We start from the raw sequence: 56497 nt of genomic DNA, 5'->3' as shown, positions 1-56497 counted from the left end.
AACACCAGAACTGCTGCCGGAAATCGCCGGTTGCATCTGGCCGCAAGAAAATATTAACCATACTTCTTGAGCCTGTCTTAACCTCAATATGATTATTGGATGGTTACGCAGGAACATCAAATCTTAAGGAGCTCCGGCCCATGCGCCGTATCCAGTCGATTGCACGTAGCCCGATCGCTATTGCCCTTTTCATGTCGCTCGCCGTTGCCGGTTGTGCGTCCAAGAAGAACCTTCCGAACAATGCCGGTGATCTGGGTCTCGGTGCAGGCGCTGCAACGCCGGGTTCCTCGCAGGACTTCACGGTCAATGTTGGCGACCGCATCTTCTTCGATCTCGATTCTTCGCTGATCCGCGCCGATGCACAGCAGACGCTTTCCAAGCAGGCCCAGTGGCTGCAGCGTTATCCGCAGTACTCGATCACGGTCGAAGGCCATGCCGACGAGCGCGGTACGCGTGAATATAACCTTGCTCTCGGCCAGCGCCGTGCAGCTGCCACCCGCGATTTCCTCGCTTCGCGTGGCGTCCCGACCAACCGTATGCGCACCATCTCCTACGGTAACGAACGTCCGGTCGCAGTTTGCGATGCCGACTCGTGCTGGTCGCAGAACCGTCGTGCCGTCACCGTTCTCAACGGTGCAGGCAGCTAATCTGCGGGCACCTGACAGTGTTACGGAAAAGCGGCTTTCGAGCCGCTTTTTTCGTTTTTGACCGCCTGTTTGGTCGTTTCGACAAACTTTGGCCGAAGTCGCACTTGTCATAGTGAGCGTCAAAAGGCCTTCGCTTTTCGCATTATCCGACGCAAAACCGCTTCGCACTTTTGCGGGAAATGCTCTAAAAGCGGAGCTGATCGTGCGGCAATCATGTTCAGCGTCTGTTCAGGCGCGGCACTCGATCATCGTGTTCGCCCCGAATTGGATGGGTGAATCGGATGGATGAATTAGCAGGGGCAAAAGGGAATGAGGAAACCAATGAGGAAAGTGACGCTGGCAATTGCCATGCTGCCGCTTTTGGTGAGTGCTCCGGTTCTGGCGGCATCTGTTTCTTCGCAAGGGGGGATTCAGCTCGCGCAGGCAGGTGCTCCCGGCGGCGATCAGTTTTCGCAGCAGGTCTGCAATCTGGCACATCAAAACGCCCAGTCCTATGCGCGCATCTTGCAGCTTCGCGACAAGATGCTGAAAATCCAGCGCGACAACGAAGCGCGTTTTCAGGCCTTGGAGAAGGGGCGTGGCGGCGCCCAGAATCCTGTCAGCATCGGTTCGACGGCAATTCTCGATGATGCCATGCGTGATAATGGCAGCGGCGGCGGTCAGGGCGGCGGCTATCAAAGCCCCGGCCTGCAGCAGGAACTGGTGCGCAACCTGACCGGAAAGGTCGAGGACGTGGACGCCCAGATTTCGTTCACCGATAATCAGTTGCAAAAGACGCAGGAAGACAATGAATTCCGGTTTGAAGAACTGGAAAAGAAGAACGGCGTAACCTCGCCTGCTTCCAGTGGTGCAGCTCAAGCGGCTCCCGCGGCAGCATCGCCGGGCGCCGATCTCTGCGCGCAGGGCATGGGCAACCCCGCTGCGATAGCAGATGCGCTGGGTGCGCGTGCGGAAGCCATGAACTTCCAGATCCTCGAAATGCAGGATCAGATGCAGAAGATGCAGGAAGCAAACGAAGGCCGCTTCCAGTTTCTGGAAACCGGCAAACGCGCCGATGCGGAAGTGCAGCAGGCTGGCGGCGACACGTCGCTCGCCGATGCCGGTTCCAGCCAAGGGACTAGTCAGGGCAATAACGGAAACCTCGATGGCGGGGTTTCCGGAAGCGCCCCCAAGAACGGTGGATACAACGCTTCTTCGCAGACTGCGGCCAACCAGTCTTCTGGCGCCGATTCCATGGCTATTGGTTCGAACGCACCCGCACAGGGTGGACCGGAACGTGGAGAGCCGCCGCAGTCGCTGGGTTCCATCCGGTTCGACGCCAATGGCAATGTAATCGGCGAAACGCTTGATGTCACACCGCGCACGGCACAGTCGGGTACGGCACCCGGCGCCACCTCGGGAGGAAATGCTGCAGGCGATACGGTCGCATCCCTTCCGACGGACGATAATCCCAGTTCGCTCTATCAGGCTTCCTATCAGTATCTGATGTCGGGCGATTACAAGGCAGCCGAAACCGGCTTCCGCGAGCATGTGAAGCGTTATCCGGCTGACCCCAATACGGCGGAAGCACGCTTCTGGCTCGGAGAATCGCTTTACGGTCAGGGCCGTTATCCGGAAGCGGCGACGGTATTCATTGATACGCAGCGCGATTATCCCGATTCGAAACGCGCGCCGGAAAACATGTTCAAGCTCGGCATGACGCTTGAAAAGATGGACAATCGCGATGTCGCCTGCGCCACCTTCGCGCAGATTCCAGAACGTTACCCCAAGGCAGCGCCCGCGATATTGAAGCGCGTTGCCGATGAGCGCAGCCGCGCAAAGTGCTGATTGCGGAGTTATTTCGTGGGGCTTAGCCCAAGCAATATTTCCAAATTATTCGAGCCATTCGGATTTGAGCAGGCCAAGGCCGTCATAGCCGCCGTTTCGGGCGGCAGCGATTCTCTCGGCCTGCTTTTCCTCCTCCGGGATTATATGGCCATGCTCCAGAACCCACCCCGGCTGATTGCTGTGACGGTGGATCATCAACTGCGCGCCGAATCGAAGGCCGAAGCCGAAAATGTCGGGCTGCTTTGCCGGCAATACGGGATTGAACACCGCATTCTCGTCTGGGACGAGGCCAAGCCTACAAGCGGGCTTGCCGCTGCTGCGCGGACGGCGCGCTATCGGCTGCTGGTGCAGGCCGCGCGGGATGTTGGCGGAGCCTTCATTGTCACCGGCCATACGCAGGACGACCAGATCGAGACCTTTCTGATGCGCAAGGAGCGTAGCGCCCATGCTGAGGCTCGCGGGCTTGCGGCCATGTCGTCGCGCTCGTTGCTGGACGGTCTTGGGCTCGAAGGCTCGGTTGAACTTGATCGTCCTCTGCTTTCTGTTTCCCGGCAGACACTGCGCGATGAATTGCGGGGCAGGGGTATCAATTGGGTGGATGATCCCAGCAATGCGAACACTGAATATGAACGACCGAGAATTCGTCTGGGCATTGCCGCCGAGGCTGACAGACAGGTGGTTCTCGATCAGATTGCCGAGGCTGGAGCGGCGCGTGAGCGGGACAATGCTGCCTTGATTGCTGCGCTGGGCGACCCGGCGAGCTTGCGTGTAGATGCTACCGGGGCCTTGCTTATCGATCCGCAGCTCTACGCCGTGCTTCCTGACAATGTGAGACGTCTCTTCGCAGGATTGCTTGCGGCCATCGCTGGCGGACGCCGTTTCCTGCCGGGTGATAGCGAGCGGTCGCGCATTGAACGGGTTCTGTCCGGAGATGATGACACGCATCGCTTGACTGTATTTGGCGCCCTCATCGAGCGGGGCGACAGCGGCTCACCGCATCGGTTTCTTCGTGAAAAACGCAATCTGCCAAAGCTCCATCTGGAGCCGGACAAGCCAATTGTCTGGGACGGTCGATTCCGTTTCTTGAACGAAGGCATGATGGATTTTGAGCTCGCTGCACCGGGACGGCAGGAACTTGCCGACTTCCTGAAGTCGCAGAATATCGAAATCGAATCTCGAAAACGTGAGGCCTTGCTGGTTTCGCCGGCTCTTTACAGAGATGGCAGGCTTTTCGCTCTACCTTTCCTATCCGACGGAAACTTTCTGCAAGACATTCATATCGAACGGCATTTTGCGATCTTCGATCACGTGTTGCCGGGGCATGATTTCGACCTTGCAAGGGCCATGGAAGCCCGCATCGGACGTATCTGCGCGGAAATGTCCTAATTTTTGTAAACCAGAGTGAGAAGAATCGAGGATGTGGGGTCGAACGCGCCTTGGCAAGGCCATCCTTCGATCCTATGTTAGACCGAAACATCGTTCCGTGCCCGCGGAATGGCCGTGGTATCGATTGGACCCGATATGAATCCGAACTATCGCAACTTCGCCCTTTGGGCGATCATTGCTCTTCTTTTGATCGCGCTGTTCAACCTGTTCCAAAGCCCAGGTCAGCGCTCCAATTCCCGTGAAGTTTCCTATTCGCAGTTTATTGACGACGTTTCCAACGGTCGCGTGAAATCGGTCACGATTACCGGCCAGCGGATCAGCGGTACGTTTGCTGATAATGGCTCGACCTTCCAGACCTATTCGCCGGGCGATACGGGTCTTGTTTCGCGCCTTGAAAGCAAGGATGTCGCGATTACTGCGCGCCCTGAAACCGACGGTTCCAGCTCGCTGATCGGCATTCTCCTGTCGTGGCTTCCGATGATCCTGATCCTCGGCGTATGGATTTTCTTCATGCGCCAGATGCAGGGTGGCTCGCGCGGTGCGATGGGCTTCGGCAAGTCCAAGGCCAAGCTTCTGACGGAAGCACATGGCCGCGTGACTTTCCAGGACGTCGCCGGTGTTGACGAAGCCAAGCAGGATCTTGAGGAAATCGTCGAATTCCTGCGCGATCCGCAGAAGTTCCAGCGCCTGGGCGGCAAGATTCCGCGTGGCGTGCTGCTCGTGGGCCCTCCCGGCACCGGTAAGACGCTTCTGGCGCGCTCCGTAGCAGGCGAAGCCAATGTGCCATTCTTCACCATTTCCGGTTCGGACTTCGTTGAAATGTTCGTCGGTGTTGGTGCAAGCCGTGTCCGCGACATGTTCGAACAGGCCAAGAAGAATGCGCCTTGCATCATCTTCATCGACGAAATCGATGCCGTCGGTCGTCATCGCGGCGCTGGTCTCGGCGGCGGTAATGATGAACGCGAACAGACGCTCAATCAGCTTCTGGTCGAGATGGACGGCTTTGAAGCCAACGAATCGATCATCCTGATCGCGGCGACCAACCGCCCCGACGTTCTCGATCCCGCGCTCTTGCGTCCGGGCCGTTTCGACCGTCAGGTTGTGGTTCCGAATCCGGATATTGTCGGTCGCGAACAGATTCTCAAAGTGCATGTGCGCAATGTGCCGCTTGCACCCAATGTCGATCTCAGGGTTGTCGCACGTGGCACGCCGGGCTTCTCCGGTGCCGATCTCGCCAACCTCGTCAACGAAGCTGCCCTCATGGCCGCGCGCCGCAACAAGCGCCTTGTGACCATGCAGGAATTCGAAGACGCCAAGGACAAGATCATGATGGGTGCGGAACGCCGCTCCGCCATGACGCCGGAAGAAAAGGCCAATACGGCCTATCATGAAGCCGGTCATGCCATCGTTGCGATCAACGTGCCGAAGGCTGATCCGGTCCACAAGGCAACGATCATTCCGCGCGGTCGTGCGCTCGGCATGGTGATGCAGCTTCCGGAAGGCGACCGTTATTCGGCGACCTATACCTGGATGGTATCGCGTCTTGCCATCATGATGGGCGGTCGTGTGGCCGAAGAGCTGAAGTTCGGCAAGGAAAACATCACTTCCGGTGCTTCCTCCGATATTCAGCAGGCCACCAAGCTTGCCCGCTCGATGGTGACCCAGTGGGGCTATTCCGACAAGCTTGGCCGTGTGGCCTATGGCGACAATCAGGAAGAAGTCTTCCTTGGCCATTCGGTGTCCCGCACGCAGAATATTTCGGAAGAAACCGCGCAGATCATCGACGCCGAAGTGCGTCGCCTGATCGACGAGGCCTATGCCGAGGCGACCCGCATCCTGACCAAGAAGAAGAAGGACTGGATCGCGCTTGCCGAGGGTCTGCTCGAATATGAAACGCTCTCCGGCGACGAGATCAAGGAACTGATTGCGGGCAACAAGCCGTCGCGCGATCAGGGCAACGATACGCCGTCGCGTGGTTCGGGTGTGCCGAAGGCTGGAAGCCCGCGCAAGCGCAAGGGCAGCGAGCCTGGCAACGAACCGGGTATGGAGCCGCAGCCGCAATAAGCTGCCTGAAAGCGAAACCAAGAAAGCCGGGCTTGTCCCGGCTTTCTTGTTATCTGGCTTTGTTTGGGCTTACCGCAAAGGCTCATTAAGGATTTCGGCGCATCATATTGCGTCAGATTACGACTTAGGACGTGGGAACGTTAAACCTGCCGCAAAAGGCGAAATTGCATTTGTGGGTGTTTTCGCGTTAAGAACAGCGAAAATCTGCTGTCCGGCAACCGGCAGCCATTGCTCGCCGATCAATTCAGGCGGCATATATTTGAAGACATAGAGAGCGGTTCATGGCTCAGCGCAAGGCGAAACAGATGACACGGAAATATTTTGGAACCGATGGCATTCGCGGACAGGCAAACAGCTTCCCGATGACACCGGAAGTTGCCATGAAAGTCGGTATGGCTGTCGGTCACATCTTCCGCCGCAAGGGCCAGACTTCGCGCGTTGTGATCGGCAAGGATACGCGCCGTTCGGGCTATATGCTTGAAAACGCGCTGGTGGCCGGTTTTACCGCTGCCGGTATGGATGTTTTCCTGCTTGGCCCGATCCCGACGCCTGCCGTTGCAATGCTCTGCCGCTCGCTGCGTGCCGATATCGGCGTCATGATTTCCGCATCGCACAATCCATTCTATGACAATGGCATCAAGCTTTTTGGTCCGGATGGTTTCAAGCTTTCTGACGAGATCGAGCTGAAGATCGAGGCGATGATCGATGGTGATCTGACCCCTTATCTGGCCAGCCACGGTGATGTCGGCCGCGCCAAGCGCGTCGACGGCGATATCTATCGCTATATCGAATTCGCGAAGCGTACACTGCCGCGCAATATCGACCTGAACGGCCTGCGCATTGTTGTCGATTGTGCCAATGGTGCGGGTTACAAGGTTGCCCCTGCCGCCCTGTGGGAGCTGGGTGCGGAAGTCATCACCATCAACAACGAGCCAAACGGCATCAACATCAACGAGGATTGCGGTTCGACGCATCCGATCGGCCTGATGAAGAAGGTTCACGAAGTGCGCGCCGATGTCGGCATCGCGCTGGATGGCGATGCGGACCGTGTGCTGTTGGTCGATGAAAACGGTACCGTCATCGATGGCGACCAGCTGATGGCCGTGATCGCTGAAAGCTGGGCTGCAAGTGATCGTCTCGAAGGCGGCGGCATCGTGGCAACCGTCATGTCCAACCTTGGACTGGAGCGCTTCCTTGCCGACCGTCATCTGACGCTGGCCCGCACCAAGGTGGGCGACCGCTATGTGGTCGAACATATGCGCGAACATGGCTTCAATGTCGGTGGCGAGCAGTCCGGCCATATCGTTCTGTCCGATTATGCGACGACTGGCGATGGTCTCATTTCGGCATTGCAGATCCTTGCTGTCGCGCAGGAGCAGGGCAAGCCAATCAGCGAAATCTGCCGCAAGTTTGATCCGGTGCCGCAGCTTTTGAAGAACGTTCGTACCTCGGGCGGCAAGCCGCTGGAGAACAAGCGCGTGAAGAGCGCAATTGACGAAGCTACCGAGCGTCTTGGCGTTCAGGGCCGTCTGGTTATCCGCCCATCCGGCACGGAGCCACTTATCCGCGTCATGGCAGAAGGTGATGATCGTGGTCTGGTGGAAAAGGTCGTCAACGATATCATCGACGTGATCTCGTCCGAGGGCAGCGCTGCGGCCTGATGCCTTTAAAGATAATGCGAGCAAAGGCGCGGGTTTTGTCCCGCGCCTTTTGCGTTTGGAATGCATTTTGTACATTAGCGAGTGTTAATGAACTTGGTAAAAAAACAAGGTTAAGTTGTATTTAACTTTTGCCGAATAGTCTCCCCTCAAACATCCGTACCCGTCGCTTTCAGCGGCGCGATTCTCCGATGGGGCAGACATATGAAAAGTTTTACGAAAGCTCTTTTTGCCGGTGTGGCGGCATCGGTTGCCCTGATGGCTGCAGCGCCCGTCGCTTCTGCGGCCGACATACTGGAGCCAGTTCCAGAAGTTCCGGAAGTCGTTGTCGCTCCGCCCGCCGTTGGTGGCTGGTATTTGCGCGGCGATATCGGTTACTCCAAGGCCAAGTTCAAGGACGCTGATTACGCGACCATCGATAATTGCGCGACCTGCGGCGGCGGCTCGCCGACCTTCGGCAGCAACACGCTTTATGGCGATCTCAAGGGGTCGTTCCTCGTGGGCGGCGGTGTCGGTTATCAGGTGACGGATTATTTCCGTACCGATCTGACGGTAGACTACATGACCCGCGCCAAGTTTGATGGCCACACTTATGGTTCGGCCTGTAACGGTGACATCAACTGCGCTTCCGACGAGCGCGGTCGCTTCTCGGCTCTCTCCATTCTGGCCAATGCCTATGTTGATCTCGGCAATTTTGCCGGCTTCACGCCTTATGTCGGCGCTGGCATTGGTGGAACGCGGGTGAAGTGGGGCGATCTGGACGATGTTCGCTATGGTGGTACGCAGGAAGGCGCTGCCAACTGGCGCTTTACCTACGCGCTCATGGCCGGTGCGTCGGTCGATCTCACACAGAACCTCAAGCTCGATGCGGGCTATCGCTATCGCCATATCAATGGCGGCAAGATGTTTGAAGGCAATCAGTGGATCGGTGACGGATACGACAACGGCATGAACGTGCATGATGTGCGCGTCGGCCTGCGCTATATGTTCGGCGGTGCAGGCCCGGCCTATGCTCCGCAGCAGGTTTCGACCATCGTAGACGGTCCCGTTTACAAGTAATTGCAAATCGCGCGATGAAAATAAGGCCCGGTCATCCGGGCCTTATTTGTTTAGAATTACAGTAAACATATCCCTATATTTATGCGATCTTAACCATGTTCATTCATACATGATGATACATTCATAAGCGGGGATATCATCATGTCTATGCAATGGCGTGCTTTCTGTTCGTCGGCTGCTTTGCTGGCCGGATTATGCGTCGCATCGCAGTCTTTTGCCGCCGATCTCGATATGATCAGCTACGAACCGGGCGCTCCGGTGCAGCAGCCGGTCGAGGTCGGGTCCGGTTGGTATCTGCGCGGCGATATCGGCTACAATCTCTCCTCCAAGGTCAAGGTTCAGACAGAGACATCTTTCTGGAGCGCATCGCAAAGCTATGATCTGGACAAGAATGTCGTGCCGTCCGTCGGTGTCGGTTATCAGTTCACGGATAATCTGCGCGGCGACGTGACGCTCGGCTATTCCAAGCAGAGCTTCGACGACTTGGACGTCGATGTTCGTAGCTGGGACATGATGGCCAACGCCTATGTCGATCTCGGCAATTATTACGGCTTCACACCTTATCTCGGTGCAGGCCTTGGCTTCGCCAATGTGCGCTATTCCATTGATACGGCCTATGGTAACTACAAGACCGACGATGAATATCGTCTCGCCTGGGCGCTGATGGCGGGTGTGGGCATCGACGTGGCATCCAACATCAAGCTTGATATCGGCTATCGTTATGGGGTCATCGAGGGTGCTGATATTGCAAGTGCTGCAGGCCTCACGCTCAGCGACAAGGATATTCAGTCCCATCAGCTGCGCGCCGGTGTGCGCTTCACGACATGGTAATACCAAGTCTCATTGAGTTTGACTCATCGAGACCTGGTTAAGCCCGTGCGGTAATTGAGCATTTTCAGGGTGTGATGCGTTAGCATCTTAGCGCCCTGCTATAATTGCAGCGGGTCTTTCGGCCCGCTTTGCAGTTTATTGTTTTAGTTGTGTCGAATTTTTCGTTTTCATATGCGACCCGAATCCTTACAGGTGAAAGAACGCGTCGAGCGCGTTTCCTGAAAAGGGGAGGGTTATGAAAGCAATTGCAGCATTTTCAGATTTCGTAGGCCGGACTTTTGCCATCTGGGTCATTGTCTTTGCCATTCTCGGCTTTGTTCTGCCGTCTACGTTCAGCGTATTTGCGCCATGGATCGTGGTTCTGCTCGGCATCATCATGTTCGGGATGGGCCTGACCATTTCCGGCAAGGATTTTGCGGAAGTCGCCAAACGACCTTTCGAGGTCGCCATCGGTGTGCTGGCCCAGTTCATCATCATGCCGCTTCTCGCCGTGTTGCTGACGCGTATCATCCCGATGTCACCGGAAGTGGCTGCGGGCGTTATTCTGGTCGGTTGCTGCCCCGGTGGAACGGCCAGCAACGTCATGACCTATCTGTCGAAGGGCGACGTGGCACTAAGCGTGGCCTGCACGAGCGTCACGACCTTGCTGGCGCCTCTCGTGACGCCTTTCCTGGTCTGGTTCTTCGCCAGCCAATATCTGCCGGTCGATGCGATGAGCATGTTCATCAGCATCGTGAAGGTGATTCTCCTGCCTCTGGCGCTGGGTTTCATCCTGCAAAAGCTGGTGCCGGGTTTGGTCAAGGCGGCTGTGCCCATGTTGCCGCTCGTGTCAGTCATCGGCATTGTGCTCATCGTTTCCGCCGTCGTGGCTGTCAACAAGGCCGCTATCGCCCAGTCTGGCCTGCTGATCTTCGCGGTTGTCGTTCTGCATAACAGCTTCGGTCTGGTTCTAGGCTACTTCGCAGCGCGCTTCGCGGGTCTGTCGCTTGCCAAGCGCAAGGCGATCAGCATCGAGGTCGGGATGCAGAACAGCGGCCTTGGCGCGGCGCTCGCCAATGCGCATTTCTCGCCGCTGGCGGCTGTGCCGAGCGCCGTTTTCAGTGTCTGGCACAATATCTCCGGTGCGCTGATTGCGAGCTATTATGCGCGCATGGAAGAAGAGCTGTCTGAAACGAAGACAGCGACCCGATAACGAAATTCTACCCGCCCGAAGCAATTCGGGCGGGTTGGGTAAAAATATTCCCAGAAAGGCGTATTGATGAAAAATGCGCTTTCAGCTATCCCAGTAAGTGGGCCACGTCTCCCCAACGAGACGCGTGCTATCTGAGAGGATAGAAACAACATGACGACGATTGCGAAGCCGGCAGTTCGCCCGGCTAATCCTAATTTTTCATCCGGTCCCTGTGCAAAACGTCCCGGCTGGTCGCTGAATGCGCTGGTCGATGCGGCGCTTGGCCGTTCGCACCGTGCGAAAATCGGCAAGACAAAGCTCAAAGAGGCCATTGATCTTACCCGCGAAGTGCTGCAGGTGCCTGCCGATTACCGTATCGGTATCGTGCCTGCTTCCGACACCGGCGCTGTCGAGATGGCGCTGTGGTCCATGCTCGGCGCACGCGGCGTCGATATGGTCGCGTGGGAAAGCTTCGGTTCGGGCTGGGTCACGGATGTGACCAAACAGCTCAAGCTCGAAGATGTTCGCACCTTCGACGCGCCTTATGGTGAGATTGTCGATTTTTCGCAGGTCGATTTCGACCGCGATGTGGTCTTCACCTGGAACGGCACCACGTCCGGTGCGCGCGTCCCGAATGGCGATTTCATTCCGGCAGACCGCAAGGGCCTGACCTTCTGCGATGCAACATCTGCCGCTTTCGCGCAACGCCTCGATTTTCCGAAACTCGACGTCGTAACCTTCTCCTGGCAGAAGGTTCTGGGCGGTGAGGGTGCACACGGCATCCTGATCCTCAGCCCGCGTGCTGTCGAACGTCTGGAAAGCTACAAGCCTGCTTGGCCGTTGCCGAAGATTTTCCGCATGACCAAGGGCGGCAAGCTGATCGAAGGCATCTTCGTCGGCGAAACCATCAACACGCCGTCCATGCTCTGTGTGGAAGACTATCTCGATGCGCTGAAATGGGCGAAATCGCTCGGCGGTCTCGATGCGCTGGTTGCGCGTGCCGATGCGAATTTTGCAGTTCTCGACGGCTTTGTCGCAAAGACGCCGTGGATTGCCAATCTGGCGGTGAAGCCGGAAACGCGCTCGAACACCTCCGTCTGCCTTACGATTGTCGATCCGGAAGTGACGGCCTTGTCTGCCGACGAGCAGGCCGCTTTCGCCAAGGGCATTGTCACTGCGCTCGACAAGGAGGGCGTTGCCTATGACATCGGCGCTTATCGCGATGCACCTTCGGGTCTGCGCATCTGGGCCGGTGCCACGGTGGAAACTTCCGATCTGGAAGCGCTGACGCATTGGCTGGATTGGGCTTTTGCAACGCAAAAGGCTGCGCTGAAAGCTGCTGCCTGAGCATTTCGTGCATGACGCCGTGGTCCGCGTTGGGGCGGCCACGGTCCGCATCCCCCATTATTCATAGCATTTCCTGAAGCAGATCGGTCTGTGTTTACGGGAAATGTTTGGTCTGAAAATGTTTGAAGGAGGCCTCCATGGCACCTCGCGTTCTCGTATCCGATAAGCTTTCGCCCACTGCCGTCCAGATTTTCAAGGATCGCGGCGTGGAAGTCGATTACCTGCCTGATCTCGGCAAGGACAAGGAAAAGCTTCTCGAAGTCATCGGCGATTATGATGGTCTGGCGATCCGTTCGGCCACCAAGGTCACGGAAAAGCTGATTGCAGCTGCCAAGAAGCTCAAGGTCGTTGGTCGCGCCGGTATCGGCGTGGACAATGTCGATATTCCGGCGGCTTCGCGCCGCGGTATCATTGTCATGAATACGCCGTTCGGCAACTCGATCACCACTGCCGAACATGCCATTGCGCTGATGTTCGCCGTGGCGCGGCAATTGCCGGAGGCAGACACCTCCACCCGCGCAGGCAAGTGGGAAAAGAACCGCTTCATGGGCGTGGAAATCACCGGCAAGACGCTGGGTGTCGTCGGTTGCGGCAATATCGGTTCGATTGTCGCGACCCGGGCCATCGGCCTGAAGATGCATGTGGTGGCTTTCGATCCGTTCCTGTCCGAATCTCGTGCGCAGGAACTGGGCGTTGAAAAGGTTGAGCTTGACGAACTGCTTGCCCGCGCCGATTTCATCACGCTGCACACGCCATTGACCGACAAGACCCGCAATATCATCAATGCGGAAAACCTTGCCAAGACAAAGCCGGGTGTGCGTATCGTCAATTGCGCCCGCGGTGGCCTGATCGTGGAAAAGGATCTGGTGGCAGCGCTGAAATCCGGCCATGTGGCCGGTGCCGGTATAGACGTTTACGAAACGGAACCGGCGACGGAAAACGAACTTTTTTCGCTGCCCAATGTCGTCTGCACGCCGCATCTCGGTGCATCGACCTCGGAAGCGCAGGAAAATGTTGCGCTTCAGGTGGCCGAACAGATGTCGGACTATCTCGTGAAGGGCGCCGTTTCCAACGCGATCAACATGCCGTCGATCACGGCGGAAGAAGCGCCGCGCCTCAAGCCGTTCGTAAAACTTGCCGATGTGCTTGGCGCTTTCGTCGGTCAGGTCACGGATGAGCCGATCCAGGAAGTGGAAGTGCTGTTCGACGGTTCCACCGCCACGATGAACACGCGCGCATTGTTGAGTGCGGCTCTGGCCGGTCTCATCCGTCCGCAGGTCGCCGACGTCAACATGGTTTCCGCACCGATCATGGTGAAGGAACGCGGCATCATCGTTTCGGAAGTCAAGCGCGACAAGTCCGGTATCTTCGACGGTTATATCAAGCTGACGGTGAAGACCACCTTGCGTGAACGCTCCATCGCCGGAACCTGCTTCTCGGACGGCAAGGCGCGTTTCATCCAGATCAAGGGAATCAATCTCGATGCCGAGGTCGGCCCGCACATGCTTTACGTCACCAACAAGGACGTTCCGGGCATGATCGGCCTGCTTGGCACGATCTGCGGCAAGCACAATATCAACATCGCAAACTTCTCGCTCGGACGTGACCATCCGGGTGGCGATGCGATCGCCATGCTCTATGTGGATGAACAGATTCCACAGGCAGCACTTGACGAACTGACGGCTCAAGAGGCAATCAAGGCGGCAACACCGCTTGAGTTCAACGTCGGAGAAGTTTGAGAAAATGGTTGAAGAGATGGTACAGCCGGAATGGCGGCGCATGCACGAGCAGGATATTGCGGGCGTGCCTGCGGTTGCTAATGTTGTCCATCTCGACTTCTTTGAAGATGAGGCGGTCTTCCGGGACCGCTTCAAACTCTATCCGGCGGGCTGCTTCGTGCTCGCCCGTGATACTGAAATCCTTGGTTATGGCATCAGCCATCCGTGGAAGCTCGATACGGTTCCGGCTCTCAACGCCGTTCTGGGCGAACTGCCGGATGATACCAACACCTACTATATCCACGATATCGCGCTTCTGCCTGATGCCCGTTCCAGCGGTGCTGCCACACGTGTCGTGGAACTGATGGCCACGCAAGCCGAACGCGACGGCTTCGTTACCATGTCTCTCGTTGCAGTCAACGGCTCGCAAGGCTTCTGGGAAAAGAAGGGCTTTGTCGTCCGCGATCTTCCGGCGCTTGAGGAAAAGCTCAAGAGCTATTCGGATGATGCACTCTATATGGTCCGCGCCGGCTAGGTCGCGGATATTCCGTTTCTGACGGTCTGCAAATGGCGTGATTTTTCGTTTCCGGTGCTCATGTACATCTCCTGGACGCATAGTCTTGTCCGAAAAATCTGCAACTTTTCGGGACTATGCTTGAATGTACATTCCGCTCCGGGTCTCAAATCCCACCATTTTCGCCACGCAATAAACGGAATCTCAAGCGACCTAAGCGCCCTCCGTTTCCGACGGCTGTTCAAAAATAGCAAATTCTTGCACGAAAGAGTCGCGCAATCCCGTTTCAATCTGTATAGAGACGAGGGATCAGCACCCTGTAGCCTCAACTGGCGATGACCGGGCCGCTTCGATCCTTGGATTTTCAAATAGAAGCCAAGGAGTTTCTTCAATGGCAAATGTGGTTGTCGTCGGATCGCAATGGGGCGATGAGGGCAAGGGTAAGATCGTTGACTGGCTGTCCGAACGCGCCGATGTCATCGTGCGCTACCAGGGTGGTCATAACGCAGGTCATACGCTTGTTATCGACGGCGTCAGCTACAAGCTTTCGCTGCTGCCATCCGGCCTCGTGCGCGGCAAGCTGAGCGTCATTGGCAACGGTGTCGTTGTCGATCCGCATCATTTCGTTGCTGAAACCGAGAAGCTGCGCGCACAAGGTATCGACATCAACCCGGATGTGCTGCGTATTGCTGAAAACGCTCCGCTCATCCTTTCCATCCATCGCGATCTCGACGCCATGCGCGAAGGCTCCAATTCGGGTCTCAAGATCGGCACGACCAAGCGCGGCATTGGCCCAGCCTACGAAGACAAGGTCGGCCGTCGCGCCATCCGCGTGATCGATCTGGCCGAGCCGGAAACGCTGCAGCCAAAGGTCGAACGTCTGCTGGCGCACCACAATCTGCTGCGTCGCGGCATGGGGCTTGAGGAAATTGCGGTCGAAACCATTTTGACCGAACTGACCTCGGTTGCCGATCAGATTCTGCCCTATATCGATCAGGTCTGGCGCGTTCTCGACGAACGTCGCAAGGCGGGCGACCGTATCCTGTTCGAAGGCGCGCAGGGCGCACTGCTCGACAACGACCACGGCACGTATCCGTTCGTGACGTCCTCCAACACGGTTGCCGGTCAGGCTGCCGCCGGTTCGGGCCTCGGCCCGACGGCCATCGGTTATGTGCTTGGCATCACCAAGGCCTATACGACCCGCGTTGGCGAAGGTCCGTTCCCGACCGAGCTGAACGACGAGATCGGCGAATTCCTCGGCACCAAGGGCCATGAATTCGGCGTGGTAACGGGTCGCAAGCGCCGCTGCGGCTGGTTCGATGCCGTCATTGTGCGCCAGACGGTTCGTACTTCCGGTATCACCGGCATTGCGCTCACCAAGCTCGATGTTCTCGATGGTCTGGACGAAATCAAGATCTGCGTCGCCTATGAACTCGACGGCAAGCGCATCGACTATCTGCCGTCCTCCATGGGCGCGCAGGCACGCGTCAAGCCGATCTATGAAACGCTGCCGGGCTGGTCCGAAACGACCGCCGGTGCGCGTTCGTGGAATGATCTTCCGGCGCAGGCTGTCAAATACGTCCGTCACATCGAAGAACTGATCGGTGCGCCGGTGGCGATGCTCTCCACCAGCCCGGAACGCGAGGACACGATCCTCGTCACTGATCCGTTCCACGACTGATTGTTTGCAGTCAATGAGCGATATGTTCGGAGCAGCTTTTCCGGAAGCTGCTCCGATTTTGTTTCGACCGTTGTACAAAGAACGCAATGGGCCGTACAAAGCTTCGCATCAGGTGAATTTTGCCACTATTTCACCGCATCATTTTGAAAGTCTTCGCTAAATCGTAGCCAGAGACTTTGCTTTCCCTTGATTATTGTGATTATTGGGACATTTATTGCATCCTGTGCTTATTGTTCATCTGGACGGGCGGAAACCGGGTAAGACGGAATGGCGGATTTTGTAGCGGTACTGAAAAAGACGATCGATGCGCAGGCGGACAAATCGCCCGAATTGCGCCAGCGCGTTTACGCGAAAGCGCGCGCAACGATCGAGCAAAAGCTTGTTACGGCAAATGCCTCGCAGGCTGTAGCTGTCCGCCAGCGCAATATTCTCGAAGATGCCATTGCCGAGGTTGAAGCCTTTTATGCGCCGCCAGCCGCCGTACCGGAAGAGCCGGTTGAGGATGCGCTGGAAGATTTCCTGCAGGAGGCGAATCAGGACGCAGCAGAGCGCGCGCAGGCGCATGAAGATGATGACGAACCCGCATTCTCCAGTGCACCGCGCGACGAGCGTCGCGACAATTTCTCCAGTGAAGATGATGACGCACCGGCCTTTGCAGCCGAGCGCAGCGACGACTGGAAACTGGACCGCGCCAAGGAAAAGGCGCAGGCCCGCCGCAGCGAATATATCGAACGCACCTCCAAGAAGGAGCAGCGTTCCTATAAGGGGCTGATTGCAGCTCTGGTCGCCGTTCTGGTTCTCGGCGGTGCTGGCTATGCGGTCTGGGCCAACAAGGACAAGATTCAGGAACTGGCGTCGAGCCTTGGACGCAGCGATGCGCCTGTGACCGGTTCCGATACCGGGACGCATCCCGAAGATTCGACGACTCCGCCAGCCGACACCAACACGGCGACAACGGGTGGCGAGCAGACACCGGAACAGCCGCAGCAGCTTGCAGGCGAACCGAAAATGACGCAGCGGCTGATGCCGGATGGCAGCGAAACCGATAGTGGATCTGCCGGTGCTGCAAACGGAATCGGCGAGGGTACGTCGACCGCTGCTTCCACGCCTGCGCCCGCTGAAACGAATACGCAGAACGGAGCGCAGCCCGGACAGAACCAGACCGTTGCCGTCGGCCAGCAGGCGCTTCTTTATGAAGAACGCGGTGGCGCCGGTTCGGATTCGGTCGAGCGTGGCAATGTGGTCTGGTCGACGATCGAGGAAAGCCCGGAAGACGGCAAGCCTGCTGAACCGGCAGTCCGCGCGACCGTTACAATGCCGACCAGCAAGGTCGAGCTGAAGATGACCATCCGCAAGAATACGGATCAGTCCATCCCGGCGAGCCATCTGATCGAGCTGGTCTTCACCGTGCCAGAAGGGTTTACCGGTGGCGTCGTGGACAATGTACAGCGCATTACCTTCAAGGACACGGAACAGGCGGCAGGCAATCCGCTGATCGCCGTGCCGTCGAAGATCGGCGACAACTTCTTTATCGTGTGGCTGAACGACGCCCGCACGGCGCAGGACACCAATCTTTCACTGATGCGCCGCCTGCAGTGGATCGATATTCCGATCTCCTACCGCAACGGTCGCCGCGCCCTTATCAGCCTTGAAAAGGGCGTGCCGGGCGAGAAGGCGTTCAACGACGTGCTCGGCACGAACTAGTCTTACATATCGAAACAGAAAAAGGCCGCTTTGAGCGGCCTTTTTTATTTTGACGCGAGCCGAGATAGTGCCGGTTACTTCTTTTCAGCGAAAGCCTTGATGGCCTTGGCGATTTCGTTTCGGGCTGCTTCGGCGCTGTCGAAACCGCCCAGTTCAACGACCTTACGGCCTTCCGGCAACTGCTTGTAGACGCGGAAGAAAGCTTCGAGACGCTGCTGTTCGATCTTCGGCAGATCGGTGATTTCCTTGATGTTGTCATAGGTCGGATCGATGTCCGTGGTCGGGACGGCGACGATCTTGTCGTCCTGGTCGCCACCATCGATCATCTTCAGGACGCCGATGGGACGAACCTTGATAATCGCACCCGGAACAATCGGCTCACGCGTATAGATGAGCGCGTCGAGCGGATCGCCGTCGCCAGCAAGCGTGCTGGTGATCGAGCCGTAATTGGCCGGATAGATCACAGGCATGGACTGGTAGCGATCGACGACGATGTGACCGGTCTTGTCATCGATTTCGTATTTGGTGAAGCTGCCTTGCGGGATTTCGATGGCTGTGAAGAACTCCGTCCCGTCCTGTTCCTTCTGCGGATAATCGAGGAAGGAGACATATTCGGAAGCAGATGCGGCGGTGGCAGCGGTAAGCGCAAGAGCTGCGGCGAGCAGGAGCTTTTTCATGGGATGACCTTCGGGCTGGAGCATGTCTCCCGAAAGTGGGAACCGGTTTCGGGACAAGACATGCGTAAAAACAAAAGGCTGGAGCGGTTCCGACGAATCCGTTTCAACTGGCCCGCTCCAGGGTGAAACACACCCTCGTCCCTAAAGCCAATCCATTACAGTTGTTTGACGGTTTTATATTGCTTGGATGACAGTTTCCGTGAGGAACCGCCTGCGATATTCCGCCGGACTGATCCCGATCTTCTGACGGAAATGATGGCGAAGCGTGTGCGCGCTTCCAAAGCCGACTGAAGCAGCAACATCGTCAATACTTGCCTGTCCCTGAGAGAGCAATTCCCTGGCAGCCGCGATACGCTCCATGGTGAGCCAGTCGCCGGGCGTGGCGCCGGTTGCCTCAGTAAAGCGCCGCAGGAATGTGCGTGGGCTCATCCGGCACGCAGCCGCCATGCGCTCGATTGTCCATTCCGCGGCAAGATCGGCACGCATCCTGTCCAGAACCGGGCTGATTGTGGTGCCTTCGCGCCTTGTGACCGGACGTTCGAGAAACTGTGCCTGTCCACCCGTGCGGTGAGCGGGCATGACCAGCCGCCGGGCAACGGAATTTGCGGCGGCGGCTCCGAAATCCTGTCGAACGATTTCGATGAGGAGGTCTATTCCGGCTGCGCTGCCGGCCGAAGTGAAGATGCGATCATGTTCGCGATAGAGCGACGCATCATCGACATCTATTGCGGGATGTTTGTTACGCAGCGCGTCGGCATAGCGCCAGTGCGTGGTGGCGGTGCCACCGTCGAGCAGTCCCGTCGCAGCCAGGACGAAAGCCCCTGAACAGATGGAGGCGAGGCGCGCTCCGCGCTGGTGCGCGTGTCGCAGCCTTTCGCTGATGGCTTCCGGCACCGGAACGTCTGCACCTTTCCAGCCCGGAATAATGATGATGTCGGCCTCGTCAATGAGATCGGGACCGCCATCGGGCGTGATGACGAACCCGCCATGTGCACGCAACGGGCCGTCTTCAATCGGGCAACTGGCGAAGCGATACCATCCCGGTCCCATTTCCGGGCGGGGCAGGCCAAAGATTTCGGCGACTATGCCGAATTCAAAGGTGCAAAGCCGGTCATAGAGAAGCGCTACGACGAGTGGGCCTTTAAGGTCTGGTATCTGGTTTGTCATTATCTTTACGTATATTGTCAATCACGCCAATTGCAAGTGAATTGGAAAATGGGCGACAATCTTTCCGAAGACAAAGGAGATCGCCCATGGATAGTGTGACAAAGACCGACAGGAAATCAGCCGTAACTGCCATCCCGCCAGCGCCTAGCGCATTGGCGTGGGATCATTTCGCAGCCGAATTCACATTCGAGACGGATTGCTGGGACGTGCACGATGCCTTGTCCAAAGGAGCCGATTTCGTGCTTCTCGACGTGCGTAGCCCTGTGCATTTTGCAGAGGCGCATATTCCGGGCGCAATCAATCTGCCGCACGGCAAGATTATCGCGTCCAAGATGGCGGAATGGTCGCAGGAAACGATTTTCGTCACTTATTGTGCAGGACCGCATTGCAATGGCGCGGCGCGTGGCGCCTTGCGGCTCGCCAATCTCGACCGGCCGGTCAAGATCATGGCGGGCGGGCTGACAGGCTGGATAGATGAAGGATTTGAACTCGCCAAAGGCGAGGGGGCTCAGTAACGCCCAAATAATTCTGCCGCAGAACGGTTGTCCGTCTGCGGCAGAAAGAACTTGTCAGCGTCGGTTTGGTGCCTTGTGACTTTAGGCGTGCGCTTCCTCGACATGGTTCAGCGCCTTCTGCTGCTTGTAGGCAGCGGCCTTCACCGCAGCCTGCACCTTTTCAAACGCACGCACTTCGATCTGGCGCACGCGTTCGCGGCTGATACCGAACTCGCTGGAAAGGTCTTCCAGCGTCATCGGGTCGTCCGAGAGGCGGCGCGCCTCGAAAATGCGGCGTTCACGGTCATTCAGCGTATCCATCGCCTGTTCGAGCATGGAGCGGCGGTTTTCCAGCTCGTCCTGCTCGATCAGAACCTGCTCCTGGCTGCTGCTGTCATCGACCAGCCAGTCCTGCCATTCGCCGGATTCGCCTTCCGAAGCGCGTAGGGGCGCATTCAGCGACGCGTCACCGGACAGACGGCGGTTCATGGAAACCACTTCGTCTTCGCTGACCTTGAGCTTGGTCGCGATCTGCTTGACCTGATCCGGGTTAAGATCGCCATCATCGAGCGCCTGAATCTTGCTCTTCATCTTGCGCAGATTGAAGAACAGGCGCTTCTGATTGGCGGTCGTGCCCATCTTCACAAGGCTCCACGAGCGCAGGATATATTCCTGGATCGAGGCCTTGATCCACCACATGGCATAGGTGGCAAGACGGAAACCGCGTTCAGGTTCGAAACGCTTCACGGCCTGCATGAGGCCGACATTGCCTTCGGAAATTACTTCACCAATCGGCAGGCCGTAGCCGCGATAGCCCATGGCGATCTTGGCCACGAGACGCAGGTGGCTTGTCACCAGCCTGTGGGCGGCCTTGGGATCGGTATGTTCGTGGTAGCGCTTGGCCAGCATGTATTCTTCCTGCGGCTCAAGCATGGGAAAGCGACGAATTTCTTCCAGATAACGGGTAAGGCCACCGTCACCGGACGTGATGCTTGGGAGATTCATCTGGGCCATAGAGCACCCTCCTTTATAATTTCAGGTTCCCGTTTGGCGAACCTGTCGCGGGGGCTGCCTCCTGCACTTCCCTCTCGCGAGCCCTCATATATAGGCATGATTTTGGCGAAAACACGATCCTTTAACTCATGAAACAATCTGTCACTACAATGTGAACGCTGCTCGGGGCCAAAGGTTGCGTGGCTGGAGTATCTTCTGCATTTCCCGAAACACAGAAAATACCCTGTCTTTTTATTTTGCGCGCATCTTGTCCCGAAAACCGGTTCCCACTTTTCGGGATGCGCTTTGGTCTGAAATGAATTGTTTTTTGCGGCAAGAGAGCGGCTATCACTGCAGCCGCGCCCCCGATCTTGATGATGGAAACAGCCTGTTGTTTATCAGCTATCCATCCTTTCGGCCAACCACGATAGTTGCCAGTATTATATAGAATGCTTCCGGAAATTTTCCAGAAGGTGCTCCATATCTTCCGGTACCGGCGCTTCGAAACGCATCAGTTCCTCCGTGGCCGGATGGGTGAAGGCGAGCAGCCAGGCATGCAGTGCCTGCCGGTGGAAACCGCGCACGGCCTCTTTCAACGGTTCCGGCAGCTTGTTGGCCTTGGTCTTGTAGGCGCTGCCATAGTCCATGTCGCCGACAAGCGGATGGCCGATATGCGCCATGTGCACGCGGATCTGGTGGGTGCGACCGGTCTCAAGGCGGCATTCGACGAGCGAGGCCAGTGCGGTTGCATCTTCAAGGGGGGCGAATTTTTCGACCGTCACATAATGGGTGATGGCGTGTCGGGCATCCTCGCGCTCTTCATTGACCACGGCCTGCTTGGTGCGGTCGCGATGCGAGCGTCCAAGATGTGCATCGATGAAGCCCTGCGGGCGCTCTGTCATGCCCCAGACGAGTGCGAGATAGGCGCGTTCCAGATCGCCGGTGCGGCCATGGTCGGCAAATTGTTCGCTCAAATGCCGATGCGAACGGTCATTCTTGGCCACGACCATGACGCCGCTCGTATCCTTGTCGAGACGATGAACGATGCCGGGGCGGCGAATTCCACCGATGCCCGACAAGCTATCGCCACAATGATATATAAGGGCATTGACGAGTGTTCCCGTCCAGTTGCCGTTGCCTGGGTGAACGACAAGCCCGGCGGGTTTGTTGATCACGATGAGATCATCATCCTCGTAAAGAATATCGAGCGGTATGTTCTCGGCGATCGGTTCGGCTGGTTCCGGCTCAGGCAGTACGATGGCGATTGTCATGCCTTCGCGCAGCTTCTGCTTGGTTTCACGGGCGGGCGCGCCGTCGATGGTCACATGGCCATCGGCAATAAGGGATTGAACGCGGCTGCGCGAGAGTTCCGGCCCCAATGCTGCGGCCAGCCACTGGTCGAGACGCTTGCCTGTGGCGTCGGAGTCGGTCGTAAGCTCTTTCAATCGTGTCTTTCCTTTAAGAGAATGGGCCTCTATGAGAGCGAGCCTGTTTTAACGAAATCGTCAGAACTGCTCTATCTCTTGGTTTTACCGCATTATGCGACGTCAAATGTTTCCATTTGGCTGCAAAATGCTCTATCACGCGCCACACGCCATAACATGGCGAAGTTCGAACCGGAGTCGTTGAATGCAGGATCCACACTATCCGAGATACCAGAATCATCAGGATTCAGGCTATCAGGACTATCAGCAGGGCTATTACCCGGATGAACAGGCTGAGCCCGCGCTTGATCCAGCCATGGAACGTGTGCGCCGCAAAATGATCCGGCTTCTGGCCGTCTCCATCGGTGTCATGCTGATCGGTCTTATGGCCGTGCTTGTGGCCGTTGTCTACAAGATCAATCGCGCGCCGGAAACCCCGCCAGCGGAAGAAGCCCGTTCCGATATTCCCGGACAGGCCGCTTCCGCTCCGGTAAAGCCGGAACCGCCGAAGCTGATCGAATCGCAGATCAACCTGACGCCGGGCACCCGTCTTCTCTCGCAAAGCCTTTCCGGCAATGAACTTTCGCTGGAAACCCTGCTGCCGGATGGCGGTACGGAACTCATCATCTATGACTATCGCGAGTCGCGCATCATCGGGCGCATCAAGCTCGGCAATGTCGAATAATACCAAGTCGCGTTGAGTTTGACTCACCGAGACTTGGTTAAGCCCGTGCGGCGATTGAGCATTTTCAGGGCGTGGATAGCGTTAGCATCTTAGCGCCCTGCTATGAAGCGGATAGAGGCTGATCAGGGCGGCATGATTGCCGCCTTGTTTGTTTCTCCCTTCGAGGATTGCACTTTTTCTCTTTGGCGATTATATCAGCGACATGGCTTAAGCGCCCATCGTCTAGCGGTCAGGACGGCGCCCTCTCACGGCGCAAACAGGGGTTCGATTCCCCTTGGGCGTACCATCACTTCTTCCGGAGACAGTATTTTACACTTTCGCGGATGCGCGTTAGGGTCGATCCCGACAAGAGATCAATCAGGCGCGGAGGAACGATGAGCGTTTCAATCAAGACCGGATCGGCGAACCTCATCTGTGATGGTATCGATAAAGGTGCGGTGGAATATAGCGTCGCTATTCCCGATGACGGCGTGGACCTCACAAAGCGCGGCAAGTTCTGGGGCAGCAAGGATGCAATATCCGATGCGATGGGGGCATCGACGGTCGGCCTCCAATCACATGAAGGCGACATCTATCCGGTAGCAGTCGAAGAGCTGGATCGCGACGGAGCAGCGCTCTTTACCGTGCTTGCTCCAGCCGACTGACAATCACTGGCAATGGCTCTGAATAAAGCGGGTACGCACCGATTAGTGCGCAAGCGGGACTGGTGTTTTTCTGCTGTGGTGTCGCTGGCTTTTGGTGCTGCGACGGCACTCATATTCTTCTATATCGTGCTTTTCGGCGTCGGCGATGATGGATATCTTGTCATATTCAGCATCTATACTGCGCCTGTGGCGATAGTCTTCGGCCTTTGGGGTCTGTTTTATCGGCGCAGTTTTGTTGCGTTCATCGCCCTCTTCCTCTGTCTGTCCCCGCTCATCTATCTGAGCATTTTCTGATTTTTCCATGCCCTTCATTCGTGGATTTGGGAGAAGAGTTCCGCAATGGCGGAACTCTAAACAGGGGATCACTTCTTGCGGGGAGGCGGATCAAATTTAGTACATGCGTAATAGCCATTCTTGCATTTCACACACATGCCCATGTCACATTGCTTTGTGCAGTCAGAACCGCTGGTATAATAGCATTGGCCGGACTGCCCGGGTGCTATCAGCAGACTTGCGGTCTTGTATGGTGTCGGCAATTTCGTTTGGTTTTGAGTGATACTGTCGTTGGATTGGGCCATCGCACCGAAAGACGTGAGAGCTGCAATTGCCATTCCAAAGAATAAGATTTTTGCTTTCATGAATTTCTCCATAGTTACCGGATAAGCGTATTTCACAATCCGAAACAGCGCATTCGCAATAGAACGGGAGACAAAAAGTAGCGCTAGATCACAGATGATTACATGAGCGTTTTGGCGGCGAAGTCTGGACGTTACATTCGAAAAATCTGCAATTATCCCGTGTTCGCGGGATATGAATGTTGCGTGTGCTGGTGATAAAGTTAATGCATGTGGAAAAATGGATCGAATATTTATCCTCAAATCCATAATGCTGTCCGGGTGAAAGGTATTCTTTCCGAACCTTTCTCGCCTAGAGATGTGCGCCGGGTTGCTCCAGGCTGGCCTTATTCCAGATACTTCTCGTTCCTTGCCGAAAACTGCACAGACAACCAACCGGAAGGCAACGCGCTTTTCGTGCGGGTGGGCAGGGGACAATACCATCTGAACGACAAGGCTGTCGGGTTCGATTTCGAACGGTTAGTGGATCTTAGTCACTAAAGTACATTCACAGGAATGGGTTGGGGAGATCGCGGTCGGTCCAGTTGCAAAAATTTGCAACTGGCGGTGCGACGGTGCATAATCGGGGCATGAGTGAATCATACAAGAAACCCGATTATGAACAGGAACTGCGCCAGGCAGGTGTCCGCATCACGCGACCACGCCGGATCATCCTGAACATATTGACCGAGACGGAAGATCATCCCGACGCGCTGGAGATTTTTCGCCGCGCGGTCGAGATCGACAGCAGCATCTCGCTTTCGACTGTCTATCGCACGATGAAGCTTCTCGAAGAGCGCGGTGCCATCCACCGGCACGCCTTCGCCGGAGGGCCTTCGCGTTTCGAACAGGCGAGTGGCGCGCATCATGATCACATCATCGATATGGATTCCGGCGATGTGGTGGAATTCCGCTCCGACAAGATCGAAAAACTGCAGGAAGAGATCGCCCGATCGCTCGGTTACGAGATTGTGCATCACCGGCTGGAACTTTATTGCAAAAAAATACGAAACTGACGGAACCAAGTTTCTTCTGCGGCGTTAAGCGCGCATGAAGGTCGTGACCCCGCCCCCACAACGCGGCCTTCAGAGTTCGCCTCAACCTCCCCGCACGAGGCGAGCGGCGAGAATGCCGCGCTAACCGTCAAACGTTATGCAGCTGGCGTTCCGCAAATTCAGAGCAAGCCGCCGTGGTTCAGGCTCAGGTCTGACCATGGCGGCTTTTTTTGTGGCTGTTGAGGAGCTACCGCCTGATCAGGCGTCGAACTGTTCGGTCGGGATGACGAGCGAATAAACGGCCCCGGTTCCGTCGATACGATAATCGGCGTGACCATTGACGGAGGCGGGGACGATGCGTTGCAGCACCGCGCTGCCGAAGCGCGGATCGTGCTCGAAAACCTCGGGCATCGCCGGATTGGTTTCTTCCCAGCGGAATTCCAGCCTGTCATCGCCGCTGGCGACATGGATGACCTTCGCCGAAATCTTTACCCGGCCATAAGGGATCGAAAGACCGCCGAAGGAGGTCGCATTGACCACCAGCTCATGCAGCGCAAGGCCGACATGCAGTGCGGCACCGGGGAAAAGATAGGGATTGTCGCCATCGATGCTCAGGCGTTCGTCGCTGACGTCGATATATTTTTCGACCTGTGAATGCACGAGATCGCGAAACAGTGCGCCGCGCCAGTTCGAATCGGTCACCAGATCCTGTGAATAGGATAGGGACTGGATGCGTCCGCGGAACTTCAACAGAAAGTCGTCGATGGAATCGGTGAAGCGTGCCGTCTGGCTGGCAATGCTTTGCACGATGGCCAGAAGGTTCTTGGAGCGATGACTGACTTCACGCAAGAGGGTTTTCAGCACCTGCTCGCGTCGCTTCAGTTCGCTGATTTCAATAGCCGTGGTGACAAGGCCCAGTATATTGCCGTTATCGTCACGATCGCAGTCGATGTGAAATTCGATCCAGCGCAGCTTGTCGCCATCATTGATGGCGATCTCCACATTCTGCGCTTCGCCGGTATCCAGCGCCGCGCGCTTCGCGCCGTCGAGTTTGTGCAAGGTGACGGAGAAAATGAAATCGCAGTCACTTCCACCGATTTTCCACTTTTCCTGCCAGTAGAGCGGAATGTTCTCCCCCCAGGAATAGATCAGATCGGGTGTCTGGTAGAGAACGCAGACATTGCTGTTGCGCACGGCCCTCAGCAAGGCTCGCAGCCGGGCTGCGTCAGGTTCCGTTTCTTGCAGGGTAACTTTTGCGCCAGCGGTCATGTCTGCCCCGATTATCCCGCAACCGAATTCAGAGCATTTCCAGCAAAAGTGCGAAGCGGTTTTGCGTAGGAGAATGCGACGAAACAAATATTTGGGTCGCGCATTGGCAAAGCGGCAAAAGCTCCGGAAAAGTTATGCGGAAATTTGCGTGCCATGGCATCCATTTCATCGACTGGTCGGCGGGTCTCGATCGAGTGATCGTCTTGTGATCCTTGAACTGGCCCGAATTCTGGAACCGATAAACCGCCGCATGACGTGATGCGGCGGCGAATTTCATTAAGAAGCAATATAGGCTGGTGAGTCAGAAGGTCAAAAACAGCCTTTGATTTTATATCTGTTACGCCTTGCGGATCGCCGAAGCGATGAGCGAAATAACGAGCAGAGCAAGGAACACGAAGAACAGAATCTGCGCTATACCGGCTGACGCACCAGCGATGCCGCCGAAACCGAGCGCACCTGCTACGAGTGCCACCACAAGAAATACGAGCGCATAATAAAGCATGTCCGGTCTCCTTTTTATTGTGTGAAGGAGAAACGACATCCAGGCCAGGTTGGTTCCGTGCTTCCGGGGAAATTAAGGCGCTCACAACTCTAAATACTCATGTCAGGACCTAAGGCGGTGTGATTTGGCGGTGTATTGAAGCGCCAACATTAAACTCCCGAAAGCTGTCGCTTTTCGGGAGTTTATGACCTTTGGATTTAAGCTGCGACCTGCGAGGCTTCTTCGAAGAAGAGTGCCTGGCTGATCAGCGCCTTCACCATATCCGGATTGAACGGCTTGGTGACGAGGAAGGTCGGTTCCGGGCGCTCGCCCGTCAGCAGACGTTCCGGGAAAGCGGTGATGAAAATGACCGGGATCGTGTCGTTCTGCAGGATTTCATTCACTGCATCGATGCCCGAGCTTCCATCGGCCAGCTGGATATCAGCCAGAACCATACGCGGCTTTTCCTGTTTGTAGAGCGCCAGGGCCTCATCCTTGGTGCGCGCAATGCCGACGACTTCATGGCCGAGACTTTCTACCATCTGCTCGATATCCATCGCGATCAGCGGTTCGTCCTCGATAATCATGATGCGCGTTGCCACCTGACGCGAAATCTCGGTCGATGCAGCCGAGAGAACACGGCTCAGTTCAACATCGTCCAGTTCGAGAATTTCGGCGGCTTCCTTGTCGGAAAAACCTTCCACCGCCACAAGCAGGAATGCCTGTCGCGGAAGGGGCGCGATATGCGAAAGATTTCTTGCAGCCTGCTGTTCCCATGCAAATTCCGATGCTGGTTCCGGTACGCGAACCGAGGCCGTCTTATAAAGATCGCAGAAAAGGCGATAGAGGCCGATCCGGTCGGACGAGGCGTCCGGAAAAATGCTCACATCGGCAATCAGGGCTTCAAGGGCAGCCGCAACATAAGCGTCGCCGGAAGCCTGGGAGCCGGTAAGAGCACGAGAAAAACGACGGAGATAGGGAAGATGCGGCGCGATACGCGTCGATAACGTCATGGTATTGGAACTCCTCAACTGCCGCTTTCGTTCATTGAATGCACATTGGCGGACACGGTTCTAGAACCCTCCCGCCCATGCTTTGAGCGCAGCATTATGGTACTCTAAACGGGGCGTTTTGAAAAAAGTTCCGAGATTGGGAGATATATTAGGGAACTTTTTGGTAAGCCGCGCATTTCCCGGACAAGCAGGGGCTTAGATTAATAGGGTAGGGCATTTAGCCCGGAACGATCAAGATATGGCAGAAAAAGAGAACCTTCACATGAACGGAGCCGGGGTCAGGTCGTCTCGTCGCGTTCAGAAGGATATACTAGGACCAAATTGTGAAGTCGGATTGAAACTAAAGGCACTGTACACCTCGATACAGGATGAGACGATCCCGGATCGCTTCCTCGATCTTCTCCAAAAACTCGATCAGGCTGAACAGGAGAGTATGCGTGAACACAGCACCCGGTCCGTCGGTTGAGAGTAATGCACAGTTCAAGCGAGAGCTTCTGTCATCGCTGCCGAGCCTGCGCGCCTTTGCGGTGTCGCTGATTGGACAGCACGACAAGGCGGATGATCTCGTACAAGATACGATCATGAAAGCATGGGCCAAGCAGGAGTCCTTTGAAATGGGGACCAATATGAAGGCTTGGCTTTTCACCATCCTGCGCAATGAATTCTACACGCAGATGCGCAAGCGTGGCCGCGAAGTGCAGGACACGGATGGCGTGTTCAGCGAACAGCTCGCCGTGCATCCTTCGCAATATGGCACGCTTGATCTGCAGGATTTCCGCGCAGCATTAGAGCAATTGCCCGACGATCAGCGCGAAGCGATCATTCTGATCGGCGCTTCGGGCTTTGCCTATGAGGAAGCTGCGGAAATCTGCGGCTGTGCTGTCGGCACGATCAAGAGCCGTGTCAGCCGTGCTCGCACGCGCTTGCAGGAAATCCTCAAGATCGAAGGCGAAGGCGACTACGGTCCGGATGCCGATTCATCGCGGGCGACCTTGAGAAGCTTTGCATAACACTTGATCAATTGCCCCTCTTTCCCATGAAAGGGGGGCTTATCACGCTAAAACCTCAAACCTTCGCCTGTTTTCGCCCACAACGATTGCTTTTTATCCTGCCACTTGTAGGTTAGCAGCTGCTGATATTTCCTGTCGGCAAAGTGATCGTTTGTTTGTGGGTTGCGTTCTTGCCATCAGCCTTGTTGCAAAAACTGCTTCAATCGTCATCGAAGCCGGTTGCGGTTATCGTTTCGCTCGGCCTTGTGCTGCTGTCGGCCATCATGACGTTGTTTCTGTCGTCCGGGGTCAATCATCAGGTCGTCGATATTTCCCGCAATTATGCCTTGCGCCAGCAGGTCGACAAGGTTGCGCGCCTTGCCAGCAATATCGAGATGAGCCGTCGCGGCTATCTTCTGACGCTGGATGAGACTTATCTTGATCTGTATCGCAACACGATTCTGAGCGTCGACAAGACGCTTGCCGACCTCGAAGCCCTGACAGACCAGAGCCCGCTGCAGGATGCGCGGGTTCAGCAGATCCGCGCGCTGGTCGAACGCGAACAGGAAGATGTGCGCGAGACGGTCAATCTTGCCCAGTCGGGTGATGTGGCGGCGGCGGTTGAAAAAGTGCGCGGCGATGAGGGCAAGGTGCTGATGGATCAGCTTGCCAATACAGTCACGCAATTCATCGATGCGGAAGAACAACAGCTTCTTGAACGCAACAAGCGGATCAACCGCATGCGCTACTGGATGACGGCGACGTCTATCGTGGCGCTGGCTTCCGCTGCCATGCTGGCGCTTCTGCTGTTCAGCCGGGTTCAGCGTTATGCGCGGTCGATGTTCGAGGGGCAAACGGCGCTGCGTTCGGAAAAGCAATTGCTGGAACAGCGTGTGCAGGAACGGACCGCCGAGCTTGAGCACGAGCGCCGCATCGCCGAGCGGGAGCGCCAGCGGGTCGAGCTTCTGCTGCAGGACACCAATCATCGCATCGGCAATTCATTGGCCACCGTTTCATCCCTGCTTGGCCTTCAGATGCGGCAGACGCGCAGCGAGGATGCTCGCGCGGCTCTCGCCGCCGCTCGCGATCGCGTCCAGACGGTATCGACAGCGCACCGGCGCTTGCGTCTCGGCGAGGATATGGAATCGGCCCGCGTCGACGATTTTCTCGGAACCGTCATCAACGATATCCGAACCGCTATCGGTCAGGATCGCAAGATCGAATTTTCGACCGATTTCGCGCCGCTTGATCTGAAGGCGCGCGATGTGACGACAATTGGCATCATTCTGGGCGAGCTTGTCACCAACGCGATCAAGCATGCTTTCAAGGGACGTCCGGAAGGGCATATCCGGATCAGCCTGAAGCCGGGTGAAGATGCTATCCCGGTGCTGGTCGTGGAAGATGACGGTGTGGGCTTCGACAAGGACCAGCAGAAATCCGGCGAGAAGAACGGTCTCGGTACGCTGGTGATCGAACAGCTTTGTATGCAGTTCGGCGAAAAGCCCGTCTACTGCAAGACCGATGATGGTGTCGGAACCAGAGTGATTGTCCGCTTGTCGTCGCTAGTGGATTGAATTTGACGTTTGATACCCGTCCGATACGAATCTCGTTTCAAACGTCAAATTCGAAAAATCCACCAGAATCATAAGATTACTAGTGGTCTTTTTGATTCCGACATTTGCTCAGCGCTCATATCCGAGGAATTCAAATGTCGGAATCAGACCACTAGCCGAAGAAGGCGAAATGCCGGTTGGCAAATAAAGCTGGCGGTGAAGGGGAAAACAAAACGCCGGCTTGAAAGCCGGCGTGTTTGCGTTTGCGTGAAGCTATCAGCTCTGCGGCGGGCGCTTTTTCTTGTCAGAAAGCAGCGAGACCAGAGCAATGCCTGCAAGCGGCAGGGCGGCGGCGAGTATGGGCCGTTTGAGGATGGCAGGCACGGTCGCGATTGCTGCCGCTGCTACCATCGCTGATTTGTCCGCCTCCATTTTCTGCTTGCGCTTTTTGGCCTCGGACGCAGCCTGAATTTTCAGGACTGCGAGAATGAGAAGCGCCGCGATCAGCGACAATGCAGCCAGAATGAGAGCCGCCAGCGGCCCGCCATAGTTCTGCGCCAGTGCCAGAAAGGCGGCGACGCAGAAAAAGGTGATCGCGATGATTGCGAAGACGGCGATGGCCGCACCGAAAATCGCTGCACGTTTCGTTTGACCCGCGACGAATTTCAGTTCTTCGCCTGCCATCGCAGACAATAGGGGCATGAGAGCTTTCAGCATGATCCGCCTCAGCGGCGCGAGAGCAGGGCCAGCAAATAGCCGACGCCGAGTGCAGTGGCGAGTGCGGCAATCGGGCGTTCGCGCACCGTTGCCGTCAGCTGGGCTTCAACATCCTGCGCCTTGTTGCGCAAATCGTCGATGGCGTCCTCGCCCTGAATATAAGCGCTCTTGTAGGTTTCCTTCGCGCTGCGTTTTGCGTCGCGGACGGTCTGCGAACCGAGATTGGCAAGTGTTGCCGCAATGGCAGCGATATCTTCCTTCAGCTGCTCGACCTGGGCCTGCAGGTCTTCCGTGCTGGCATCGGTCAGCGCTTCCTCGATCTTTTCTTCGATCTTGCTCGTTTTCGCAGATGCACGCGCCATATCAGCTCTCCTGTTCAGTCTCTGGTTATCGTTTGGATAACGTGCGGCTGGCTTAATGGTTGCATGCCAAGCCATCAGCGGCAACAAGACCGGCCGGTTGTTGCAAGTCATGGTAAATGGCGGGGTAAATGGCGGGAAAGTGCGGAAGCACTACAGATAATGCCTCCGCAAATATCGTGAAGCCTTACTCCGCTTCGCCATGAAGGATCGTGCCTTCCGGGTCCTTCTTGTAGGCTTCGTCCGAATAGGCGGACTGTGCCTGCAGCTGTTCCTTGGTGAACTGCGTGAAGACGTTCAGCTTGTCGTCCTTGCCGGTCGCAACGTCGAGATTGGCGATGGAAACGGCCACCGGCTTGGAATTGATGCCAAGGAAACCGCCCACGTCGACAACGAATGCCTCTGTCTGCCCGTCGGCGGTCATCAGGACATCGCCGACCGTTCCGATCTTCGTTTCATCCGCACCGAAAACCGTGGCTCCGATGAGCTTGTCCGCACTTAGTCCCTCGGAGGGAACCGGCTTCATGCCATCAGGCATGATCCTGTCCGCCTTCTGCGTGGTAATGGTCTTTTCGGCGGCTGGCGGTTCGGCGCGCGGTACGCCATCTGCTTCGAAAGCTGCGCTGCGGTCGAATGCCGGTGCCTTTTCGAGCTGCTCCTTGGTGGCATCCACGATCAGCCAGCGCTTGCCGTCTTCGCGAACCACCCATGACACGTGATCGAAGCCGATTGCGACGTTCTTCTCCCCGACACCGAGAAAGCCGCCGACCCCGATCACCACCGCTTGCGGACTGCCATCGGCACCGAGGATCATGTCATTGACCGTCCCGATATTCGCGGCATCGTTGGATGGGCCGTTATAAACCGCCTGTCCGATGAAGCCCGACACCAGAAGCTGGCCGGGGGATGCCACGAAATATCCGTTCTCGCTGGCAATCGGCTTTTCCTGTTTCTCGTCGGAGAAGATCGGTGAACCACCCTGCGCGAAGGCGGGCAAGGCAATCAGCGCGGCAAGAGCCGTCGAGGCGAGAAGTCTTTTCATGGAAACTCCTGTCGGTAATTAAGGCAAACCGAAGGCGAGAGGCAATCTCACCGTCTACAGGAGAAAAAACGAGGGGAAACGGTTTCCGTTCCGCTCAAAATCTGTGTTATTCAAACGTCAAAATTGTGAAACCCGCGTCTTTTCAGTGGCAAAAATGGGGCAAACAACGCTTTTGAGTTGAAAATTTCTGGCTCAAGCAAGCATCAGGCCAGCATCAGGTAAGCAGCACCGGCCAGCATGATAAAGGCCAGTCCCACATGTGATGGCTTCAGCGAACGCTGTTGTACCGGCAGCGGATCATCATTTCCTGCCATGGCAGTACGGGCCGCATGTTCAAGTGTCTGGATATCCTTGAGCATCATAGGCATGTCCTCCGGATTCCGGCTTGGCCGGAATTGCATTTCCTCCCGAGCACCGGGAATTTGTTCTTAAATCCAATCCTCAAGCGCTGCGGTTAACCATATCAGGTCTGATTTGGCACGAATGTGCAACTGGCAAAAAGCCGAGAGACGAAAAATGTTCGCTAATCCTTGGATTGCAAGACGAAAATGCCCTTAAATTGAAAACATGACTTGCGCCATCATGTTATTGGGAGTTAAGAAGAGGCCCAACAAGCGGCGCGACGGCCTGCATGAGGGTTTAGTCATGTGCTCGCGGATTTGAACAATCAAAAGGCGATCAAAATGACTGGTTTCTGGCGAAAAGGCTTCATGGCTGCGGCGATGGGCATCGGCTTGCTGGGTGCGGCTTCTGCATTGGCCCAGGACGTAACCCCATCGACGAATGCCCCGGCCGCCCCCGCCGCAGAGGCGCCTTCCAGTTCTGCACCAGCCAATACAGCGCCTGTCGCTGCTCCGGCGCCTGCGAACGAACCGGGAGCGTCTGCCCCGGCCGCAACCACACCGGCTACGGCACCTTCGCCTGAATTGATCCAGTCCCAGACAGCTGCGCCTGCTGCTGCACCTGTCGAAAGCGAGAACGGTTTGATCCTCCCGCACGATCTTTCGCCATGGGGCATGTTCATGGCTGCCGACTGGGTCGTGAAGGCCGTGATGATTGGTCTCGCGATCGCTTCGCTTGCCACATGGACGGTCTGGGTCGCCAAGACGCTTGAACTGGCCGGTGCGCGCCGCCGTGCTACCAAGGCATTGAAAGTTATCGGTCATTCGGCAACGCTTGCCGAAGCAGTCCATGCGTTGGACGGTGCAAAGGGACCGGGTGCAGTTTTGGTCCGTGCTGCAGAAGATGAGGTGCGCTTGTCGGGTCCTGCGCTGGCGCGCGCCGGTGGCGAAGGCCTCAAGGAGCGTGTTTCCTCGCGCCTGTCGCGTATCGAGGCCAAGGCCGGACGCCGTCTTTCCAAGGGTACTGGCATTCTTGCGACCATCGGTTCGGTTGCGCCGTTTGTCGGTCTGTTCGGCACGGTCTGGGGCATCATGAATTCGTTCATCAATATCAGCCAGGCGCAGACGACGAACCTCGCCGTCGTGGCGCCGGGTATTGCCGAAGCCTTGCTTGCAACCGCCATCGGTCTCGTCGCAGCTATCCCTGCTGTGGTTATCTACAATGTGTTCGCCCGTTCCATCACCGGCTACCGGTCGCTGCTGGCCGATGCTTCGGCAGGGGTCGAGCGCCTTGTCAGCCGCGATCTCGATTTCAGAACGGCCGGTGTGCGTGAAGGCACGCTGCACGCAGCGGAGTAGGCACCATGCTGGTAAAGTTCGCGAAGGCGGCGGTGACGATCTCGAGCTGAACCACGAGATCAATGTGACGCCATTCATCGACGTCATGTTGGTTCTGCTCATCATTTTCATGGTGGCAGCGCCTCTGGCGACTGTGGATGTGAAGGTGGATCTGCCTGCCTCGACGGCAGCGCCTGCACCCCGTCCCGACAAGCCGCTTTATGTGACCCTGAAGGACGATCTCAGCATCAGTGTCGGCAATGACACCGTTGCCCGCGAGCGCCTTGGTGTGGCGCTGGACGGTCTGTCCGAAAAAAACAAGGAAGCGCGTATCTTCCTGCGCGCCGACAAGAATGTCGGCTATGGCGAATTGATGCGTGTGATGAATCTTCTGCGGGAAGCCGGTTATCTGAAGATTGCACTGGTCGGTCTTGAAACCGTCGGTGCGGATCAGAGCGGAGCCGCACCTGCCAGTGTGCCTGCGCAACCGGCCCCCACCTCGCAAACTCCCGCAGCGCAGGGAGCAGCGCAATGAACGCACTTCCGCCCGACCATCCTCCTGTAAAGGTGGCTTCGGCTGACACTCATCATCATTCCTTTTGGCATGATGCGGGGCGCTGGCTCGGTGCGGGTATTCTCGTTCTGACCGTTCATGCTGCCGGTGCCTATGCCATCCATATGGCGCAGGAGCAGGATCAGCCTGACGGTTCGCAGGTTGCCGCCATGGTGGTGGAACTTGCGCCGGAGCCGGAAGCGCCGATGGAAGAACAGGTTGCGGAAGAAGCCCAGCCGGAAACGGCTGAAGCACCGCAGGAACAGGCAGAGCCGGAACCGGCCCCGCAGCCAGAACCGGTGCAGGAAGAACCGACACCACCTGAACCGGAAGAGGTGAAACCGCCCGAGCCTGAGCCGGAACCACAGGCCGTTCAGGAACCGGAAGAAGTCATTCCGGATGTGGTCGAGGCAGAAAAGCCCGAAGTGGCTGTTCCGTTGCCGGTCGAAAAGCCGGAAGTGAAACCGGAACCCAAGCCGGAGCCGAAGCCAGAACCGAAAAAGGTTGAGAAGCCGAAACCGGAAAAGCCGAAGCAACCCAAGGTCGAGAAGCCCAAGCCCAAGAAGGCCGAGAAGGCGCCAGAAACCCGTCAGGCTGCTGCGCCGCGCATGGATGCAGATGCGGGCGAGAAGGCTGCTGCGAATCGTCGTGGCGAGAATTCTGCGTCGGCGGGCGTCGCCTCCAACAAATGGCAGGCAAAGATGAATGCGCATATGGCGCGTAACACGCGTTTCATGCAGCGCAAGGCACGCAACGCCAAAGGACGCGTGGTCATCAACTTTGTGATTGATCCGTCTGGCAACGTGCTTTCGGTCAAGCTGGCCGGTTCGTCCGGTAATTCGGAGGTTGATCAGCTTGCACTTGAAGCAGCGCGTCGAGCTTCGCCTGTGCCTGCCCCGCCGGCAGCCATTGCCAAGGCGCGTATGCCAATCACCTTGCCGCTGCTGTTCAAGTAAGCAATGCAGAATGTGTTATCTGAAAGGCCGGTCTGAAAATCAGATCGGCCTTTGTTTTGTCCATGGCAAACTATGGATCGCATTGCCTTTGCCGCCCCACGGTCCTATCGATGGGACATGATGCATCCAGACCAACTTCATATTGATGCCGACCTCGTGCGTGTGCTGATCGCCGACCAGTTCCCACAATATGGTCGCGAGAAGGTGGAGAAGCTGGAGACGACGGGTACGGTCAACGCAATTTTCCGCGTCGGATCGAATATCGCTGCAAGATTTCCCCTACAGGCAACGAACCCGGCTGAATATGCAAAGATATTGCGGAACGAAGCTGCTGCCATGGCGGAATTTGCACAACATTCGCCCGTACCGGCGCCTCAGCCAATGGGCATCGGCCACCCCGCTCGCAACTATCCCATGCCCTGGATGATGCAGAGCTGGATTGAAGGGGATGTTGCCACGCCTGATGGGCTTTCCACTTCCAACAATTTTGCGCTGGATACTGCAAATCTCATTGCTTCACTTCGTCTGACTGATACCAAAGGCCGTTCTTTTTCAGGAACTGGCAGAGGCGGCGATCTGACGGATCATGATGAGTGGATCGAGACCTGTTTCAGGAACAGCGAAGACCTGCTGGATGTAGCGCGCCTTCGCTGGAAATGGGAGCAACTGCGCGCATTGCCATCCAGTGGTGCTGACGTAATGAGCCATTGCGATCTCATTCCGGGAAACCTCCTTGCGCGCGACGGACATTTGGTCGGTGTGCTCGATAACGGTGGCTTCGGACCCGCCGATCCGGCGCTGGACCTTGTCGCAGCCTGGCATCTTTTCGATAGGGAGCGACGCAATATTCTGCGCAGGCATCTTCAATCTGGTGATTTCGAATGGAAACGCGGCGCGGCCTGGGCGTTTCAACAGGCGATGGGGCTGGTCTGGTATTATCGTGTCAGCAATCCGGCCATGAGCATGCTCGGACGAAGCACGCTCTCCCGCATTCTTGATGATTCGGAAATTTGACCGCCCTCATTGAATCAACCCGAAGATCGGGCCGTAACCGCCGTGCCACGAGACATCATTCCGTCCAGCGCTGGAACGTAGATGCCTGCACCGCCGCCGCCATCCAGAAACAGGGCATTGGGGCATTGGAGATGGTCTCGAAACAATTTTGCGAAATCGTGGAAATTGACCGCGTCTTCGCTGACCGCGAATCGGATCGCGCCGCCACTGCAAATGCCGACACCGCTGCGCCGGGTCTTGTCGGTTGAGCCGACGATGAAAATCGGATTGATCCGGTTGCGGATAACCAGCATCGGCCCGGACTGGGTGGCCAGTTGCGGCTTGATCTTTTGTTTCAGAAAACGGCCTGTCGGCAGGATTTCGGCACCCTTGTCGCCGAGGTAGAAGATGCCGTTCGGCTTCTTGTAAAAGTTCGGTACGGCCCGGACCCACGAACAGGTGTCGTCTTGCTTGCCGGGCGAAGCTCACGGCCATTTTCGACGTAGAGACCCATCGGCGAAAAATCAGGCTGATACATTCCGGCATTGAGCGCGAAAACCAGTGTCTCACCGCGGCTTGCGGCAGCGTCGGCTATTTTCGAAAAATTGCGATAGGGCTCATCGTCGGAATTTTTCCAGAACAGATGCAAGCCTGTGCCGTCCGCCTTTGCATCGCAGATGATGTAGTTTGTACTTTCAAAGGTTTGGCGGTTGCAGGTCTCCGTGCGGCTGGGCTGCGTCAGTGCAGCTATAGCAGCAAGCGCTATGGCTGCGACGGAGAGGCCTCGCTTCAGGAGAATCATCGCTGCACTGCCTCCCAATCAGTGTTTTTCTATTCAGAAGACAGTGCCACAGCCGGGAGCAGGCGGGAAGCCTTGCGCGCAGGCAGGAAACCGAAGATCAGGCCAGTGGCGAAAGCACAGGCGAAGGCCAGCAGGACGGGTCCCAAGCTGTAGCCGACTGAGAGCCCGGCCCAGCCTGCGACGGCAGCAGCGCCCAGTCCGATCACGACGCCAAATGCACCGCCAATTGCCGAGACGGTCAGCGCTTCGGTAATGAACTGCAGCAGAATATCGCGCCGTCTTGCGCCGGTCGCCATCCGCACGCCGATCTCGCGGGTGCGCTCCGTCACGCTTACCAGCATGATGTTCATGACGCCGATGCCGCCGACCAGAAGCGAGATTGCTGCGACCGATCCCAGAAACAGCGTCATCGTATTGCCCATCGCCGTCGCATCCTCGCGGATGGAGGACATGTTGGTTATCATCGTGTCCTGCTTCTTGTGGCGCTGGTCGAGCAGGTCCTGAATCTGTTCCTGCGTCGTGTTGATGAGGTCGGAATCCTTCACCTGCACTGTGATGGTGCGCACGTATTTCTGGCCGAACAGCCGCAGATTGCCGGTGGAAAGCGGCACGATCACCACGTCGTCCTGATCCGAGCCGCCAAAGCCTGCACCCTTTGGCTCCAGGGTTCCGATCACCTGAAATGGAATTTTCTGGATCAGGATATACTGCCCGATGGGATTACTGCCGTCGGGGAACAGGGTGTTGACGACCGTTTTACCCAGCACTGCGACCGGCGCATAGTTGTCCAGATCGCTCTGGCTGATGAAGTCGCCGGTGGCAACCTTCCACGATTTGGCTTCGGAAAAGGCAGGGACAGTGCCGTTTGCCTGTGACTGATAGTCGACATTGCCACGCCGCAGCGTCACGGTGCCGGTGACTTCGGGGACCGCGGTTCTGATGTTCGGCAGTTCCAGAATGGCAGTGGCATCTTCGGGAACCAGTGTCGCTATCGAGCCTGTTCCCCGGAAGCCCGCCATGGACGGACGTACCAGAATGAGATCGGTGCCCATCGCATTGATGCGGTCGAGAATCGAGTTTTGCGCACCGGTGCCGATGGCGAGCATCGTCACCACGGAACTGACGCCGATGATAATGCCGAGGAGGGTAAGGATCGTCCGGAAGATGTTGGCCCGCAAGGCGCGCATCGCCATCTTCACCGCTTCCGAAATATCGGCGATGCGGGCGGAACTGCCTTCAAGGCTCTCCCGCAACCGGAACGGCGCCTGCGTATCGGGAATAGCTCGTTTTACCGTATCCGAAAGGATCTGGCCGTCGCGGATTTCGATCAGCCGGTCGGCGCGTTCGGCCACTTCGCGGGCATGTGTGATGACGATGACGGTATGACCCTGCGCGTGCATGGAGCGCAGCAGTTCCATCACATCTTCGCCGCTCTGGCTGTCGAGTGCGCCTGTCGGCTCGTCGGCAAGAATGATGCGCCCGCCATTCATGAGTGCACGGGCGATGGAAACGCGCTGCTGCTGGCCGCCGGAAAGCTGGTTCGGGCGATGATCGAGGCGGTCACCGAGTTTCAGCGAGTTGAGCAGTTCGGCGGCACGCGCATGGCGCTCCGATGCGGGCAGGCCTGCATAGATCGCGGGCACTTCGACGTTTTCCTGCGCGGTCGAGGTCGAGATGAGGTTGTAGCTCTGGAAGACGAAGCCAAAGGTTCGGCGACGCAATGCTGCCAGCGCATCGGCATCCAGTGTCGAGACGTCTTCGCCGTCGAGCAGATATTGTCCGCCGCTCGGGCTGTCGAGACAGCCCAGAATGTTCATCAGCGTCGATTTACCGGAGCCCGACGCGCCCATGATCGCGACGAACTCTCCAGCCTGAATATCGAGCGTGATGCCGTGCAACACCTCAACAGCAAGGTCGCCATTGTGATAGGTCTTGCGGATATCATCCAGTCTGATGAGGGGCGTGTCAGTTACGGGATTTTCGTTCATGAGACGGCTCATCAGAACAGGCGCATGCCGGGCCTGCGACCACGCTGTCCTGCGGCGGCTTCAGCTCCGCTGGACGCGCTGGTGACGACGACCTTGTCACCTTCCTCGAGGCCGCTCTTGATCTCGGTCTGCACGCGATTGCGTACGCCGATCTGAACCTGACGTTCGGTGATCGAGCCGTTGTCGCTCACGACCTTGACCGAAATCTGCGGCTTGCCTCTCTGGTTCTGGGGGCCTTCGCGCTTGTAGTTCAGCGCCGACGAGGGGACGATCAACACGTCCTTCGCCTCATCGAGAATGAAATAGACCTGTGTGCTCATGTTGATCATCAGCTCGCCGGTCGGGTTCGGAACGTCGAACAGTGCATAATAGAGCACGACATTGTTCTCGGTCGCAGGCGTCGGCTTGATCTGGCGCAGCGTGCCGGTAAAGCGCTTCTCCGGCTGGCCAAGCAGGGTGAAATAGACCGGCATTCCGGGTTTCAGCCTGCCGATATCGGCTTCCGAAACCTGCGCTTCCACCGTCATGACCTTGAGATCGGCCACGGTAACAATGGTCGGCGCGCTCTGCACGGCATTCAGCGTTTCGCCTTCCTTGGCGGCCTGATCGACGACCGTGCCTTCCATGGGGCTGTAAATCTTGGTGTAGCCGAGATCGACCTTGTCGCTGGCAAGTTGGGCTTCCTGCTGGCGGATTTGCGCGCCGAGCGCCTTCACATCCGCATCGGCCATGGCGAGGTCGGCATCAGCCTGATCGACGGTGGATTGCGATACGCCGCGTGTGGCCAGAAGCGAGCGCTGGCGTGCCGCATTGGCCTTTTTCAGGGTAAGCTGAGCTTGCTTGCTGAGAAGCTGTGCCTTGAGATTGTCGAGCTGGGCGCTTGATATCTCCACCTTCTTCTCAAAGGGCGATGGATCGATTTCGGCGATAAGCTCGCCCTGCTTGACCTGATCGCCGACTTCGACTTTCACGCTTTTGAGCTGGCCCGAAACCTGCGCACCGACATTGATGCTGCGCAGCGCGCTGAGTGTGCCGACAGCGGTAATCGCGTTTTCGATATCGCCGCGCGTGACCGTTTCGGCGAGATAGCTCGTTTTCTGGCCTCCAGCTTCACCAGAGCCGTAAAAATACCAGCCCGCGCCGGCCACGATTGCCGCGACGGGAAGCCAGAGCCACCAGCGGCGCGCCTTGCTGCGCGCGCGCTTCTGCGAAGGTGCTGTTCGCTGCCCGGTTTTGGAAGAATCGGAAGATGTAAGCACCGTCAAACCCTCTAACTTTCAGAACCTCCGATCTCCGGAGATTTATCAATATGTCCCGCCAATTCTCTGTCGCATACAACCAAAGCGAGACAATACTTGCCCACTATGGATTGCTAACGGGATATCTATGCTTCTCCGCTCAGGATTTCATCTTAATTATTTGTCATGCAATAATTGTTGGTGACACAAAGGGATGGATGCCTCTGGTTCCTTCCGGTCATGGTGCGAAAGCAAGCGATGAAGAGAACCAAGTTGGCACCAATATACAACTTGCAGTTATTCTTTTGGAAGTCGCAAAGTAAAACAGGATTCTTAAAGTAATTAAGTGTTCTTAAATTATCTCCTGATTAAATAAGATCGGGAAATCACATCTGAAAGTAGATGGAAGAATTTAAAACGTGACCTGTCCGCAAAGGCGGATGGTCGGCGCATGCATGATGCATGTTGCTTCGAATTGACATGGGAATAAGGTTTCAATGCTCTTTGACGGGAGGGCAAATGGCTTACCTTATTATGGGGCGAAAAAGGTTTTTATTCATATCGGACAGGTTTTCAAACCTGCATCGAAGAATACCTTCATTGTTATTTTTCAAGCGAAATAAAAGCGGCACGGCAGCGGTCGAATTCGCAATATTGGCGCCGGTTTTTCTTCTGATCCTGATGGGTATGATCGCCTTCGGCCTTTATCTGGGCGTGGCGAATGCCGTCCAGCAGCTTGCGGCAGATGCCACGCGGACGGCGCTGGCGGGTATCGATCCCCCGGAGCGGTTGACGCTGGCGACAACCTACATCCAGAAAAACGCGGCAAAATATTCACTGATCGATCCAGCCAAGATGCAGGTGAGTGTCGACAATGCCCAGTCCGATCCGAACCAGTTCACGGTGACGATCCGCTACAATGCGCAAAACCTGCCGATCTGGAACCTGATGACGGGGCTGCCGCTTCCAGACACGACCATTACAAGGGCATCGACGATAAGGCTTGGCGGAATCTGACACAGGGTGGGGGTATTCGATATGCGGGGTCTGGTATCGCGTTTCCTGCGTGCGCGGGGCGGCAATCTGGCGACAATGGCGGCGCTGGTATCCCCCATATTTCTGGCGGTGGCGGCTTTCAGCGTGGACACAAGTTCGCTGTTTCTGGAGCGGCGCCAGCTGCAGAGCATGGCGGATTTTGCCGCCGTTGCCGGTGCGGCTTCCCTTTCGCAAGCTAATGATGCGGTACTGCGGCAATTACGGGCGAACGGTCTTGATCCGGTGCTGATGACCGGCGCTTACGATCCGTCCGTCGTCAACGGAAAGACCGACAACAAGACGCGTGTCTGGGTGGAGAAGGGCAATTATTTCCCCGATAAAAGTCGTGCGGTTGAGAAGCGTTTTGTCGCCGGCGGCACCAGTCCCGATGCGGTTCGCGTCCGGCTGGCGCGTCCGGGCAATCTCTATTTCGGACAGGCATTCATCAATCGGCCCGCACTTGGCGCGACCGGCATGGCGGCGACAAAGGCGGAGGCGGCATTTTCGATCGGTTCGCGACTGTTGAGCCTGAATACCGATCAGAGTGTGTTGAACGGACTTCTCGGTGGCTTGTTGGGGACCACCCTCAATCTGAAGCTTGTTGATTACAATGCACTCGCGGCAACCGATATCAATCTGCTCGGCTTTCTGGACAAGCTGGCTCCAAAGGTGGGATTGACGGCCGGGACCTATAACCAGCTGCTAAACACGGATGTTTCAGTCGGGATGCTGGCAAGCGTTATGGCGGAGGTCACAACGAGTAATCCAGCAGCAAAGGCTGCTCTGACCCTTCTCGGGAAGAACGCCGGTGCGCTTAACACGAAGCTACCGGTTGGAAAATTGCTAGGCCTTGGATCAATAGCCGACGCATCGCTCGGATCATCTAATAACTACAATATCACCGCTAACGTGCTGCAGATGATAACCGCAGCGGCAATGTTGGGGGGAAACAATCAAATCAAGCTTGGTCCTGGGCTAAGCTTGCCTGGTGTGCTTACGCTTAAACTGGACATTGCCGTTGGAGAGCCAGCACAAAAGACCCCGTTCTTCACTGTTGGAGGGGTAGGTGCTTTGGTCCGCACTGCACAGATACGCCTGCTTCTGGAACTTGAGGTCGGCAATAACGGTATTGTTTCCTATCTGGCCAATGTTCACGTGCCGATCTTTATTGACGTGGCGAGCGGTGAAGCCGAACTCAAAAGTATAAGCTGCCCGCAGGGACCCGGAAGTGCCACGGTAAAACTTGGTGTTAAACCGGGCGTGGCCGGTGTCTATCTTGGCGATACCGATATCGATTTGATGAAGAATTTCAGCAAAACGCCGACCGTCAAGAAGACGGCGATCGCCGTAGTGAAATTGGGACCTCTGGACATAGCCGAGCTTCGCGGACGTGTTGAATTGCCGCTTGGCAATCCTAAGCAGGAAATTGTGACCTTTACTCCTGCCGATATTGCCGCCAAACGGATCAAAACCGTGGGGACCAACCAGCTCGTGGGGTCGCTTTTTGTCGGGCTGGTAAAGGGGCTTGATCTCGAGGTCGTTTTGATAGGATTGCTGCCTTTGCCTCTGCCCTTGAGTGGGCTTACCCAGCTCCTAGGCACCTTGCTAACGCCTTTGGGCCCGGTGGTGGATGGCCTGCTTTTCGGGGTGCTGGATATGCTCGGGGTCAAGATTGGACAAGCCGACGTTCAGGTTACTGGCGTACTTTGCCAGCGCGCGGCTCTGACGCAATAAGAAATCGGCAATAAAAAAGCCCGGCTGAGCCGGGCTTTTTCGTGCGATTTGTCCGTTTATGCCGTGCCGGTCGAACCGAAGCCGCCAGCGCCGCGCGCCGTCTCGGTTACTTGGGCGCGCTCTTCAATCTTCGGCTGGACGACTGGTGCGAAAACAGCCTGTGCAATACGCATACCGCGTTCGATGCGGAAATCGTCATCGCCCAGATTGATGAGAAGAACCTTCACCTCGCCACGATAATCGGAATCGATGGTGCCGGGCGTATTGAGGCAGGTGATGCCGTTCTTGAAGGCAAGGCCCGAGCGCGGACGAATCTGCACTTCAAAACCTTCGGGAATTTCGAAGATCAGCCCTGTCGGCACCAGCGTGCGACGTCCCGGCAGGAGAACGATCTGGCGATCTTCGGCAACGGCTGCCCGCAGGTCCATGCCAGCCGAACCCGTTGTCTCATAGGCCGGGAGTTCGAGGCCTTTCGCATGTTCGAGGCGGATGATGCCGAGCGTTGGCGCTTGTGCGGATGCTACGGTCATGAGGGGGCCTTTCTTGCGGAACATTGTTTCATCGCGCATCTTGTCTGAAACCGTTTCACACTTTTCAGGATGCGCTCTAAATTGGCGACGCTCATACGTGAAAACCAATGAAAGGTGTACCGTCTATTTGCTGTTTTGCAATGATAGTGCGGCACAGGATCATGCTTTTACACGATGAGTTGCCCTCCGCGAGGGATTTAATCCCGCTCCAACGGCACGGCGGTCGTTTCCTTGATCTCTTCCATGACGAATGAAGCCGAAACATCTGACAGGGGAACGCTGGCAATCAGTCGCTGATAAAGCCGGTCATAGGCCTTGACGTCGGAAACACGCGCCTTCAGCACGTAGTCCAGATCGCCGGTCATGCGATAAACTCCGACGATCTCCGGAAAGCGCCCCATGGCACCGCGAAATTTCGTCAGCCAGTCGGGATCGTGGCTCGACGTGCGTACGAGAATGAAGACGGACAGGCCGCAACCGGCCATCTCGGCATCGACCAAAGCGACGCGCGCCTTGATGATCCCCTCATCCTCCATGCGCTTGACCCGGCGCCAGCAGGCATTGCGCGATAAGTGTACCCGCTCGGAGAGAGAATCAACGGACAGGGTGCCATCGATTTGCAGCTGATCCAGGATTCTTCGATCAATTTCGTCCAGTGATGGTTTCATGATGGGATGATTGTCCCAATAGATAGTAATTATCAAGGATATTTTGAGATTTCATCTCAGATGCATTTGCTAGAATGATTTTCCAGAAAGGCGCGATATGCGCCGTATAACGGGAACAACTTACTCATTGACGGGAGTATTTCCAATGACCACTCGCATCACGCGCCTCTTCACCGAACACCCTCAGTCGGTTGACGAGACCTATTTCGAACATATGGCCTTTGCCGGACGTTTTTCGTTCAAGCTTTTTTGTGCGGCCTTTGCGGCACTGATCCATGCAATTTTGCCATTTTTGTTCGAGAAGACGGCGAGCACAATCGTTCGCCAGCTTTATGAGCGGACGCATAACCGGGGCCGGTAAGTACCGGATCGCAAATGTGTCGTTGGGCCGCCTATCTCGGACCTGAAACCTATCTGGAAGACATCATATCGTCTCCCTGCCATTCGCTCGTGGCGCAAAGCCACGATGCGCATGAAGCCAAAACACGTACCAATGGCGACGGCTTCGGCGTTGCCTGGTATGGCAATCGCGATGAACCGGGCCTTTATCGGGATATTCTGCCCGCATGGTCCGACCAGAATCTTCGCAGCCTTGCGCGGCAAATTCAGTCGCGCCTTTTCCTTGCGCATGTGCGGGCCTCGACCGGCGGGCTGACCAGCCGTTCCAACTGCCATCCCTTCGTTTCCGGACGCTGGAGCTTCATGCATAACGGCCAGATCGGTCATTTCGACCGGCTGCGTCGCAGGCTGGAAAGCCATCTGAGCGACGACGTCTATGGCCAGAAGCATGGCGCAACCGATTCGGAACTGATCTTCCTGCTGATGCTGGAATTCGGCCTCGACACTGATCCAGTGCTGGCCATGAAGCGCATGGTGGCAACGGTTGTCGAGGAAGCAGTTCGCGGCGGTGTGCCGCCATTTCTGCGGCTGACTGCGGCGTTTTCCGACGGGAATCAGCTTTACGCGATCCGCTATGCCACCGATGCTTTCGCGCCGACGCTTTATACCGCGACACTTGGCGGATCGTCCGGCATATGCGTGGTGTCGGAGCCGCTGGACGGTGAAGCCGCCAACTGGATGGCGGTGCCGGCAAACAGTTTTGTCACCGTTTCCCGGCAAGGCCGCATTGCGATCGAGACTTTCGAAGAACCGATTTCCCGACCGCAGGATGCTGTGACGGTTTAGGCGTTCCCGATCAATATACCTGCCGCCAGCACGAGGCCACCGCCCAGAACCACTTGAAGCACAGAGCGGAGGAACGGTGTTTCCATATAGCGGTTCTGGATGAAGGCGATGGCCCAGAGTTCGAAGAAGACCAGAATCGCTGCGATGCTTGTGGCGGTCCAGAAATCCTTGATCAGATAGGGCAGGGTATGGCCAAGGCCGCCCAGCGTCGTCATGATGCCGCAGGACAGGCCGCGCTTGATCGGCGAGCCTCGGCCCGAGAGCTTGCCGTCATCGTGGATGGCTTCGGTGAAGCCCATCGAAATACCGGCACCGACCGAGGCGGACAGGCCGACCAGAAAGGTCTGCCAGGTATCCTGAGTCGCAAAGGCGGCGGCGAAGATCGGGGCAAGCGTTGAAACCGATCCGTCCATCAGGCCAGCAAGCCCGGGTTGGACATAGGTGAGGATGAACTGCTTGCGCTCGGCGGCGCGCTCCTCATCCTGCACATCGTCCGGCGTCAGTGTGTGTTCCAGTGACTCGGCCTTGGCTTCATGCTGCTTTTCCTGCTGGGCAAGGTCGCCCAGCAATTTGCGGGTGTCTGCATCGCTGACGCGCTTGGCCGCCTCGACATAGAATCGATAGGCCTGTTCCTCCATTTCCGATGCAGCTTCACGCACCTTGTCGATGCCAAGCGGACGCACCAGCCAGTCCGGCTTGCGATCGTAATAGCCGCTGACATGCTCGCGGCGGATCAGCGGAATCCGGTCGCCAAAGCGGGCTTTGTGGCGTTCGATCAGCGCATCGCGATGTCCGTGTTCTTCTGCCGCCATCTGTTCGAAGATTTTCGCCGATTGCGGAAACTCGTCACGCAAGCCGTCGGCATAGGCGAGATAGATGCGTGCATCGTCCTCTTCGGAAGATATGGCAAGCGCCAGAATTTCCTGTTCGGAAAGCGAATCGAAAGGGCGACGGTCGTTGCGGAAGAATCGGCTGAGCATTTCGGGAATCCAAAGTTTAGAATAGTTCTAAAATAGGCTTCGACATCTGGAAGTCAAGCCTTGCAGTGCATGCACAATTGGCGCATTAAAACCCACCCGAAAAGATCGGCCCCACTGCGTAAACCACCAGAAAAGAATCGAATCGATGGCATCGACGAATCTCCACGCAAGCAACAGTCCCCGTCCGCTTAACCGGCAGGATTTCCGCACGCTCGGCCTTTCGGCCCTTGGCGGTGCGCTGGAGTTTTATGATTTCATCATTTTCGTGTTCTTTGCGAGCGTCATCGGCCATCTGTTTTTTCCACCTGATATGCCCGACTGGCTGGTGCTGATCCAGACGTTCGGTATTTTCGCAGCCGGTTATCTGGTGCGGCCCATCGGTGGCATTGTACTGGCGCATTTCGGTGACAAGTTCGGCCGCAAGCGCGTCTTCGCCTTCTCGGTGTTTCTGATGTCGATCTCGACACTGGCCATGGCCTGCCTGCCGACCTATGCAACGCTGGGCGTTGGCGCGCCGATCCTGCTGATCGTCTTCCGCATGTTGCAGGGTGCCGCCATTGGCGGTGAAGTTCCGGGCGCATGGACCTTCGTGGCCGAGCATGTGCCTGCCAATCGTGTCGGCATGGCGTGCGGTTTCCTGTGCTCTGGCCTCACGCTTGGCATCATGATCGGCTCGCTTATTGCGACCGCCATCAACTGGATTTTCACGCCGGAAGAACTGGCGGCTTATGCATGGCGCATTCCGTTTTTCATTGGCGGTATCTTCGGCCTGTTTGCCGTTTATCTGCGCCGCTGGCTGGCTGAAACGCCGATCTTCACCGAGATGAAGAACAGCCATCTGCTCAAGGATAAGCTGCCGCTCGGCACTGTTCTGCGCAACCACATGCATGGCGTTATCATTTCGGTGCTGCTGACATGGATATTGTCGGCAGGCATCGTGGTCACCACGCTGATGACCGCAACTTTCCTGCAGAAACTTTATGGCTACACGCCTTTGCAGTCGCTTGCTGCCACAAGCTTCGGCACACTGTTCCTGATGTTTGGAACTGTGAGCGCAGGTGCGATTGTCGATCGCATTGGCAGCGGGCGCTTCTTTGCTGTTGCAGGCATTTTCTTCGGTGTTGCGACTTTCGTGTTCTACACCTATGCGGCGGTTTCCCTGCCGGTCCTGTTTGCACTTTACGCGGTGATGGGGCTTTCGGTCGGCATGGTTGGTGCAGTGCCTTATGTGATGGTACGCGCATTCCCGGCGCCGGTTCGCTTCTCGGGTCTGTCGTTTTCCTACAATGTTTCCTATGCGGTCTTTGGTGGTCTGACGCCGGTGATCGTGACGTCGCTTCTGGCGGTCAATCCGATGGCACACGCCTGGTATCTGGTGTTCATCGCTGCCCTGACCTGTGGCCTTGGTCTTTACCTGATGGCTCGCAGCGATCAGGTCGAAGGCGAAATCGGTCTGACGGAGCTGTCAGTCGGAAATGCCGTTCCACAGCCGAACTGATAAAAATGGCCGCGAAAGCGGCCCTTTTTCAATCAGAGTATCTTCTGCATGAAGGTAAGATCGAGCCAGCGTCCGAATTTCTGGCCGACCTGTTTCAGCGTGCCGCAATCCTCAAAGCCCTGCGATTTATGCAGCGCGATGGAAGCGGCATTGCCCGCTTCGATACCGGCAATCAGTACATGCACCTTTCGCTCGCGTGCTTCTTCCACAAGCTCGGTCAGGAGGGCGCGTCCGATGCCGCCGCCGCGTGCATCGCTTGCCACATAGATCGAAAGTTCGGAGGAATGGCGGAAACCCTCGAACGGGCGAAACGGGCCATAGCTCGCATAGCCGACGACCTGTCCCTCACGCTCGGCAACCAGCACCGGAAAGCCATCGCGATTACGGGCTTTGAGCCATTCACGACGGTTTTCCAGATCGACGAGCGTTTCATTCCAGATGGCGAGCGTGTTCTCTACCGCATCATTATAGATGGCGAGCAGGGCAGGGAGATCGGTTTCCGTCGCATGGCGGATGAGGAGGGTCATTTCAGAACCTTATTGAACAAGAAAACGGCGGGATTTCTCCCGCCGTCTTCGATCATTTGCAAGTGAAAAGAATCACCCTTGAGCTTTCAGTTCCAAACGGCGGCGATGCAGGACTGGTTCGGTGTAGCCGTTCGGCTGCTCGCGGCCCTTGAAGACCAGATCGCATGCGGCCTGGAAGGCAATCGACTTGTCGAAGTCAGCGGCCATCGGGCGATAGAGGGCATCGCCTTCGTTCTGCTTGTCGACGACGGCTGCCATGCGCTTCATGGTTTCCATCACTTGGGCTTCCGAAACGACGCCATGATAGAGCCAGTTGGCGATGTGCTGTGCGGAGATGCGCAGCGTTGCGCGGTCTTCCATCAGGCCGACATTGTTGATGTCCGGAACCTTCGAGCAGCCAACGCCCTGATCGACCCAGCGTACGACGTAACCCAGAATGCCCTGCGCGTTATTGTCGATTTCGTGCTGGATGTCTTCCGGCGTCCAGTTCGGGCGGGTTGCAACCGGCACCGACAGAATGTCGTCGAGCTTGGCGCGCGGACGGCTCTTCAGCTTTGCCTGAACGGCAGCAACATCCACCTGATGATAGTGGGTCGCGTGGAGGGTGGCAGCCGTCGGCGACGGCACCCATGCGGTATTCGCTCCGGCCTTCGGATGGGCGATTTTCTGTTCCAGCATGGCTGCCATCAGGTCCGGCATGGCCCACATGCCCTTGCCAATCTGCGCATGGCCGGAAAGGCCGCATTCGAGACCGATATCGACATTCCACTGTTCATAAGCGCCGATCCAGGCAGCCTGCTTCATATCGCCCTTGCGGATCATCGGGCCAGCTTCCATCGAGGTATGGATTTCGTCGCCGGTGCGATCAAGGAAGCCGGTATTGATGAAGACGACGCGTTCCTTGGCGGCGCGGATCGCTTCCTTGAGGTTAACCGTGGTGCGGCGTTCCTCATCCATGATGCCGATTTTGAGCGTGTTCGGCTTCATGCCAAGAAGCTCTTCGGTGCGGGTGAAGATTTCATTGGCGAATGCCACTTCTTCCGGCCCGTGCATCTTTGGCTTGACGATATAGACCGAACCTTCGCGCGAATTCATGTGGCGACCATTGGGGCCGATATCGTGCAGCGCGATCAGGCTGGTGAAGGCTGCATCCATGATACCTTCCGGCACTTCATGGCCGTCGGCATCAATGATCGCCGGGTTGGTCATGAGATGGCCGACATTGCGCACCAGCATCAGGGAGCGGCCCTTGAGCGACAGCGTGGAACCGTCCGCAGCCTTGTAGCTGCGGTCGCCATTGAGGCGGCGGGTCATCTGCTTGCCGTTCTTCTCGAACGTGTCTTCCAGCTTGCCGTTCATCAGGCCGAGCCAGTTGCGATAAACCGCAACCTTGTCTTCGGCATCGACGGCAGCAATCGAATCTTCGCAATCCTGAATCGTGCTGACGGCAGATTCCAGAACCACATCGGCAATATGGGCCGGATCGGTCTTGCCGATCGGATGGTCCGCATTGACGACGATGTCGACATGCATGTTGTTCTTGGCCAGCAGTACATTGGTCGGGGCGGCTGCGTCGCCATTATAACCCTTGAACTGGTTGGCATCCTTCAGCGCCGTTGCCGAACCGTCGGTCAGCTTGATTTCAAGTTTGCCGTCCTTGACGGCGAGACCGGCGACATTGGCCCAGTTGCCGGTGGCAAGCGGTGCGCTTTCATCGAGGAAGTTTTTCGCCCAGGCGATGACCTTTTCGCCACGCTTCGGATTGTAGCCCTTGCCCTTTTCCGCGCCGTCGGCATCGGAAATCGCGTCGGTGCCGTAGAGCGCATCATAGAGCGAACCCCAGCGCGCATTAGCGGCGTTGAGCGCGTAGCGGGCATTCATCACCGGAACGACAAGCTGCGGGCCAGCGATATGGGTGATTTCCGGATCGACATTGGTGGTCGAAACCGAGAACTCTCCGCCTTCCGGCAGGAGATAGTCAATATCCTTCAGGAACTGCTGGTAATCGGCCTGGCTGTAGCCCTTGTCGCGGTTCTGCTTGTACCAGGCATCGATCTTGGCCTGCAGGTCGTCACGCTTGGCAAGGAGGGCGCGGTTCTTCGGTGCGAGATCGCGGATGATGGCGGCAAAGCCCTTCCAGAACTTTTCCGGCTCCACACCGGTTCCGGGAGCAGCTTCCTTGGCCAGAAATTCCACCAGTTCAGGGGCAACGCGCAAGCCTTCTATCTCAACGTAATTACCGGCTTTCTGAGAAACCATGGCTATGCCTCCTTCAAAATAAACAAATCTACCGCCGGCACTCTTCAGTGCCAGCTATCATGTTGCCTTTGAACCGCTTTGGTGTGCTTTCGTCAATCGGTGCGTGGGCACATCATCTGTGACGCTGCGGCGAAAATAGCTTTTATAGGGACAACTTGGCGCGAATATCGTCGGGCGTAAAGCCTTGTTCGCGCAATGATGCGAGCGCTGTATCCTGGCGGCTTTTCGACAGTTTCATCCCGTCGTCGCCCAGCACCAGATCGTGATGGTGATAAAGAGGCTCGGGCAGGCCGAGCAGCTTCTGCAGCAGCCGGTGCACGGATGTCGCGTGAAACAGATCGTGCCCGCGCACAACGTGGGTGATGCCCTGCAAGGCATCGTCCACGACAACGGAGAGGTGATAGCTGGTTGGCGTGTCCTTGCGGGCAATCACCACGTCGCCCCATTGCGCTGGATCGGCGTTCACGCGTCCGGTCTCGCCATCCGGCCCCGCGCCGCTTTCGTTCCAGAACAATGATTCACCTGCGGCGACAAGCGCCCCAAGCGCTTTCTCCATATTGAGCCGCCAGGCATAGGACATGCCCGAGGCGATACGCTCCATTTGTTCCTTTTCGGTCAGATCGCGCTCGCTTTGCGGATAGAGCGGTGTTCCATCCGGGTCGGAAGGCCAGTCCTTGCCCTTGGCGAAAGCTTCGCCGATCCGCTCGCGAACTTCGCCCCGGCTGAGGAAGGCCGGATAGACAAGGCCCTTGTCGGCAAGTTTGGTCAGGGCGTTGCGATATTCGCCGAAATGTTCCGACTGGCGGCGCACAGGGGTTTCCCATGTCAGGCCAAGCCAGCGGAGATCGTCGTAAATGCCTTGTTCCAGCGCAGGCGTACAGCGTGCTGTGTCGATATCTTCCATGCGCAGCAGGAAGCGCCCGTTGCTCTTTTTGGCCATATCTGCGTTCAGAAGAGCGGAATAGGCATGGCCAAGGTGAAGCTGGCCATTGGGACTCGGAGCAAAGCGGAACACAGGTGCGGTCATGGTGTTTTCAATGTCAGTTGCCGGTGTCAGTTGAATGTCATCTGATTCCATTGGTACGTTGTGCGCCGAGAGAATGAAAGGCTGTGCGATGCGGCGGATCGATACATTGAGCGATATTGAGGCGGGGCTGGAGGCTCTGGTTCTCGCTGATATTCGGCTGGCCGATATTCGCAGCCGGTCCCATGCGGTGCCGCTGCGCCGGTCCGAACCCGGATTTGAAAGCCTGGCATCCATCATTGTCGCACAACAGGTTTCGACGGCCAGTGCCGCCGCGATCTGGGCCCGGCTGAAACAGGCCATCGATCCGCTGACGCCCGAAACCTACATTGCGGGCGGAGAGGAGGCTTGGCGTTTTGCTGGTCTCTCGCGTCCCAAGCAGAGAACGCTGTTTGCCTTGAGTGAAGCTTTGGCAGAAGGGGCAATCGACCTGCATGGGCTTTGCGATCTGCCTGCCGAAGAGGCGATCGCGGCACTGACGGCCATCAAGGGCATCGGCCCGTGGACGGCGGAGGTCTATCTTCTGTTTGCTGCCGGTCATCCAGACGTGTTTCCGGCGGGTGATGTGGCGTTGCAGACGGCTGTTGGCCACGCCTTTGCCCATGAGATCCGGCCCGATGCTGTTGCCCTTCGCAAGCTGGCGGAAGACTGGGCGCCATGGCGCGGCGTGGCAGCGCGATTGTTCTGGGCTTATTATGCGGCGATCAAGGGACGTGAAGCGGCGCCACTTTTATAGATGCTGCTGTAAAACTTGCGTGTTTCCCGAAGCATAAATGCGTTTCCGCTTCACAATCCTGTCACGTCGGGCTTACATTATCCGCATCGGCTGATGACGGAATTTCGATTCGCGGAAGCTTGATTTTCTGCTGATTGCAGTCCCGTCCTTAGAGCGCCGTGCGCCCTATGGGGCGCACAAAGGTGCTCTAATTATTTGAGAATACGCATCGGGCTTTTCAAAAATCGATTTCGATTTTTGGACCGATGCGTGGAAGGTTGGAGCGTCGTTGTTGCGCCCAAATGGACGCGCGGCGCTTCGATGAAAGCGCAATTCCGCATGGAGAGCCATTTCGCCCTTTTTCGGAGTTGCTCTGAAGGAGGTGCGCCCTTGACTGTTGCCGTCTCGCCCAGAACCGTCTCGACCAGTGGCTTGCCCGCGCTGGTTCTGAACGCTGATTACCGTCCGCTCAGCTATTATCCCCTGTCGCTCTGGTCTTGGCAGGATGCGATCAAGGCGGTGTTTCTCGAACGCGTGAACATTGTGGCGGAATACGATCACATCGTTTCCTCACCATCGTTCTCCATGCGCGTTCCGAGCGTGATTTGCCTGAAGGATTATGTGAAGCCGCCGCGCTATCCTGCGTTCACGCGCTTCAACGTCTTTTGCGTGATCGTTTCGAGTGCCAGTATTGCGGCTCGCCGCATGACCTGACTTTCGATCACGTTACCCCGCGTTGCCATGGCGGCGAGACGACGTGGGAAAATGTGGTCGCCGCCTGTTCACCATGCAATCTGCGCAAGGGCGGCATGATGCCTGCCGTCGCGCATATGTGGCCGCGCCAGAAGCCAGCCATGCCGACTGTGCAGGACCTGCACAATAACGGCCGCCTTTTCCCACCCAACCATCTGCACGATAGCTGGCTCGATTTTCTGTACTGGGATGTCGAACTGGAGCCCTAATCCCTATAGTTTCCCGCTTTTACTTCCCACTTTTCGCAAAAGCGCCGTAGTAGCCGATAGCTGCAAAGAGCAGGCTTGCGACGACGTTCCATCCGGCAAAGGACAGGCCGAGGAAGTGGCCCGGCGCGCTGTCGCATGCGGGCGGACGCGTCGAATTGAGGTCGCTCAGGAGATTGCCTGCATCCAGCGTGACTTTCATTGTCGCGGCACTGCAATCAATCGGTCCCGGCCAGTATTTCAGTTCAACGCCGGTATGATAGATGGCAAGCGCCAGCCCGAAGGTCATCAAGAGTGCGCTGATCAGGATAAGACCGCGCGTCAGGATCGGGGGCCATTTCAGGCCGTAGGAGACCCAAGCTGCAGCCAGAACCGGAACGCCGATATAGTAAGGCGTGCGCTGTTCGAGACAGAGCTTGCAGGGCATGAAGCCAGCCAGATGCTCGAAGCCCAGTGCCGTGCCGACAGTAGCGGCAAGACCGATGGTCATGATGCCTGCGGTCCATGCCTGTGTTTTGCCGACCGGATTATTGAGTGCAAACGCCATATGGGATTCCCTGAAAAGGCTCTCTTATTCTTAAGGCAAACTGCTTGCTTGTCTCCAAGCAATTTATTTTGACCGAGTTTGGGCGAACCGCTCAGGCGTGAAGATATTTCACAGCAAAAAAGAGCGCGATCAGGACGACAGCCACGAGACTTGCGATCAGGCCAAGGCGCTTTTCGATGAAATCGCGGATTGGTTCGCCATAACGGCGCAGCAGCCAGGCGAGGAAATAGAAACGCGCACCGCGCGCAACGATGGCCGATGCGATGAAGAGCCAGATATTGATGCCAGCTGCACCGGACAGGATCGTCACCACCTTGATCGGCGGCAGATGTGCAAGGCCGGAGGTGATCAGCATCAATAGAATGGTGTCGGCGCTGGTTGTACCGCGCAATTGCTCGAATGTGTCGAGCTTGCCGTACATCTCGAGTACCGGTTTGGCGATCTGCTCATAGGCATGATAGCCGAGATACCAGCCCGCAATGCCGCCAAGGACGGAAGCCACTGTTGCGATGAAGGCATAACGCCAGGCGCGTTCGGGGCGGGCAAGCGCCATGGGCAGAAACAGGACGTCGGCGGGGACAAGAAAGACCGAGCTTTCTACAAAGGCGATGATGGCGAGCCACCATTCGGCGGATTTTCTTGCGGCAAGCGAAATCGTCCAGTCGTAAAGGCGGCGCAGCATATATTTTCCGGATTATCTTTGGCGGAAGCCATATTAGTAGTTGCACCGTCTATAAATAAAAAAGATGGCGCGAACAATGCGCGCCATCTTTTTTGACACTGCTTTCCAGGGAACGGTATGGAAAACAGCGGTTTTTAACGCTTGTAGGCGCTGCAGATATATTTGGTCTCGAGATATTCCTCGATGCCGTATTTGGAGCCTTCACGACCGAGGCCTGACTGCTTCACGCCGCCAAAGGGCGCGACTTCGTTGGAAATGAGCCCGGTATTGTGACCAACCATGCCGTATTCCAGTCCTTCGCTGACGCGGATCGCGCGGCTGAAATTCTCCGTATAGAAATAAGCCGCCAGACCGAAGATCGTATCATTGGCCATGGCGATGACTTCTTCTTCCGTGTCGAAGGCGAAGAGGGGGGCCAGCGGGCCGAAAGTTTCTTCCTTGGCTACGATCATGTCAGGCGTTACGCCCGTCAGCACGCCTGGTTCGAAGAACAGGCCGCCCAGTTCTTTACCGCCGGTGATGAGCTTCGCGCCCTTGGATACGGCATCGTCAATATGTGCCTTGACCTTGGTGATGGCCTTCGGTTCGATCATTGGGCCGATGACGACGCCTGGTTCTGTGCCATTGCCGACCTTGAGTTCCTTGACCTTGGCCGCGAGCTTCTCAGCGAACTTGTCGTAGATCCCGCGCTGCACATAGATGCGGTTGGCGCAGACACAGGTCTGGCCCGCATTGCGGTATTTGGAAATCATGGCACCGTCGACGGCGGCGTCCAGATCAGCATCGTGAACACGATGAACGGCGCATTGCCGCCAAGTTCCAGCGAGATGCGCTTGATGGTCGGGGCGCATTGCGCCATCAGCAGGCGTCCGACTTCCGTCGAGCCGGTGAAGGAGAGCTTGCGCACAATATCATTGCTTGTCAGTTCGGCACCAATTTCACGCGCCTTGCCGGTAACGATCTGGAGAACGCCAGCCGGAATGCCTGCCTTTTCGGCAAGAACGCCAAGCGCCAGTGCCGTCAGCGGCGTGAGGTCGGCGGGGCGCACGATCATGGTGCAACCGGCCGCAAGGGCAGGGGCTGCCTTGCGGGTAATCATCGCTGCCGGGAAGTTCCATGGCGTGATTGCAGCGGTGACGCCGACCGGCTGGCGGATGACCGTCAGGCGCTGTCCCGCCTGCGGGGCAGGGATAGTGTCTCCATAGACGCGCTTTGCCTCTTC

The 56497-nt window shown here is 56.9% G+C and carries 56 protein-coding genes, 1 tRNA gene and 3 pseudogenes (2 of these 60 only partly in view); 36 read left to right on the top strand and 24 right to left on the bottom strand.

What is annotated here, in order from left to right; all coding sequences use genetic code 11:
* From LJ361_RS20560 to LJ361_RS20495, 14 genes are all read left to right on the top strand, one after another.
* Window positions 1-70 carry the final stretch of a hypothetical protein gene (locus LJ361_RS20560; protein WP_010661372.1) on the top strand. 209 nt of this gene lie to the left of the window's left edge, so only the last 70 of its 279 coding nucleotides appear in the window; its start codon lies beyond the left edge, outside the window; it ends in the stop codon at window positions 68-70.
* 70 nt (window positions 71-140) lie between these two features.
* Window positions 141-647 carry a peptidoglycan-associated lipoprotein Pal gene (pal, locus tag LJ361_RS20555; RefSeq protein ID WP_010661371.1) on the top strand — a complete coding sequence of 169 codons (507 nt, stop codon included), beginning with the start codon at window positions 141-143 and terminating at the stop codon, window positions 645-647.
* Window positions 648-956: 309 nt separating this feature from the next.
* A complete protein-coding gene (ybgF, locus tag LJ361_RS20550; RefSeq protein WP_010661370.1) occupies window positions 957-2474 on the top strand; it encodes a tol-pal system protein YbgF in 1518 nt (505 codons plus the stop codon).
* A gap of 15 nt (window positions 2475-2489) precedes the next feature.
* Complete coding sequence (gene tilS / locus LJ361_RS20545) at window positions 2490-3860, top strand: tRNA lysidine(34) synthetase TilS (protein WP_010661369.1); 1371 nt, start codon at window positions 2490-2492, stop codon at window positions 3858-3860.
* A 135-nt stretch (window positions 3861-3995) separates the two neighbouring features.
* Window positions 3996-5924 carry an ATP-dependent zinc metalloprotease FtsH gene (ftsH, locus tag LJ361_RS20540; protein ID WP_264813612.1) on the top strand — a complete coding sequence of 643 codons (1929 nt, stop codon included), beginning with the start codon at window positions 3996-3998 and terminating at the stop codon, window positions 5922-5924.
* A gap of 305 nt (window positions 5925-6229) precedes the next feature.
* Window positions 6230-7585, top strand: a complete 1356-nt coding sequence (gene glmM, locus LJ361_RS20535; RefSeq protein ID WP_010661367.1) for a phosphoglucosamine mutase — start codon at window positions 6230-6232, stop codon at window positions 7583-7585.
* Between the two features lie 201 nt (window positions 7586-7786).
* Complete coding sequence (locus tag LJ361_RS20530) at window positions 7787-8641, top strand: outer membrane protein (protein WP_010661366.1); 855 nt, start codon at window positions 7787-7789, stop codon at window positions 8639-8641.
* A 141-nt stretch (window positions 8642-8782) separates the two neighbouring features.
* Window positions 8783-9472 (top strand): outer membrane protein, encoded by a 690-nt coding sequence (locus LJ361_RS20525; protein ID WP_029376271.1) that lies wholly within the window; start codon window positions 8783-8785, stop codon window positions 9470-9472.
* A gap of 235 nt (window positions 9473-9707) precedes the next feature.
* Window positions 9708-10664: a bile acid:sodium symporter family protein gene (locus LJ361_RS20520; protein ID WP_010661364.1), complete on the top strand. Its 957-nt coding sequence runs from the start codon at window positions 9708-9710 to the stop codon at window positions 10662-10664.
* Between the two features lie 150 nt (window positions 10665-10814).
* Complete coding sequence (locus tag LJ361_RS20515; RefSeq protein ID WP_010661363.1) at window positions 10815-11990, top strand: phosphoserine transaminase; 1176 nt, start codon at window positions 10815-10817, stop codon at window positions 11988-11990.
* Between the two features lie 137 nt (window positions 11991-12127).
* The gene (serA, locus tag LJ361_RS20510) at window positions 12128-13729 is read left to right on the top strand and encodes a phosphoglycerate dehydrogenase (protein WP_010661362.1); all 1602 of its coding nucleotides are present in this window, start codon (window positions 12128-12130) and stop codon (window positions 13727-13729) included.
* A 4-nt stretch (window positions 13730-13733) separates the two neighbouring features.
* The gene (locus tag LJ361_RS20505; protein WP_264812197.1) at window positions 13734-14243 is read left to right on the top strand and encodes a GNAT family N-acetyltransferase; all 510 of its coding nucleotides are present in this window, start codon (window positions 13734-13736) and stop codon (window positions 14241-14243) included.
* A 370-nt stretch (window positions 14244-14613) separates the two neighbouring features.
* Window positions 14614-15903 (top strand): adenylosuccinate synthase, encoded by a 1290-nt coding sequence (locus tag LJ361_RS20500; protein WP_010661360.1) that lies wholly within the window; start codon window positions 14614-14616, stop codon window positions 15901-15903.
* Between the two features lie 267 nt (window positions 15904-16170).
* A complete protein-coding gene (locus LJ361_RS20495) occupies window positions 16171-17607 on the top strand; it encodes a transcriptional regulator (protein ID WP_264812195.1) in 1437 nt (478 codons plus the stop codon).
* Window positions 17608-17681: 74 nt separating this feature from the next.
* Here LJ361_RS20495 and LJ361_RS20490 read toward each other — a convergent pair whose 3' ends face one another.
* The gene (locus tag LJ361_RS20490; protein WP_029376270.1) at window positions 17682-18284 is read right to left on the bottom strand and encodes an inorganic diphosphatase; all 603 of its coding nucleotides are present in this window, start codon (window positions 18282-18284) and stop codon (window positions 17682-17684) included.
* A 174-nt stretch (window positions 18285-18458) separates the two neighbouring features.
* Window positions 18459-19451, bottom strand: coding sequence for a transcriptional regulator FtrA (gene ftrA, locus LJ361_RS20485; protein WP_010661357.1), 993 nt, complete (start codon window positions 19449-19451; stop codon window positions 18459-18461).
* 86 nt (window positions 19452-19537) lie between these two features.
* Here ftrA and LJ361_RS20480 point away from each other — a divergent pair, with 86 nt between their 5' ends.
* A complete protein-coding gene (locus tag LJ361_RS20480; protein WP_010661356.1) occupies window positions 19538-19966 on the top strand; it encodes a rhodanese-like domain-containing protein in 429 nt (142 codons plus the stop codon).
* A gap of 81 nt (window positions 19967-20047) precedes the next feature.
* On the opposite strand, the gene rpoH is transcribed toward LJ361_RS20480, so the two are convergent.
* Together rpoH and LJ361_RS20470 are read right to left on the bottom strand one after the other, a co-directional pair.
* Window positions 20048-20959, bottom strand: coding sequence for an RNA polymerase sigma factor RpoH (gene rpoH, locus LJ361_RS20475; RefSeq protein ID WP_010661355.1), 912 nt, complete (start codon window positions 20957-20959; stop codon window positions 20048-20050).
* Between the two features lie 419 nt (window positions 20960-21378).
* On the bottom strand, window positions 21379-22383 hold the full coding sequence (locus tag LJ361_RS20470) for an RluA family pseudouridine synthase (RefSeq protein ID WP_010661354.1): 1005 nt from the start codon (window positions 22381-22383) through the stop codon (window positions 21379-21381).
* A gap of 184 nt (window positions 22384-22567) precedes the next feature.
* Here LJ361_RS20470 and LJ361_RS20465 point away from each other — a divergent pair, with 184 nt between their 5' ends.
* The 4 genes from LJ361_RS20465 (at window position 22568) to LJ361_RS20450 (ending at window position 23985) form a co-directional block, all read left to right on the top strand.
* The gene (locus tag LJ361_RS20465) at window positions 22568-23047 is read left to right on the top strand and encodes a hypothetical protein (protein ID WP_010661353.1); all 480 of its coding nucleotides are present in this window, start codon (window positions 22568-22570) and stop codon (window positions 23045-23047) included.
* Between the two features lie 211 nt (window positions 23048-23258).
* Window positions 23259-23333 (top strand) — tRNA-Glu (locus LJ361_RS20460).
* 88 nt (window positions 23334-23421) lie between these two features.
* Window positions 23422-23691: a hypothetical protein gene (locus LJ361_RS20455; RefSeq protein ID WP_010661352.1), complete on the top strand. Its 270-nt coding sequence runs from the start codon at window positions 23422-23424 to the stop codon at window positions 23689-23691.
* 12 nt (window positions 23692-23703) lie between these two features.
* Window positions 23704-23985, top strand: coding sequence for a hypothetical protein (locus LJ361_RS20450; protein WP_029929574.1), 282 nt, complete (start codon window positions 23704-23706; stop codon window positions 23983-23985).
* A gap of 68 nt (window positions 23986-24053) precedes the next feature.
* On the opposite strand, the gene LJ361_RS20445 is transcribed toward LJ361_RS20450, so the two are convergent.
* Window positions 24054-24329: a hypothetical protein gene (locus tag LJ361_RS20445; RefSeq protein ID WP_010661350.1), complete on the bottom strand. Its 276-nt coding sequence runs from the start codon at window positions 24327-24329 to the stop codon at window positions 24054-24056.
* A 207-nt stretch (window positions 24330-24536) separates the two neighbouring features.
* Between LJ361_RS20445 and LJ361_RS20440 the strand changes: the two genes are divergently transcribed.
* Together LJ361_RS20440 and LJ361_RS20435 are read left to right on the top strand one after the other, a co-directional pair.
* Window positions 24537-24806, top strand: a complete 270-nt coding sequence (locus tag LJ361_RS20440; protein ID WP_071634167.1) for a hypothetical protein — start codon at window positions 24537-24539, stop codon at window positions 24804-24806.
* 89 nt (window positions 24807-24895) lie between these two features.
* Window positions 24896-25321: a transcriptional repressor gene (locus LJ361_RS20435; RefSeq protein ID WP_010661349.1), complete on the top strand. Its 426-nt coding sequence runs from the start codon at window positions 24896-24898 to the stop codon at window positions 25319-25321.
* 237 nt (window positions 25322-25558) lie between these two features.
* On the opposite strand, the gene LJ361_RS20430 is transcribed toward LJ361_RS20435, so the two are convergent.
* From LJ361_RS20430 to LJ361_RS20420, 3 genes are all read right to left on the bottom strand, one after another.
* Window positions 25559-26569, bottom strand: a complete 1011-nt coding sequence (locus LJ361_RS20430) for a sensor histidine kinase (RefSeq protein ID WP_012091357.1) — start codon at window positions 26567-26569, stop codon at window positions 25559-25561.
* A gap of 337 nt (window positions 26570-26906) precedes the next feature.
* Window positions 26907-27071 carry a DUF1328 domain-containing protein gene (locus LJ361_RS20425; protein WP_006473348.1) on the bottom strand — a complete coding sequence of 55 codons (165 nt, stop codon included), beginning with the start codon at window positions 27069-27071 and terminating at the stop codon, window positions 26907-26909.
* A gap of 197 nt (window positions 27072-27268) precedes the next feature.
* Window positions 27269-28063: a response regulator gene (locus tag LJ361_RS20420; protein ID WP_010661347.1), complete on the bottom strand. Its 795-nt coding sequence runs from the start codon at window positions 28061-28063 to the stop codon at window positions 27269-27271.
* Between the two features lie 238 nt (window positions 28064-28301).
* Between LJ361_RS20420 and LJ361_RS20415 the strand changes: the two genes are divergently transcribed.
* The 3 genes from LJ361_RS20415 to LJ361_RS20405 all read left to right on the top strand — a co-directional run bounded on the left by LJ361_RS20415 (window position 28302) and on the right by LJ361_RS20405 (window position 30626).
* Window positions 28302-28529: a NepR family anti-sigma factor gene (locus LJ361_RS20415; protein WP_012091358.1), complete on the top strand. Its 228-nt coding sequence runs from the start codon at window positions 28302-28304 to the stop codon at window positions 28527-28529.
* Window positions 28501-29073: an RNA polymerase sigma factor gene (locus LJ361_RS20410; RefSeq protein WP_010661345.1), complete on the top strand. Its 573-nt coding sequence runs from the start codon at window positions 28501-28503 to the stop codon at window positions 29071-29073. The genes LJ361_RS20415 and LJ361_RS20410 overlap by 29 nt, the downstream gene beginning before the upstream one ends.
* Before the next feature lie 170 nt (window positions 29074-29243).
* The gene (locus LJ361_RS20405) at window positions 29244-30626 is read left to right on the top strand and encodes a sensor histidine kinase (RefSeq protein WP_029376267.1); all 1383 of its coding nucleotides are present in this window, start codon (window positions 29244-29246) and stop codon (window positions 30624-30626) included.
* Between the two features lie 255 nt (window positions 30627-30881).
* On the opposite strand, the gene LJ361_RS20400 is transcribed toward LJ361_RS20405, so the two are convergent.
* The 4 genes from LJ361_RS20400 to LJ361_RS20385 form a co-directional block, all read right to left on the bottom strand.
* On the bottom strand, window positions 30882-31322 hold the full coding sequence (locus tag LJ361_RS20400; protein ID WP_010661343.1) for a hypothetical protein: 441 nt from the start codon (window positions 31320-31322) through the stop codon (window positions 30882-30884).
* 8 nt (window positions 31323-31330) lie between these two features.
* A complete protein-coding gene (locus LJ361_RS20395) occupies window positions 31331-31684 on the bottom strand; it encodes a DUF883 family protein (RefSeq protein WP_010661342.1) in 354 nt (117 codons plus the stop codon).
* Between the two features lie 184 nt (window positions 31685-31868).
* Window positions 31869-32723, bottom strand: a complete 855-nt coding sequence (locus LJ361_RS20390) for a PRC-barrel domain-containing protein (RefSeq protein ID WP_010661341.1) — start codon at window positions 32721-32723, stop codon at window positions 31869-31871.
* Window positions 32724-32926: 203 nt separating this feature from the next.
* A complete protein-coding gene (locus tag LJ361_RS20385) occupies window positions 32927-33085 on the bottom strand; it encodes a hypothetical protein (RefSeq protein ID WP_010661340.1) in 159 nt (52 codons plus the stop codon).
* Window positions 33086-33406: 321 nt separating this feature from the next.
* Between LJ361_RS20385 and exbB the strand changes: the two genes are divergently transcribed.
* The 4 genes from exbB to LJ361_RS20365 all read left to right on the top strand — a co-directional run bounded on the left by exbB (window position 33407) and on the right by LJ361_RS20365 (window position 36925).
* The gene (exbB, locus tag LJ361_RS20380) at window positions 33407-34423 is read left to right on the top strand and encodes a tonB-system energizer ExbB (RefSeq protein WP_012091362.1); all 1017 of its coding nucleotides are present in this window, start codon (window positions 33407-33409) and stop codon (window positions 34421-34423) included.
* Window positions 34395-34937 (top strand): TonB system transport protein ExbD, encoded by a 543-nt coding sequence (exbD, locus tag LJ361_RS20375; protein ID WP_264812189.1) that lies wholly within the window; start codon window positions 34395-34397, stop codon window positions 34935-34937. The genes exbB and exbD overlap by 29 nt, the downstream gene beginning before the upstream one ends.
* Window positions 34934-35911 carry an energy transducer TonB gene (locus tag LJ361_RS20370; protein ID WP_010661337.1) on the top strand — a complete coding sequence of 326 codons (978 nt, stop codon included), beginning with the start codon at window positions 34934-34936 and terminating at the stop codon, window positions 35909-35911. The genes exbD and LJ361_RS20370 overlap by 4 nt, the downstream gene beginning before the upstream one ends.
* Before the next feature lie 117 nt (window positions 35912-36028).
* Window positions 36029-36925, top strand: coding sequence for an aminoglycoside phosphotransferase family protein (locus LJ361_RS20365; protein ID WP_029376265.1), 897 nt, complete (start codon window positions 36029-36031; stop codon window positions 36923-36925).
* Window positions 36926-36931: 6 nt separating this feature from the next.
* Here the strand turns inward: LJ361_RS20365 and LJ361_RS20360 are convergent.
* The 3 genes and pseudogenes from LJ361_RS20360 to LJ361_RS20350 form a co-directional block, all read right to left on the bottom strand.
* Window positions 36932-37706: pseudogene (locus tag LJ361_RS20360) on the bottom strand (phosphodiester glycosidase family protein).
* Between the two features lie 29 nt (window positions 37707-37735).
* Window positions 37736-39706 (bottom strand): MacB family efflux pump subunit, encoded by a 1971-nt coding sequence (locus LJ361_RS20355; RefSeq protein WP_264812188.1) that lies wholly within the window; start codon window positions 39704-39706, stop codon window positions 37736-37738.
* Window positions 39706-40953 (bottom strand): efflux RND transporter periplasmic adaptor subunit, encoded by a 1248-nt coding sequence (locus LJ361_RS20350; RefSeq protein WP_010661333.1) that lies wholly within the window; start codon window positions 40951-40953, stop codon window positions 39706-39708. The genes LJ361_RS20355 and LJ361_RS20350 overlap by 1 nt, the downstream gene beginning before the upstream one ends.
* Before the next feature lie 50 nt (window positions 40954-41003).
* Here LJ361_RS20350 and LJ361_RS20345 point away from each other — a divergent pair, with 50 nt between their 5' ends.
* From LJ361_RS20345 to LJ361_RS20335, 3 genes are all read left to right on the top strand, one after another.
* Window positions 41004-41255: a hypothetical protein gene (locus tag LJ361_RS20345; protein ID WP_010661332.1), complete on the top strand. Its 252-nt coding sequence runs from the start codon at window positions 41004-41006 to the stop codon at window positions 41253-41255.
* Window positions 41256-41532: 277 nt separating this feature from the next.
* Window positions 41533-41949 carry a TadE/TadG family type IV pilus assembly protein gene (locus LJ361_RS20340; RefSeq protein WP_010661331.1) on the top strand — a complete coding sequence of 139 codons (417 nt, stop codon included), beginning with the start codon at window positions 41533-41535 and terminating at the stop codon, window positions 41947-41949.
* Window positions 41950-41970: 21 nt separating this feature from the next.
* Entirely contained in the window at window positions 41971-43701 is a 1731-nt protein-coding gene (locus LJ361_RS20335; RefSeq protein WP_010661330.1) for a TadG family pilus assembly protein, read from the top strand.
* 56 nt (window positions 43702-43757) lie between these two features.
* Here the strand turns inward: LJ361_RS20335 and dut are convergent, their stop codons facing one another.
* A complete protein-coding gene (dut, locus tag LJ361_RS20330) occupies window positions 43758-44231 on the bottom strand; it encodes a dUTP diphosphatase (protein WP_010661329.1) in 474 nt (157 codons plus the stop codon).
* Window positions 44232-44428: 197 nt separating this feature from the next.
* Window positions 44429-44899 (bottom strand): Lrp/AsnC family transcriptional regulator, encoded by a 471-nt coding sequence (locus LJ361_RS20325; RefSeq protein WP_010661328.1) that lies wholly within the window; start codon window positions 44897-44899, stop codon window positions 44429-44431.
* Between the two features lie 145 nt (window positions 44900-45044).
* On the opposite strand from LJ361_RS20325, the gene LJ361_RS20320 reads away from it, so the two are divergent.
* Window positions 45045-45260: a DUF6356 family protein gene (locus tag LJ361_RS20320; protein ID WP_006473246.1), complete on the top strand. Its 216-nt coding sequence runs from the start codon at window positions 45045-45047 to the stop codon at window positions 45258-45260.
* Between the two features lie 14 nt (window positions 45261-45274).
* Window positions 45275-46084, top strand: coding sequence for a class II glutamine amidotransferase (locus LJ361_RS20315; RefSeq protein ID WP_010661327.1), 810 nt, complete (start codon window positions 45275-45277; stop codon window positions 46082-46084).
* Here LJ361_RS20315 and mbfA read toward each other — a convergent pair.
* Window positions 46081-47064, bottom strand: a complete 984-nt coding sequence (mbfA, locus tag LJ361_RS20310; protein WP_010661326.1) for an iron exporter MbfA — start codon at window positions 47062-47064, stop codon at window positions 46081-46083. The genes LJ361_RS20315 and mbfA overlap by 4 nt on opposite strands.
* Window positions 47065-47209: 145 nt before the next feature.
* On the opposite strand from mbfA, the gene LJ361_RS20305 reads away from it, so the two are divergent.
* Window positions 47210-48562 (top strand): MFS transporter, encoded by a 1353-nt coding sequence (locus LJ361_RS20305; protein ID WP_010661325.1) that lies wholly within the window; start codon window positions 47210-47212, stop codon window positions 48560-48562.
* 32 nt (window positions 48563-48594) lie between these two features.
* On the opposite strand, the gene LJ361_RS20300 is transcribed toward LJ361_RS20305, so the two are convergent.
* The 3 genes from LJ361_RS20300 to gluQRS form a co-directional block, all read right to left on the bottom strand.
* Complete coding sequence (locus LJ361_RS20300) at window positions 48595-49089, bottom strand: GNAT family N-acetyltransferase (protein WP_010661324.1); 495 nt, start codon at window positions 49087-49089, stop codon at window positions 48595-48597.
* Window positions 49090-49161: 72 nt separating this feature from the next.
* Window positions 49162-51348 carry a malate synthase G gene (locus tag LJ361_RS20295; protein ID WP_010661323.1) on the bottom strand — a complete coding sequence of 729 codons (2187 nt, stop codon included), beginning with the start codon at window positions 51346-51348 and terminating at the stop codon, window positions 49162-49164.
* Between the two features lie 142 nt (window positions 51349-51490).
* Window positions 51491-52375 (bottom strand): tRNA glutamyl-Q(34) synthetase GluQRS, encoded by an 885-nt coding sequence (gene gluQRS / locus LJ361_RS20290; protein WP_010661322.1) that lies wholly within the window; start codon window positions 52373-52375, stop codon window positions 51491-51493.
* A gap of 88 nt (window positions 52376-52463) precedes the next feature.
* Here gluQRS and LJ361_RS20285 point away from each other — a divergent pair, with 88 nt between their 5' ends.
* Both LJ361_RS20285 and LJ361_RS20280 read left to right on the top strand, forming a co-directional pair.
* Window positions 52464-53108, top strand: a complete 645-nt coding sequence (locus LJ361_RS20285; RefSeq protein ID WP_029376263.1) for a DNA-3-methyladenine glycosylase family protein — start codon at window positions 52464-52466, stop codon at window positions 53106-53108.
* Window positions 53109-53477: 369 nt separating this feature from the next.
* Window positions 53478-54049, top strand: a pseudogene (locus LJ361_RS20280) (HNH endonuclease).
* Between the two features lie 19 nt (window positions 54050-54068).
* On the opposite strand, the gene LJ361_RS20275 reads toward LJ361_RS20280, so the two are convergent.
* The 3 genes and pseudogenes from LJ361_RS20275 to LJ361_RS20265 form a co-directional block, all read right to left on the bottom strand.
* Window positions 54069-54593, bottom strand: coding sequence for a disulfide bond formation protein B (locus LJ361_RS20275; protein WP_010661319.1), 525 nt, complete (start codon window positions 54591-54593; stop codon window positions 54069-54071).
* A 91-nt stretch (window positions 54594-54684) separates the two neighbouring features.
* A complete protein-coding gene (locus LJ361_RS20270; RefSeq protein WP_010661318.1) occupies window positions 54685-55275 on the bottom strand; it encodes a YqaA family protein in 591 nt (196 codons plus the stop codon).
* A 134-nt stretch (window positions 55276-55409) separates the two neighbouring features.
* A pseudogene (locus tag LJ361_RS20265) lies at window positions 55410-56497 on the bottom strand (NAD-dependent succinate-semialdehyde dehydrogenase) (it continues 363 nt past the right edge of the window).

The organism is Brucella sp. JSBI001 (assembly GCF_026014005.1).
GTDB lineage: Bacteria > Pseudomonadota > Alphaproteobacteria > Rhizobiales > Rhizobiaceae > Brucella > Brucella anthropi.
Note: the sequence above shows the minus strand (reverse complement) of the source record. Positions and strands in the feature narration are given on the sequence as shown.

Coding starts and splice junctions, on each gene's coding strand:
- pal (WP_010661371.1), top strand. CDS start 141: ATGCGCCGTATCCAGTCGATTGCACGTAGCCCGATCGCTATTGCCCTT.
- ybgF (WP_010661370.1), top strand. CDS start 957: ATGAGGAAACCAATGAGGAAAGTGACGCTGGCAATTGCCATGCTGCCG.
- ftsH (WP_264813612.1), top strand. CDS start 3,996: ATGAATCCGAACTATCGCAACTTCGCCCTTTGGGCGATCATTGCTCTT.
- glmM (WP_010661367.1), top strand. CDS start 6,230: ATGACACGGAAATATTTTGGAACCGATGGCATTCGCGGACAGGCAAAC.
- LJ361_RS20530 (WP_010661366.1), top strand. CDS start 7,787: ATGAAAAGTTTTACGAAAGCTCTTTTTGCCGGTGTGGCGGCATCGGTT.
- LJ361_RS20525 (WP_029376271.1), top strand. CDS start 8,783: ATGTCTATGCAATGGCGTGCTTTCTGTTCGTCGGCTGCTTTGCTGGCC.
- LJ361_RS20520 (WP_010661364.1), top strand. CDS start 9,708: ATGAAAGCAATTGCAGCATTTTCAGATTTCGTAGGCCGGACTTTTGCC.
- LJ361_RS20515 (WP_010661363.1), top strand. CDS start 10,815: ATGACGACGATTGCGAAGCCGGCAGTTCGCCCGGCTAATCCTAATTTT.
- serA (WP_010661362.1), top strand. CDS start 12,128: ATGGCACCTCGCGTTCTCGTATCCGATAAGCTTTCGCCCACTGCCGTC.
- LJ361_RS20505 (WP_264812197.1), top strand. CDS start 13,734: ATGGTTGAAGAGATGGTACAGCCGGAATGGCGGCGCATGCACGAGCAG.
- LJ361_RS20500 (WP_010661360.1), top strand. CDS start 14,614: ATGGCAAATGTGGTTGTCGTCGGATCGCAATGGGGCGATGAGGGCAAG.
- LJ361_RS20495 (WP_264812195.1), top strand. CDS start 16,171: ATGGCGGATTTTGTAGCGGTACTGAAAAAGACGATCGATGCGCAGGCG.
- LJ361_RS20490 (WP_029376270.1), bottom strand. CDS start 18,284: ATGAAAAAGCTCCTGCTCGCCGCAGCTCTTGCGCTTACCGCTGCCACC.
- ftrA (WP_010661357.1), bottom strand. CDS start 19,451: ATGACAAACCAGATACCAGACCTTAAAGGCCCACTCGTCGTAGCGCTT.
- LJ361_RS20480 (WP_010661356.1), top strand. CDS start 19,538: ATGGATAGTGTGACAAAGACCGACAGGAAATCAGCCGTAACTGCCATC.
- rpoH (WP_010661355.1), bottom strand. CDS start 20,959: ATGGCCCAGATGAATCTCCCAAGCATCACGTCCGGTGACGGTGGCCTT.
- LJ361_RS20465 (WP_010661353.1), top strand. CDS start 22,568: ATGCAGGATCCACACTATCCGAGATACCAGAATCATCAGGATTCAGGC.
- LJ361_RS20455 (WP_010661352.1), top strand. CDS start 23,422: ATGAGCGTTTCAATCAAGACCGGATCGGCGAACCTCATCTGTGATGGT.
- LJ361_RS20450 (WP_029929574.1), top strand. CDS start 23,704: ATGGCTCTGAATAAAGCGGGTACGCACCGATTAGTGCGCAAGCGGGAC.
- LJ361_RS20445 (WP_010661350.1), bottom strand. CDS start 24,329: ATGAAAGCAAAAATCTTATTCTTTGGAATGGCAATTGCAGCTCTCACG.
- LJ361_RS20440 (WP_071634167.1), top strand. CDS start 24,537: ATGTGGAAAAATGGATCGAATATTTATCCTCAAATCCATAATGCTGTC.
- LJ361_RS20435 (WP_010661349.1), top strand. CDS start 24,896: ATGAGTGAATCATACAAGAAACCCGATTATGAACAGGAACTGCGCCAG.
- LJ361_RS20430 (WP_012091357.1), bottom strand. CDS start 26,569: ATGACCGCTGGCGCAAAAGTTACCCTGCAAGAAACGGAACCTGACGCA.
- LJ361_RS20425 (WP_006473348.1), bottom strand. CDS start 27,071: ATGCTTTATTATGCGCTCGTATTTCTTGTGGTGGCACTCGTAGCAGGT.
- LJ361_RS20420 (WP_010661347.1), bottom strand. CDS start 28,063: ATGACGTTATCGACGCGTATCGCGCCGCATCTTCCCTATCTCCGTCGT.
- LJ361_RS20415 (WP_012091358.1), top strand. CDS start 28,302: ATGGCAGAAAAAGAGAACCTTCACATGAACGGAGCCGGGGTCAGGTCG.
- LJ361_RS20400 (WP_010661343.1), bottom strand. CDS start 31,322: ATGCTGAAAGCTCTCATGCCCCTATTGTCTGCGATGGCAGGCGAAGAA.
- LJ361_RS20395 (WP_010661342.1), bottom strand. CDS start 31,684: ATGGCGCGTGCATCTGCGAAAACGAGCAAGATCGAAGAAAAGATCGAG.
- LJ361_RS20390 (WP_010661341.1), bottom strand. CDS start 32,723: ATGAAAAGACTTCTCGCCTCGACGGCTCTTGCCGCGCTGATTGCCTTG.
- LJ361_RS20385 (WP_010661340.1), bottom strand. CDS start 33,085: ATGATGCTCAAGGATATCCAGACACTTGAACATGCGGCCCGTACTGCC.
- exbB (WP_012091362.1), top strand. CDS start 33,407: ATGACTGGTTTCTGGCGAAAAGGCTTCATGGCTGCGGCGATGGGCATC.
- LJ361_RS20370 (WP_010661337.1), top strand. CDS start 34,934: ATGAACGCACTTCCGCCCGACCATCCTCCTGTAAAGGTGGCTTCGGCT.
- LJ361_RS20365 (WP_029376265.1), top strand. CDS start 36,029: ATGATGCATCCAGACCAACTTCATATTGATGCCGACCTCGTGCGTGTG.
- LJ361_RS20355 (WP_264812188.1), bottom strand. CDS start 39,706: ATGAGCCGTCTCATGAACGAAAATCCCGTAACTGACACGCCCCTCATC.
- LJ361_RS20345 (WP_010661332.1), top strand. CDS start 41,004: ATGTCCCGCCAATTCTCTGTCGCATACAACCAAAGCGAGACAATACTT.
- LJ361_RS20335 (WP_010661330.1), top strand. CDS start 41,971: ATGCGGGGTCTGGTATCGCGTTTCCTGCGTGCGCGGGGCGGCAATCTG.
- dut (WP_010661329.1), bottom strand. CDS start 44,231: ATGACCGTAGCATCCGCACAAGCGCCAACGCTCGGCATCATCCGCCTC.
- LJ361_RS20325 (WP_010661328.1), bottom strand. CDS start 44,899: ATGAAACCATCACTGGACGAAATTGATCGAAGAATCCTGGATCAGCTG.
- LJ361_RS20320 (WP_006473246.1), top strand. CDS start 45,045: ATGACCACTCGCATCACGCGCCTCTTCACCGAACACCCTCAGTCGGTT.
- LJ361_RS20315 (WP_010661327.1), top strand. CDS start 45,275: ATGTGTCGTTGGGCCGCCTATCTCGGACCTGAAACCTATCTGGAAGAC.
- mbfA (WP_010661326.1), bottom strand. CDS start 47,064: ATGCTCAGCCGATTCTTCCGCAACGACCGTCGCCCTTTCGATTCGCTT.
- LJ361_RS20305 (WP_010661325.1), top strand. CDS start 47,210: ATGGCATCGACGAATCTCCACGCAAGCAACAGTCCCCGTCCGCTTAAC.
- LJ361_RS20300 (WP_010661324.1), bottom strand. CDS start 49,089: ATGACCCTCCTCATCCGCCATGCGACGGAAACCGATCTCCCTGCCCTG.
- LJ361_RS20295 (WP_010661323.1), bottom strand. CDS start 51,348: ATGGTTTCTCAGAAAGCCGGTAATTACGTTGAGATAGAAGGCTTGCGC.
- gluQRS (WP_010661322.1), bottom strand. CDS start 52,375: ATGACCGCACCTGTGTTCCGCTTTGCTCCGAGTCCCAATGGCCAGCTT.
- LJ361_RS20285 (WP_029376263.1), top strand. CDS start 52,464: ATGCGGCGGATCGATACATTGAGCGATATTGAGGCGGGGCTGGAGGCT.
- LJ361_RS20275 (WP_010661319.1), bottom strand. CDS start 54,593: ATGGCGTTTGCACTCAATAATCCGGTCGGCAAAACACAGGCATGGACC.
- LJ361_RS20270 (WP_010661318.1), bottom strand. CDS start 55,275: ATGCTGCGCCGCCTTTACGACTGGACGATTTCGCTTGCCGCAAGAAAA.